Genomic DNA, 54,798 nt, shown 5'->3' on the forward strand with positions numbered 1-54,798 from the left:
CAGATCCGTAAACACAGTTGAGGTCAGAGCAGCCCAAAGAAGCGATTCCCCCCACGCCTAAAGGCGCGGGTCCCCTCGCTAGATATCGGATGGTGGGTCTCCTTGATCCCTTCCCAAACTATACAACCAGACTGTACACATAGGTTTCAGAACATGGGTAGGATGGGGCCATGGACGACGACACGCTGGCTGAGGACCTGCGGCAGGCGATCGGGGAACTGGTCCGCGCCGTGCGGGCCGCCGACACGATGCCCTCCGGAGAAGCCGCCGTCCTGGGCCACCTCGACCGCGGCGCCCCGCAGACCACGGCCGAGCTCGCGCACCGGCGTGGCGTGACCCATCAGTCGGCCGCCAAGTCCGTGAAAGAACTCCTCCGCAACGGCCTGGTGCGCGCCGAACCGCATCCCAGTGACGGCCGCAAGCTCCTGCTGCACATCACCGACACCGGCCGCGCCCGCCTCCGGCAGGAGCGCGCACAGCGCGCCGACTGGCTCAACACCGCCATCGGCGACGCACTCGGCCCCAGCGAGCAGCAGCGGCTCCGGGACTGCGTTCCCCTGCTGGCCCGCCTGGCCACCCGCATCGCCGGAAAGTGACCGCGGCGCGCCCCGCCGCACGCTTCGGGGTCGGCTCCGGAAGTGCTTCGGGGGTTGATCAGGCAGTTGGGGAGCCGGTTTGCGGACCTGGGCCGGGTCGCTGAAGCCGTTGGGTGGGGCGGCCTTGCGCCGGGCTGTCGGGAAGAGGGCCCCCGCCAGTGGGTGGCGGCCGCGGGCTCAGGTGGCGGGCGGGGCTGTCGCGTGGCGCGTCTGCCGGATCAGGACGGTGGTGGCGCGTTCCAGGAGTTCGCAGAGTGCGGCGTGTTCGGAGGGCGTGAACGCGTCGGTGAGCGCGCGCTCAAGGATGATCACCTCCTGGTAGGCGCGGTCCAGCAGCGCCTGGCCCTCATCGGTGAGGGTGGCGATCTGCACCTTGGCATGCACCGGGGACGTCTCGCGGCGGATGAGTTCCTTGGTCTCCATATTGGTCAGCACGCTGCTCATGCTCTGCTGCGTCACCCCGCAGGAGCGGGCCAGTTGGGCGCCGGATCTGCCGCCTTCGCGCGAGAGGATCAGCAGCACGGTGTACTGCGTCATGGTCAGCCCGTAGGCGCGCAGCACTGCCTCGTGGTGCGCCATCAGCGCCTGCTCCGACCGCCTGATCCGGGTGCAGAGGTCATCCTCGATCGGGGCTTCCACCGCGTGCTCCCCCTCCATTGACAGGTTAATGGGTTGACTCAGGAACCTTATATAACTACCGTTTCTCGACTGTAAGGATACTGAGTCAACACAGGGGGCTGTAACCATGAAGGCTGTCCTTCTCGACGCCGATGACCGCTACCGGGTCGCCGAACTCGATGAGCCCACCCCTGGCCCCGGCCAGGTGGCGATCCGCGTCGCCTACGCCGGGATCCAGTGGGGCGACACCATGGTCCGGGACGGCCACTTCCCCGTGCGGCGTCCCTTCGTCCCCGGCTTCGAGGCCTCCGGCCATGTCGCCGCGGTCGGCGAGGGCGTCGACGCACGCCGTGTCGGTGAGCCGGTCACTGCGCTGACCACGGCAGGCGCCTACGCCGAGGTGGTCCTGGCGCCCGCCGCGCTCACGTTGGGCATCGGCGACATGCCGCTGCGGACGGCCGCAGGTCTCGGGTGGGGCGCACCGACCGCCTACGACCTGATCAACACCGCCGCGCAGGTGCGCCCCCGCGAGAGCGTGCTGATCCACGCAGCCGCCGGCGGAGTGGGCACGCTCGCCGCCCAGTTCGCCCGGCTGGCCGGGGCCGGCCGGATCGTCGGCGTGGTCGGCAACGACCTCAGGGCCGACTACGCCGCCCAGTTCGGCTATGACCAGCTCCTGCTGCGCGAAGAATTCCCGGCCAAGCTCGGCGACGAGAAGTTCGACGTGATCCTCGACCCGGTCGCAGGCTCGACCCGCCACACCAGCCTCAAGCAGCTGGCAGAGCACGGCCGACTGGTGGCATACGGCAACCTCAGCACGTACGAACCCGTCCTGGCCAACACCAACGACCTGCTCATGCACGGCACATCGCTCGTGACCTACAACAGCAGCCTGCTCAGCCAGACCCACCCCGAGCGGCTCGCCGACAGTGTCCGCTGTGCACTTGGCCTCGTCGCCGGCGGCCGGGTGCGCGTGGACATCACCGCAGAGTACGGCCTGGCAGACCTGGCCCTTGCCGTGCAGCGCCTCGCCGAGGGCGCAACCCATGGCAAGAGCATCCTCCGCGTCGCCTGACGACGCGCAGAAGGCGCCGACCACGAGGCGGCTCCCGCGATGGGCCCTGCCGCCTCGGACGCCGGGAGAGACCCGTATCCCCCTTCACCGGCGCTGGGCAGCGGCCGTGGCCACTGCCCAGCCTGCCGTGCCCCACTCGGATGATGTGGCGATCATGAGAAATGGGGCGCTGCCGTAACGCCGGGATGGTGAGGCGACGGCTGCGGGGGTCGTTGAGGAACCTGCCAACCCAGCTGACTGCCCGGGGAGTTGCCTCGGGGGCCGAAGGCGCGGTTTTCGAGCGTCCCTTGGGGGAAGGGCGCCTTGGCGAAGATGAGTCCTGACGCTAGGTCTCAGCAGGCCATCGCAAGGTGGTCGAGCTGAGGCTGCCTGCCCCGCCGATGGTCGACCACCCTTACCGAAGGGTTCGACCAGTGCGTTTCACCCCCTCAGGTACTCGGGCGCTGCTCGTGGTTCTGGCGTTCGTCTCATCAGTGCTCACCGGCGTTGTGGCGGGCGTTCTCTCCTACGCGAACGGCGCCCTTGTGCCGGGTGCCGTGCTGTACGGCGGTGGAGTGCTCGTTGCCTGGATGACGTTGAGCCTCATGGCCATGGGCGCTCTTGGCTGGTTCGATGCCGCAGACTCTGGAACCTCGTCGGCCGCAAGCCAGAACGGAGGCAGCTGAGGCGCAGGTTGCGGTCGTCGCGCGGCGCGCCGCCGCCAGAACTGGTGCGCAGGCTGAGCGCGCCGGCGGAGGTCGAGCGGCTGCCGCCCTGGTGGAACCCGTCCGGACGGACACCTCAGGGTCGGCGAACGGGCCCATCCGCCGGGGCTGGTGCCGATCGTTTTGCCGGTCCCTGCGCTGATCGCTGACCCCCGCCGCGGCGAACCCGCTCGCCACCGCGAGGGCCGCATGGCCGGCTGCGCGCGGCTCGGCGCACGGATCAGGCCGGCGCGGTCATCGGGCACTGTTCGCCGCCGCGTCTTCCGGCTCCTGCCGCACGGCCGTGACGGCGGGCCCGGGGGCCCGGATGCCAGGGGGCCCCGGCCGGGGCCCCTGGCATCCGGGCACGCTCTCTCCTCCGGGCACAGGCCGCAGGAGAGGGCGCCCGGAGGGGGAGCCGCCGGCGTCGGCGATTCGGGCACGGGGATCACCCGGCCCCTGTAGATTCCGGATCAGTTTTCGGACAGGACGTCGATGTGCGCCGGGAACTTGTAAAGAACCGTCCACCCGGTTTATTTTGACGTGGGGCATGGCTGTTGGGCATGAAACGGCAGGGGGACGAGTGTCGAGTCGTATGCATGTGCAGGTAGCGATCGTCGGCGGGGGGCCGGTCGGCATGTGCCTGGCGGCCGAGCTGGCGGCTCATGGAGTGCGCACCTTGGTCGTTGAGGCGCGCACCACGGTGTCGTTGAGACCCAAGGCGACCACGCTGCATGCCCGGTCGGTGCAGTGTCTGGTCCGCCGTGGACACCTCGGGGGCCTGGTGTCGCCGGGTGGTGCCATGACGAGTGCTTTCCATTTCGCGGGGATTCCCGGACTGGCGATCTCGGCTCCGGACGGTGAGCCGGAGCCCGTCCTCAAGTGCGCGCAGGCCGAGCTGGAGCAGCGTTTCGAGGAGCGGGCCCGTGCCGCCGGCGCGCGGATACTGCGGGGGGTGTCGGTGACGGACGTCCGCCAGGAGCACGACGCGGTTCGCCTCGCGGCCCGCGGGCCGCGGGGGTGCCTGAGCTGGCGGGCCGAGTATCTGGTGGGGGCGGACGGTGCGCGCAGCACGGTGCGCGAACTCGCGGGGATCGGCAGCCGTACCTATCCGGCGACCGTGTCGGCGATGATGGGCCGCGTCCGTCTCCAGCAGCCCGGTGCGCTGTGTGCCGGCTGGCACCGCACCCGGCGCGGCTGGATCGTCGCCAAGGACGCTCCGGACGGCGCGGTTCATCTGCGCACGCTCAACTGCCGGGGGACGCACGGGAATCGGCACCGGCCGCTCACCCTCGACGAACTGCGCCGCGAGGTTGCCTGGATCGCCGGCCGGGACATCGCCATGGCCGAACCGCGGTGGCTGAGCCGGTTCAGCGACTTCTCCCGCCTGGCCCGGACCTACCGCGTCGGTCGCGTCCTGCTGGCCGGTGACGCGGCGCACGTGCACTTTCCGATCGGTGGCCAGGGGCTGAGCACGGGACTCCTCGATGCCGTCAACCTGGGCTGGAAGCTGGCGCTCACCGTGCTGGGCAGCGCGGGGGAGGGCTTGCTCGACACCTACGACCAGGAGCGCAGACCGGCCGCGCAGCGGGTCCTGGACAACACGCGCGCCCAGCTCGCCCTGATGCGGCCGGGCGCCGAACTCGACCCGCTGCGCGCGTTGTTCGGCGATCTCGTGACCGGGGGAGCGGAGAACGGTCTCGGCGCCATGATCAGTGCCCAGGACACGGTGCTGTCCTCGCGCACCGGGTGTTCCTCGGCCTGGGAAGGAAGGTTTCTGCGCAATGTCCCGCTGAGCACGGGGGAGGGGCGCACCGATGTGATCGGCTTGCTGCGCGGGCCGGGGCCGGTGCTTCTGCTCCTCGGGGAACGGGGCAGTCGGTATGCGGAACAGGCGCTGGACTGGTCCGCAGCCGTACGCGTCGTCCACGCCGCGCCGACGGCCAAGATCCCTTGTGACGCGCTGCTGGTGCGGCCCGACGGTTACATCGCCTGGGCCGCGGACGGCGACGCTCTGGATGCGACCCTGAGGGCGTATCTGGGACCCGGCCGAAGGGCGGGAAACGGACTCTCGGCGGTCGTCAGCCGACCGCGGCCGTCAGATTCTCCTGCCGGCGCAGTTCCTGCAGTTCGTTGAAGACCTTCTCGCCCCTGCCCTCGGCGAGGTCCACCGAGGCGAGCACGGAGGAGAGCACCACGCTGGGCAGCAGGTGGCGCAGGAGATCGGAGATGCGGCGCTGCAGGTCCTGGTAGTCGCACACGGCCTGGGACATGGCCTGGACGCCGGCGAAGGCGCCCACCATGACCTCGGCGGTGTCGTGCAGGCGTACGTGGGGCAGCAGTTCGCCCTGCTCCTGGGCCGCCGCGAGGGTTTCGCGAATCGAGTCGGCCCAGCGTACGAAGGGGCCGCTGCGGTCAAGGCCCTGAGCCTGCTGGTCGAGCGAGAGGCGGACGCCGGCCCGGACCATCGGGTCGGTCTGCAGCCGGTAGGCGTGCAGCATCCCCATGTCCACCAGTTCCTGCACCTTGCAGGCGCGCGGGATGGACGTCTCCCCGTCCTGCTGGGACAGCACTCCCTGGGCCAGGTGCTCCTTCGAGGGGAAGTGGAAGTACAGCGCGCCCTTGGTCACGTCGGCCGCTGTGAGGATCTCGCTGATGGTGGCCGCCTGATAGCCGCGCTCCTCGAAGACGCTGGCCGCCGCCGAGAGGATCGACTGCCGAGTGCGGATCGCCCGATCCTGCTTCGCCATGCCGGCCTCCTTCCGCACAGTGAATGTCGAGCCCCACGACCCGATCTAAAAAAACCGTCCAGTTTGTATATTACAGCTTTCGGCATGGCGCGCAGCCTCCTGCAGCTCAGGAATGTGGGGAGTTTTGTTAAGTCATGGCGCCTAAGAGAAGGGGAAACCATGATCCTCGTGACCGGAGCCACCGGAACGACAGGGCGGGAGGTGGTCCGCCGCCTGCCCCAGGACCGGGAAGTCCGCGTCCTTGCCCGGGTTCCCGCACGTGTGGTCGGGGCGCCGCCGTCCGCGGACGTCGTCGCGGGCGACTACACCGACGACGCCTCGCTCGCCCGCGCGCTCGCCGGGGTGAGGACGGCGTTCCTGCTCACCAGCCGTATCACCCACGACGACGACGAGCGGTTCCTCCGGGCGGCGCGGGCGGCCGGGGTGCGGCGCGTGGTGAAGCTGTCCGCGGCGGCCGTGACGGATCCCGGGGCGGACGACGCCATCACCCGGTGGCAGCGCGCCACCGAGGACCTGCTGCGCGATTCCGGCCTGGAGTGGACGCTGCTGCGTCCTCGCTCTTTCATGTCCAACACCCTGTCGTGGGTGTCCTCGGTGCGCGACGAACGCGTGGTGCGCGCGCTGTACGGCACGTCCCGCAACGCCTGCGTCGATCCGCGGGATGTCGCGGACGTCGCGGTCCGCGCCCTGACGGAGGAGGGCCACGTGGGCCGTGCCTACACGCTGACCGGACCGGAGGCGGTCACGGCGGCGGGACAGACAGCCGAGCTGGGGCGGCAGCTGGGTGTGGAGCTGGCCTTCGAGGAACTCGAACCGGACGCGGCCCGTGCGCTGCTGAGCCGGCGTCACCCGCGGGCTGTCGTCGAGGCTCTGCTGGACAGTGCGCGGCGTCAGCAGGCCAGTGCGAAGGAGAGCGTGGAGCCCACGGTGTCCGAAGTGACCGGCCGGCCGGCCGGGTCCTACCGCGACTGGGTCCGCGACCACCTGGGGGCCTTCAAGGCCGCCGGGCCGGGAGGCAGGCGCGACGCGGCCTGCGCTCCCGGGCAGCACGGACCCGCTGCTCACGGGAGCTGAGAGTCCGCGCCCACCGTGGCCGAGAACACGAGCGAGCCCTCCTGGTGCGCGCTCACGAGCACCAGGCCCCGTCCGGCGCGGTCGGGCAGGCGGCAGGTCTCGACCACGCACGGCGCGTCCAGTTCCACGTAGCGCTTGAACTCGCTCGCCATGTGCCGCGGGAAGGCGGCCTGGCCCAGGGTCGCGACCGTGGCCTGTCGGGCGGCCTCGAGCAGCACCATGCCGGGTACATGGTCGACCTGGTGGTCAAAGAGCACGGGGTGGCGGGTGTCCGTGCGCAACAGCCAGCGCCGGCGCTCCTTGGTGGGAGACAGGACGACGTCGGTGGCTGAGGTGCGGCCCACGTTCTGCGGTGCCATGGGGGCGGTCAGAGGCAGCGGGCGCTCCGCTCCGGCCAGCTGCTTTCCGCGCAGCCGCCGGTAGACCGCGGGCGTGGTGCACGTACAGGCGCCGGACGCGGTCGCGACGATCTGGCCGCCGCGCCGGAATGCGGCCTCGAACCGTATGCCCGCCGGAATGCCGCGCCGCCAGGTGATGTCGCGGCAGCTCATCTCGATGTCGATCGAGGCCGGTGCGGTGCCGATGCCCAGGTGCTCGGGGCGGACGTCGACCGTGAGGTTCCACATCAGGAAGTGGTGGTCCAGCGGGACGCCGAACTCCGCGTGTGCGAGCAGAATGGCCGCCTGGCGGAAGGTTTCGGCGGCGATGAGCGGGTCGTGGCGGCCCTGGACCGCGGTGAAGAAGCTGTGCCCGCGGGGCCACTGGGCGGTCACGGAGAAGTGGGCGTCGTCCGTGCGCGCCCAGTCGGTGAGCAGTACCTCGGCGACGCTTGCGCGATGGACGAGTTCCTTGGGCACCGTGGTGGTCAAAGAGGGAAAGCGCCGGATGGTGCCGGTGAAAGAGGCGCAGGCGGTGCCGGGAGATGGCACGGGCGCCGTAGCGATCGAAGCGGGCTCGGTGCGGAACGTGGTCACGGACATGCTGCCCCCTGAGCTGCGTTGGCCTGGCGTCAGATTTGCTCGCTGAGCCAGGAAGATACAGACCACCCGGTTTAGTTTCTAGCCTTATCCGCGAGGTCCTGCCCGCGGGAAATGGAGCAGTTTGCTCCGATTCGGCGGACGGCTGACGCCGGGTGCCGCCTGGTGTGGCCCGTGAGCTGGGGCATCGAGTCCCGGCCGTCGCCTTCGGGGCGGATTCGGCCGGACCTCGAGCAGGACCAAAGCGGCTCTCGAGTGTCCTGGTCGACGGTGGCCCCATGTCCTGGGGAAGGGGGCGATCGATGAGCAGGGGTGAAACCGTGCTCCGTGTCGAGCGCGGGCAGGCGGACGAGACCGAACTCGCCGCCCTGACGGCGGTGTTGCTCGCGTTCAGTCGTGCGCGCGAGGGGGCGGACGGCGGCCTCGCCGAAGCCGGGTCCTCCTGGTGGCGGCGGCCCGAAGGCTTTGTGCCGCCGGGCAGCTGGCGGTAGCCCCGCCTCGAGTGACTCTTGAGTAAAGTAACTTTAAACCGCGTAAGCGGTTTGTTAATGTTGGCGTACGGACCCGGGGCGGGACCTCCTCGGCCTTGTCCCAGGAGGGGACCTGACATGGCGATGACGACTGCCCTCGCACGGCCCGAGACGGAGCCCACCGATGCGCACGGGCGCGTGGCGGAACTGCATGCGATCCGCGCCCAGGCGGTGGCCGGGCCGAGTGAGAAGGCGACCGAGGCGCAGCATGCGAAGGGCAAGCTGACGGCGCGTGAGCGCATCGGGCTGCTGCTGGACGAGGGGTCGTTCCATGAGGTCGAGCAGTTGCGCCGGCACCGTGCGACCGGCTTCGGCCTGGAGGCGAAAAAGCCGTACACGGACGGTGTGATCACCGGATGGGGCAGGGTCGAGGGCCGCACGGTCTTCGTGTACGCGCACGACTTCCGGATCTTCGGCGGCGCGCTGGGCGAGGCCCACGCCACGAAGATCCACAAGATCATGGACATGGCCATCGCGGCGGGTGCGCCGCTGGTCTCGCTGAACGACGGTGCGGGCGCCCGCATCCAGGAGGGCGTCTCGGCGCTCGCGGGCTACGGCGGCATTTTCCAGCGCAACACCAAGGCATCAGGCGTGATCCCGCAGATCAGCGTGATGCTCGGCCCGTGCGCGGGCGGCGCGGCCTACTCGCCGGCGCTGACGGACTTCGTGTTCATGGTCCGTGACACCTCGCAGATGTTCATCACCGGTCCCGATGTGGTGAAGGCGGTGACGGGTGAGGAGATCACGCAGAACGGCCTGGGCGGCGCGGACGTCCACGCGGAGACGTCGGGCGTGTGCCACTTCGCGTACGACGACGAAACGACCTGCATCGCCGAGGTCCGCTACCTCCTGTCGATGCTGCCGCAGAACAACCGCCAGACTCCGCCGCGCGTGGCGAGCACCGATCCGGCCGACCGCCGCGGCGACGTGCTCCTGGGCCTGGTTCCGGCGGACGGCAACCGTCCCTACGACATGGCCAAGGTCATCGAGGAGCTCGTCGACGACGGCGACTACCTCGAGGTCCACGAGCGCTGGGCGCGCAACATCATCTGCGCGCTGGCCCGCCTCGACGGCCAGGTCGTCGGCATCGTCGCCAACCAGCCCCAGTCCCTCGCGGGGGTGCTGGACATCGAGGCCAGTGAAAAGGCGGCCAGGTTCGTCCAGATGTGCGATGCCTTCAACATTCCGCTGGTGACCCTCCTCGACGTGCCGGGCTTCCTGCCGGGCGTCGGCCAGGAGCACGGCGGGATCATCCGGCACGGCGCGAAGCTGCTGTACGCGTACTGCAACGCCACCGTGCCGCGGATCTCGCTGATCCTGCGCAAGGCGTACGGAGGCGCGTACATCGTCATGGACTCCCAGTCCATCGGCGCCGACCTCACCTACGCCTGGCCCGCCAACGAGATCGCCGTGATGGGCGCCGAGGGTGCCGCAGGCGTCATCTTCCGCCGTCAGATCGCCGGCGCCGAGGATCCCGAGGCCATGCGGGCGCGCATGGTCAAGGAGTACAAGTCCGAGCTCATGCACCCCTACTACGCGGCCGAGCGGGGCCTGGTCGACGACGTGATCGACCCCGCCGAGACCCGCGAGGTGCTCGTCGAGTCCCTGGCGATGCTGCGCACCAAGCACGCCGACCTGCCGTCCCGCAAGCACGGCAACCCGCCGCAGTAACGGAGCACCTTGATGGTCAAACAGGAACGCGCGTTGCGCACGCGCGAGGCGCTGATCAAGTCCGCCGCCATGGTCTTCGACCATGAGGGCTACAGCACGGCGTCACTCACCGCGATCAGCAGCCGGGCCGGTGTGAGCAACGGAGCGCTGCACTTCCACTTCGCCAACAAGGCCGCCCTCGCGGAGGCCGTCGAGGAGGCCGCCGCGCACCGGCTGGCCCGCATCACGCTGCACGGCGAGCAGGAGCAGGGCAAGGCCCTGCAGTCCTTGGTGGACGCCACGCACGCCCTGGCCGGCACGCTCCGCGACGACGCCGTCCTGCGAGCCGGGTTCACCCTCTGCTCCGAACACGTCTACGCCGGCGAACGGGACCTGCGCCTCCAGTGGAGGCAGTGGGTCGAGGAGACGCTCAAGCGCGCCGACGGTGAGGGGGAACTGGCCGAAGCGGTGGTGGCGCGGGACGCGGTGATCGCCGTCGTCGCGGCGACCGTGGGTTTCGAGGTGCTGGGAGCGCAGAACCCCGAATGGCTCTCGTACCGCACGCTCACCCAGTTCTGGCGGCTGCTGCTGCCGCGGCTCGCCGCGCCGTCATCCCTGGGACATCTGCGGGCAGAGGGCAGCACGACACGCGGCGCACAGAACGCCAGGGGCGAAGACGGCGGCGCCGGCATCCCGCAGGCGCGCCCGGGGCCCTGACGACGGGGACACCCCGCGGCCGAAGGCCGTGCGCGCCGCCTTCCCGGCGGGCCGGTCCAGGGCGCCGAAAGTGCGCACCCTGCAGTTCACCGGCCGCTCGCAGGGCAGTGCGCGCGGCGCCTGCTCCGGAGCGCTGGGCTGCTTCGGAGCGTGGGCCGCTTCGTCCTGCGCGGGGTCGTCGGCCTCGGCATCGTCATCTGGATTCCTCCGTGGATACCCCAGCCTTCAGGCCGGGGAGGAAACGGACTCCTGCGCAGCAGGGCAGGGGAAGAGGTTTCGCCGCCGGGGCGGATCGTCGTCCACCAGCAACTGCCCGCGGATGCAGCAGAGATGCCAGGCCCGGCCGGTGATAGCCAAGCCGGCCGGGCCTACCGCTGGGCTGGCGGGATGTCAGGTCTGTGGAGCCGGCGTAAGACTGCTGGGCGTACCAACATCCCCCGCCGTTGATGCGGAGCAGCTGCTGTCTGAGAAGCAGAAAGCTCAACCCGCGGGGGAAGAATCCCCCTGCTTCAGCTGGGGGAGATGTCAACCCTGCGACGAAGCAAGAGACGACGAAGCAAGAGATGCCGCTCAAGGCCCGCAGCATGCTGCGTCGGGCCAGGACCGCCGTCCTGGCCCTCACCGCGGGTGGGCGGACAACTCGGCGCAGACAGGGGCCAGTTCGGCGTGGTGGGCTCCTCGAGCCTGTCGCGCAACTGCTCGAAGAGCATCTCGAACGCCGCCGTGCCGCCGTCGGCCACGGCCCTGCCCGGGCGCTGCGGAGCGAGCAGCGGGAGCACAGTGCGGCGCGGAGGCGGCGCCGTGGCGCGCAGGCCGAGTCTTCGTGTCCGAGGCGGACACCGCAGAGCTAGTTGGCGACACGCCGAACAGACTGAGCGGTCTGGTTCGAGGGGGAATCAGTCGCCTTTGATGGTCATCCTCTATGTGGGCCCCGGCGCGCCATGGCTGTCGACATGGCCCGTGGGGTCCCGGGGGGCCAGGGTCTGCGGGGCCGGGACCGAGCAGGCGCCAGCTCCTGCCTCGCGCACGGCTCAAAGATTGCAAATGAGAACAGCATCCAGGATGGCGCACGTGTCTTTCCTGGACTTGACGATGCTGTCGGCCCGGCGGTCGGTGATTCGCCTCGCATCCCATGGACGGCGAATGTGCTGCTGTGCCTGGGCGGGTCGCTGCCGGAGCAGGGGTGTCGTCGACTGGAGGCCGGGTGCCGCGCTGTTCGCCCGCGCGCGCCGCCGGAGCGTGAAGAGATCTCGTTCCGGGTGCAATGGAAGACGGGTGACGGTCGTGCGCGGAGAGAGGGCCGCGGGCGAGGTGTGGCGGGTGCTCCCGGCGTGATCGAGAGCGGGTGGGGAGAAGAGGACTGCCCAACCGGATTGACAAACCGTCCGTGCTGTTTTTTTATTGGGTCGGGCCAGATGCCGCAGCACGCCCGCTCCGCTGCCGACGCGCTGACCCTGCACGCGCTGACCTGCCTGCACCCAACAGGGGAGAAACCATGGACATCGAAGTACTGGGCCCGCTGTCGGTGCGGGAGCACGGCATGTCGATCGCGCCGACCGCGCCCAAACCCCGGCAGGTGCTGGCTCTGCTCGCGCTCAACGCGGACCACGTCGTGCCGGTGTCCACGCTGATAGAGGAGTTGTGGGACGAGAATCCGCCCCGCAGCGCCCGCACCACGCTGCAGACCTACATCCTGCAGCTGCGCGAGCTCATCGGCGAGGCGCTGGTGCGGGGCGGCGAGGGGCAGACCACGGCCAAGGACATCCTGGTCACCCTGCCGGGCGGCTACCGGCTGGAGACCCGCGGCGGCACCCTCGACTTCCAGGAACTGGAACGGCGCGCGGGTGCCGGTTACCGGGCCATGGACGCGGAGGACTACGCCGGTGCCGCCAAGCGGCTGCGCGACGCGCTGTCGCTGTGGACCGGCACCGTGCTCGCCGACGTCCAGGCCGGCAGCCAGATCACCCTGGAGGTGAGCCGGCTGGAGGAGACCCGCCTGTGCGCCCTCGACCAGCGCATCGAGGCCGACCTGCGGCTCGGCCACCACCGAGGACTGCTGTCCGAACTGACCGTGCTGGTCAACCGGTACCCGATGCACGAGAGCCTGCACGGCCAGTTCATGCTCGCGCTGTACCGCTCAGGCCGGCGCGGTGAGGCCCTCAATGTCTACCAGCGCCTGCGCACCACCCTGGTAAGGGAGTTGGGCCTGGAACCGTCGACGGCGCTCGGCAGGCTCCAGCGGTCCATCCTCATGGCCCACCCCGAGCCCACCCTCACGGCCGGGCCGGAGAGTGCGGCCGGACGCCTCGTCGCCCGAGTGGGCTGACCGCTCGGCCGTTGCAGGACCCAGGCACCCCTCGGCCGTTGCCGGACCCAGGCACCCCCTCCCTCCCGAGTGATCCCCCTTCCGGGAGGGAGGGGGGCACTCTTTCTCCGTAGCGGATTTCCTGAGACACACGCCAACGCGGTATCAGTGCCTGTTTGCGATCCTCGGAGCACGTATGAGAGGTGCTTCCGGCGTCGGTGACGGACCTCATGGCGGCCCTGGCCGCGTCAGCATGATGCCGGTGACCGTGACGCGCTGTGCAGTCTTTGCTGCGCGTGTACGCGTCACGGTCACCGGCATGCTGTGGCGCCGGAAAGGCGCGGCCTGCCTATGCGGCTTGGGTGAGTTCGGCGCGGCCGAACAGCAGCGCGTAGCCGGAGGGGAGCTGGCGCAGGATGCGGGTGATGAGGTCGGGGCCGGCGTAGGCCGCGACGGCGGAGAAGACGGATCCGGTGTCCCAGCGGGTGGTGCCCAGGGAGGCGCCGGTGTGGGCGGCGAGGTCCTTGACGAAGGCCCAGCCGCCCAGCGGCTGGGTGTCGGGGATCTGGGCGGTGAGGATGCGCGCGGCTTCGACGGGGAGGCGGGCGGCCAGTTCGACGCGTTCGTCGCCGGTCAGCTGGCGTCCCAGTCCCGAAAGGACGAGGCGGACGGCTTCCTCGGCCTTCTCCCGGGTGGGGTAGGCGCCTTCGTAGCGGACCTTTTCCAGCATGTGCTCGTACGCCCTCCCGTAGGGCTGCTGGAGCGGTGCGCTCTGGTGGGACATCACTGCGGTGGTTGCCTTTCTGTCACCAGGTCGTGGTGGCCGGTGTGCGGTCACCGGGGTGGGTGGTCAGGTGGGCTGGGGGCGGCCGAAGAGGAGGTCGTAGCCTGCGGGGAGCTGGAGCAGGATCTCCTTGAGGAGGTCGTCGCCGGTGGCGTCGGCGACCGTGGACAGGACGGCGCTGACGTCCCAGGCCGCGGTCTGGTCGGTGGCCCCTTCGATCCAGGCCGCGGCCGCGCGCACGAACCGCTCCGGGGGCAGCGGCTCGGCGCTCTGCAGCGGGTTGAGCAGGATCAGGGCGAAGTCTTCCGGCAGACGCGCCGCGAGCTGGGCGCGTACCTCGCCGACCAGGTGTGCGCCCAGCAGGGCGAGCACCACGCGGGCCGCACGTTCGGCCGCGCTGTACTCGGCTTTCTTTCCCACGGGGGAGCGCCGCTCCGTTGTCTCCACGCAGTTGCCTTCCGCCGGGAATGGTGCGCCGTAGGGGCGGCCGACCATCAGTCGCCCCGTCCCTGCGGCGCGTGATGCTACAACGGGCGCCGGCCGCACGTGAGATGATCTTGGTGTGGCTGGTGTGATCACGGCGTCGGAGCCGTCTTGGACAGCCCCGTTCACCGGGGTGAGCCCGCGCTGTTTCACCAAGCTGGTGACCGCGCTGCGCCGCGAAGGTGTCGATGAGGTGCGGCGGGGCCGGCCGTGGAGCCTGTCACTGGAGGACCGGGCACTGCTGGTTGCCGCGTACTGGCGGACGAACCTGACGCTGCGCCAGCTGGCCCGCTGTTGGGGATCTCGAAATCCGCGGCCAACCGCATCATCGGCCAACTCGGTCCGCTGCTCGCACTCCAGCCGCGCCGGCGGTTCCGCAAGGACGCCGTCCTGATCGTGGACGGCACCCTCGTGCCGACCCGTGATCACCGGGTCGCAGAGCAGTCGATGAATCATCGGTACTCCACCAACCACCAGGTCGTCATCGACGCGGACACCCGGCTGGTCGTGGTGGTCGGCGGTCGGCCAACCCCTGCCAGGCAACCGCAACGACTGCAAGGCGTGGGAACTGTCCGGGGCCAAGGCGGCCGTCGGTAGGACCACGGTGATTGCCGACGGCGGCTATCGGGGCACTGGCCCGGTCATCTCGCACCGGCGCGCGAAGGGGCAGGCGGAACTGCCGGCTCGGAAGGAGGAGCACAACACCTCCTCACACCGCCGGGTCCGTGCCCGTGTCGAGCACGTCTTCGCCCGCATGAAGGACTGGAAGATCCTGCGCGACTGCCGGCTGAAGGGTGACGTCGCCATCAGGGCCGGGCTGGTCCTTCCCGACGTGGCCTGGCCACCGACAGGACAAGCCCCCCGGATTCATCCGGGGGAGGAGTCACCGCAGCGATGAGGACCTGGCCCGCGAGACGGCCCCTGCCGACTGTGGTAGCGGCGCGGCGTGCGAGCAGGGGGGGCTGCCCCGCCCTCGGATGCGCCGTGCCTACTGGCCCGCCGCCCGCTGCGCGACCAGCTGGTCGAACCGGCGCATCAACGCATCCTGCTCCACGGAGAGCCGCTCTATGTGATGCCGCAGCCGGGCGATCTCCCCGCTCAGGCTCAGCACCGTCGCGTCGGGCCCGGCGGCCCCGGCCGGCACGTCTGTGAGGGCCGGAAACGGCATCGGGTGCACCGACGCCATGCGCTCGACCGCCCCTGGTGCTGCCAGGCCCGGGTCGTGCCGCAGGATCGCGTCCATCCGGTCGCGCAGAGCGGGCCCCGGCTCCACGCCCAGCTCGCGCACCAGGCGCTTGCGCGCTCGGTCGTACACGCTCAGCGCCTCCGCCTGGCGTCCGCACCGGTAGAGGGCCACCATCAGCAGGTCGTGGAACCGCTCCCGCATCGGGTGATCCGTCGTCAGTTCCTCCAGCTCGCCGATGATCTCGTCGTGCCGGGCCGCGCGCAGACACGCGTCGTACAGCGTCTCCAACGCGGTGAGCCGCATCTCCTCCAGTTGCGCCGCCTCGGCCGCGCAGATGTCGCCACGGACACTGCCCTCCAATGCGGGGCCCCGCCACAATGCCAGGGCGGCGCGCAGCAGTTCAGCCGCGTGCTGCGGATCGTCCGCGGCGGCGGCCCGGCCCTGGGCGGCCAGTTCGTGGAACTGTTTGGCGTCGGTCGTGTTCCGGCCCAGGCGCAGGACGTAGCCGAGCGAGCGCGTCACGATCCACTCGTGGTGCTGCTCGCCCGACCCTGGCTCGGGCATGGGCAGAAGGCGGCGCAGCCGGGCCACATGCGCCTGCAGCGCGTTCGTCGCGTTGGCGGGCGGGTGTTCCCCCCACAGCTCGTCGATCAGCCGGTGGACGGACACGACGTGCCCGGATTTCACGACGAGCGCGCCCAGCAGGGCGCGTTGCTTGGCGCCCGTGGGAAGGATCTTCAGGCCGGTTCGCTCGTCCCGGATCTCCACGGGACCGAGAATGCGGAACTGCATCTCTTCCTCGTATCTTCCTCGCGCGTCACTCGAGCCGGTCGGGGACGGTGAAGTCCAGGGGGAACGCCTGCTCCTTGCCCTGCACGCGGCCGGTCACCTCTTCGCCGGACGAAGGGCCCGGCAGCCGACCGCCGCCGGGCGCGTCCATGAGCCGGGCGGGATGGTTGCCGGGCCAGTGCCGGACGACGGGCAGCCGCGGGTGCTGCTGTGTGCCGTGCATGTCAGCGCCCCTCACGCGGCCACCGTCGCGGTCACGGCCGGGTCGGCGTCGGTGAAGGCGGGGGCGACCTCCGCGGCGAACAGATCCATGGCGCGCACGGCGCGCCCGTAGGGCACATGTCCCGGGTTGAACTGCAGGCTCAGGCAGATGTCGGAGCCGTACCAGGCGCGGATCGTCTCGATCTGCGTGCGCACGTCGTCGGGCGTGCCGGCCAGGACCTCGTGGTCGGCCAGCGCCTTGTCGAAGTCGTAGGCGCGTGCCTTGTGCGCGAACGTCTCGTGGACCGGGTGCCGCGCGGGGCGCGCGCTCGCCCGGGAGGCGACGGCGCCGGCCATCATCTCCACGTGGTTGCGCTCGGTGGTACGGGCGTTCGCCAGGGCCACGTCCCGGTTCTTGCCGAGATAGCAGGTGTACTTGATCTGGATGCGCCCCGGGCCCTCGTGGGCCGCGGCCCGGCGCGCCGCGCGGTAGGCCGTGGTCATCTCCGCCAGTTGCTGAGGGCTGGTCAGCGAGGGGGCGATCTGCAGGTGGTGGCCCTGGGTGCCCGCCCGCGCGCACGACTCGGCGCTGGTCGCCGATGCGACGAACACCGGCGGATGCGGGCGCTGGTAGGGGAGCGGGAAGCCGGTCACCGGGCCGAACCGGTGCACGTCGCCTTCGAAGCGGACCTCCTGGCCGCTCCACAGGGCGATGCACGCGTCGACGGCCTCGGTGAAGCGGGTGCGGCTTTCCTCCATGGGCACGCCGAACAGTTCGAACTCCTCGGGCCGAAAGCCCTGGCCGAAGCCGACGTCGAGGCGGCCGTGCGAGAGGTTGTCGAGAAGTGCCAGGCGTGCGGCGGTCTGTACGGGGTGGGCGAACGACGAGATGACCGCGCCGGTCACCAGCCGTATGCGGGTGGTCTGCGCGGCCGCTGCCGTCAGGAACACGACCGGGTCGGGGCTGTAGCCGCCGTAGGCGGAGCCGTAATGCTCGCCGGTCTGGACGTGCTCGAATCCCAGTGTCTCGGCAAGCTCGACCAGTTGAAGGCTCTCGTCGTAATAGGTGCTCGCACTCTTCCGCGCCGGGTCGATGGCCGGGAAAAAGTTCACGCCGAATTCCATGGGGCTCCCTCCCGTGATCCGTTTCCGGCTTACCGGAAAACCATGAAAAGCTCTTCGGTTACCGGACCATAGACGGATCGGGGCGCTTGCGGGGCGGACGCGAGCGTCTCTCAAGGAGGCGTGTGCGAGGCCTTGAGGCGAGGAGCCGGGCGTTCTCCGCGGGCGCGGGCGCCTTCAGGCGGCGCGTGCCGTCGTCGGGGCGCGCAATCACCTCCCGCCGGTGGCGAAGCGCGGGCGTGCCATCAGTTCGGGAAAGCCCGCTTCGATTCCGCGCCGGTGCCACGCGGCGATCAGCCGCATCGTGTGGATCGCATCCGGCCCGTGGTCCACCTCCGCCTCGTCGTCCGGGAGTTCGGGCAGCTCCGGCCGCGTGGCACGGGCGGCCATCTGACGCAGCAAGTGCCGGGTCAGGGGATCCGCGTCTGTCGGCACATCACGCTTCGCACGGGTATCCATGAACGGGAAGCTAATAGCGCTCCGACTTTTCCGGAAGGCGCTGCAGGGCGCCCTGCCGAAAGGGTCAGTCCTGTGTCAGTGCCGTGTCAGGAACAGATACGTGGAGAACTGCTCGAAGGCGCCTGGAAGATGACGCTGCGAAAGATTGAGGGCGGCTACGGTTCGTCTCGTCCCCGGCTTGTGAAGAAAAGACAAGAATTCTCTGTGCGGCGCAAAATCGACGCCCATTGGATACCGGTACGGAGGAGACCATGAAGATTCAGGTTCTGGGTCCGCTGAGTGCCGCCGTCAACGGGATGTCGATCGTTCCGACGGCGGCCAAGCCACGACAGATCCTCGCACTGTTCGCGCTCTACCCGGGACGGGTCGTGCCCGTACCCACGCTCATGGAGGAGATCTGGGGCACCGAGCTGCCGCAGAGTGCGCTCACCACCTTGCAGACGTACATCCTCCAGCTCCGCCGCAGGCTGGGCACGGCCATGGGGCCCGGTGTGCCCGGCGCCGCCAAGGACGTGCTGGCCACCCGGCACGGCGGTTACCTGCTGCAGATACCGTCCGAGGCCGTCGACGTGCGCGAGTACGAGCGGCTGGTGGCCGAGGGGCAGCAGGCCTCCGACGAGGACGAGGACGAGCAGGCGGCCGCCGCCTACCGGGCAGCGCTGGACCTGTGGCAGGGCGCCGCGCTGGTCGACGTGCGCGTCGGGCCCATCCTGTCGATCGAGGTCATGCGGCTGGAGGAGAGCCGCCTCGTCACCCGTGAGCGCCGCATCGACGCCGATCTGCGCCTTGGCCGGCATGTCGAGGTCATAGCCGAACTCACCGACCTGATCGCCCGTCACCCGCAGCACGAGGGACTGCACTCGCAGGCCATGGTGGCGCTCTACCGCTCCGGCCGGCAGGCGGCGGCGCTCGGCGTCTACCACCGGCTGCGCAGCCGGCTCATCGAGGAGCTCGGCGTCGAACCCGCACCGCAGTTGCAGCGCCTGCACCACGCGATGCTCGCCGTCGACCCGAAGCTCGACGTCCTGCGCGGGCCGCGCCGCTCCTCCACGTTCGACCTGTACGCCGCCTGACGGGCCGTCCGGTTCAAGCCATTCTCCAGAGGTGTCGGCGAGGCTCGGCCCATGGACGTAAGGCTGTACTGCTTCGCGCAGGCCGGCGCCGGGGTGTCGAGCTTCGGCCGCTGGCAGCAACACTGCGGCCCCGGCACCGACGTCGTCCCCCTGCTGCTCCCGGGGCGTGGGACCCGGCGGCGTGAGCCTCGGGCGACAGATCGCGACGGGCTGCTGGGAGATCTGCTCGGCCGACTCGCCGACGCCGCCGACCAGGGCCCGTACGCGCTGTACGGGCACAGCCTCGGCGGCATGGTCGCCTACACCCTCACCCGTGCCCTGCTCGACGCCGGCCTGCCCGGTCCCGCGCTGCTGGCCGTCGGGGCCTGCCCCGCCCCGCACACCGCCGCCCGCACTGCCGCACCGGGCGAGATCACCACCGACGAGCAACTGCTGGGCTTCGTCGGCGACTTGGGCGCCGCGCCCGACGGACCGCTCGCCGAGCGGGGCAGCGTCTGGCACCGCACCGTCCTGCCCGTGCTGCGAGACGACCTCAAGCTGGCCCGCGCGCTGCGCGCCGCCGCTGTGGACGACGCCACGGGAGGCCCCCTGCCGGTGCCCGTGCTCGCTGTCGGCGGGCGCGACGACCCCGTGGTCGGGCCCGCCGCACTGGACGGCTGGCAGCAGTGGACCAGCGATCGCCTCGTGCGCCGCACGGTGCCGGGCGACCACTTCTTCGTACGCGGCCCGGAGCTGCCCCGGCTCATCGGGCGTGCCTGCCGCGTGGCGCGCCGCACCGCGCCCGTACCCGAACCGGCCGGAGGACACCGGTGAGGGCGCACCGATGACACGGGCCGTCCTCAGCGTCACTGCCCGGCGCTCCTGCCCCGCCCGCTGACCCGCTCGTTCCCACAGCCGCAACCGAAACGGAGAGATCATGGACCGCCTTGAACTCAGCGACCTGAAGGCCCTGCTGCGCGAGTGCGCCGGCGAGGGAGAGGGCGTCGACCTGGACGGCGACGTCATCGACGTCCCGTTCATGGAAATCGGCTACGACTCGCTCGCACTCCTGCAGACCGCCGGCCACATCGAGCGCGACTTCGGGATCACCGTGGACGAGGACGCACTCGAGGAGGCCGACACGCCGCGCGCTTTCCTCGCCCTGGTCAACGGAGCGTTGTCCGCCGCCCGGGCCGTGGCCTGAGCCACGACCGGGCACACCCGGCCAACTGCCCGGGTCGGGCATGCGGAGCGTAACGCCACCACCCGCGCCACCGCCCGCGCCGACGTCTGCGGCGTCGGCGCGGGCCCGGCCGGCCCCGCCCCGGGCGTGCTGCTGCGCTGCGCCCCGGGATCACGCTCCTGCCGAAGCCGGCCGCCCTCGCTGCGGCGTCCACGGCGAGATCCTCAAGCCCGGCGGCCGGCGGATCCGGGACGAACCGGCCGCGGTCAAGGCGCCGGCCGCCGCCGCCGCGATCCCCGTGGAAGCGGGCGGCGGCCGGCACCGCCGAGCCCCCTCACCTCGCGGATCGCCCACGGATCCGTCCCCGTCCACCCGAGGACGGATCCGCCCGACCGCCCTCAGCCCTCGGCGCGCGAACGCCAGCGGATGTCCAGCTCCCGCGTCAGGGCCAGCTCCAGCGACGTCAGCGGCACACCCGCACGCAGCCGCTCCGGGTGGCCCTGGGCAGGCTGCGCCAAGAACGCGTCCGGTGTGCGCGGGCGGTTCATCCCACCGGCCGCGTGGCGCATTCCCAGGGCGACAGGCCCGGACCAGACCTGCCGCAGCAGACGTGACGGCCATCGGCGGCGCTCGCTCATGCGGGCTCCCTCACTCGGTGGATCCGGTGGACCGGCTTCGGCCGCAACGGTCTTAGGTATCGGTCGACAACCGGTCGAGAGCCGCTCGTGCAGGGCGGGTTCGGCCGCTGTCCACCGCGCTGCGAGGTGGACGGAGCAGGCTCGCCAGCACCGAGAACTGCGTGAGGAGACGGCTTGCGCCCCAGCCCCACTGTCCGCACCCCGGTGAGCGCCGTCGCCCCGGCCGGCCGGGCCACCGAGATCGCCGAAGGCGTGCACGCGTATCTCCAGCTGCCCGGCGGCTGGTGCCTGAACAACGCGGGCATCATCGTCTCCGGCGGCCACAGCGCCCTCGTCGACACCACCGCGACCGAGGCCCGGGCCCGCCATCTGCGAGCCACCGCACTGCAGTTGAACCCCACGGCGCCGCGCGCCGTCGTCACCACGCACTTCCACGGCGACCACGCCTTCGGCAACTTCGTCTTCCCCGAGGCCGTCGTGATCGGCCACGAGCGCACGCGCACCGAGATGATGGCGGCCGGACTGCACCTGACGGGCCTGTGGCCGGACGTTCAGTGGGGCGGCATCGAACTCGCGCCGCCCACCGTGACCTACCGCGACCGCCTCACCCTCCATGTCGGCGCGATCCGTGCCGACCTGGAGCACGTCGGGCCCGCCCACACCTCCAACGACACGGTGGTCTGGCTGCCCCGGCAGAAGGTCCTGTTCACCGGTGATCTCGCCATGAACGGGGTGACACCCTTCTGCCTGATGGGCTCGATCGCCGGATCCCTGGCGGCGCTTAAACGGCTGCGCGCGTTCGGCGCCACCACCGTCGTACCCGGTCACGGACCGCTGTGCGGCCCCGAGGTGTTCGACGCCGTCGAAGGCTATCTGCACCTGGTGCAACGGCTCGCCGAGGAGGGCGTGCGGGCCGGCCTGACCCCGCTGGAGACGGCGCGCGGCGCACACCTTGGACACTACGCGGACCTCCTCGACCCGGAGCGGCTGTCCGCCAACCTCCGCCGCGCCTACGCCGAACTCCAGGGCCTGCCCGCCGACGCCCCGCTGGCCATCGCCGAGCGGCAGGCCGCCCTCGACGACATGATCGAGGCCAACGGCGGGCCGCCCTGCTGCCTGGCCTGAACACGCAGGCCCCGGCTCTCACCCGAGGTCGTCCCGGGTGACCTTGCGGGTCGACACGAGCAGCTGTCCGCCGGCGCCGCGCACCAGCACGTCCTCGCACACGCACACCCGGTGCACGCGGGAGACGCCGCCGATCACCGAGGCGTAGACGGTCGTGCAGCAGCGCACCTCCGGGGCGCCGTCCGGGCGCTCCACCGCCGGGTTCCGGGCAGGGTGCCCGGTCCTTCGGGGCCGGGGTGAATGCCCGCTCCCGCGTAGCGGGGCAGAGGTAGCCGTTACGCCCCCTGGGCGGAACGGTGTTCACCATCCGCGACAGCGCGGCGTACGAGCGATACAAGCCATGAGTTCAGGGAGCGGTCGTCAGCCTCGGCGGCGGCCTTGGCCTGCTCGTGCAGATCGTCGGGGAGTCTCAGGTTCACATGCTTCATGGGACCATCATCGAGCTAAAATGGTCCCATGTCAGGTTCCGTATGTACCCGACGCCGCAGCAGGAGCAGCAGATGCTCCTGCACTGCGCGCACGCCCGGTACGTGTGGAACCTCGCCGTCGAGCAGCACTCGCACTGGTACCAGGGCCGCAAGGCCGCGCCGGGCTTCGCCGAACAGTGCAGGCAACTCACCGAAGCCCGGCGCGACAACGAGTGGCTCGGCAACGGGAACGCGGACGTTCAGCAGCAAGCGCTGAACGACTTCGCCAAGGCCAAGAACGCCAGGTTCACCTCCGGGTTCGGTGAGCCGACCTGGCGTAAGAAGTACCGGCACGAGGGATTCCGCGTCATCGGCACCGACCGGGTGCCGGAGTTGACCGATGACGGCAGCGCCAAGCTCAACGCGAAGACCGGCAAGCAGGTCATGGGCCGGTTGGTGGTGGTGCACAAGCTCAACCGCCGGTGGGCTCAGGTCAAGGTGCCCGGCTGCGGCTGGGTCCGCTTTAGGCTCACCCGGCCCGAACTGCCCAAGGCGAAGACTTTCCGTGTCACCTTGCGCAACGGCCAGTGGCACGTGGCGTTCGCGGTCATCCCCCTACCGGTCGAGGCGCCCGGTACGGGCGAGGTCATCGGTATCGACCGGGGCGTGAAAATCACGGCCGCCCTGTCGGACGGGCGGAAGCTGAACTGCCCGCAGCTCACCGTGAAGGAACGCGCGCAGGTCCGTAAACACCAGCGACGTGCCGCACGCGCCCCGAAGGGAAGCGAGCAGAAGACCGCCGAGTACGCCAAGGTCGCCAAGCTCAAAGCACGTGAAGCCGACCGGCGCAAGGACTGGTGCGAGAAGACCAGCACGATGCTGGCCCGCACTTACGGCCTGGTGCGGTTCGAGAAGCTGAACATCAAGAACATGACCCGCTCGGCCAAGGGAACCGCCGAGCAGCCCGGCAAGCAGGTCAAGCAGAAAGCCGGGCTGAACCGGGCGATCCTCGCGCAGGGCTGGGGCCTGCTCCGGCAGCGCACCGAGCACAAGGCCCCCGGCCGGGTCGAAGACGTACCCGCCCCCTACACCTCCCTGCGTTGCTCCGCCTGCGGATGGATCGACAAGAACTCGCGCAAGAGCCAAGCCGAGTTCGTCTGCTCCTTCTGCGGCTTCACCTGCAACGCAGACACCAACGCAGCAACCAACGTCGCGGCAGGACAGGGCGGGATTCCCCGCCCCCGGCGATCAGCCGGTGCCGGAGGGCTGACAGCGGCCACCAGCCGTTCGAGTATCCGTGAACCTCAACCCACCTGGGTTGGAATCCCCCTCTTTTAGGAGGGGGAGGATGTCAAGTCGAACATGCCCATGAAGTCGGTGCCGATCGCCCGCCTCCGCCAGTTCGGCGGCTGCGCCGCGGCCAGGCCGACACGGCCGCGCACGGGCGCCGCAAGGGTCGGCACGTCGAAGACGGCGTCCTCGGTGAACGTGTCCGCCCACCGCGTTGACTCGGCGCGGTCGAGGAGCTGCATCTGGCGCGCGTAAAACTGCTGCACCTGCGCGTACAGGGCGGCGAACGCCGAGTTGTGCGGGGCGAGTTCGGTGTGCGTGGTCATGGCCACTTCCTTCGGTGAGGCAACGGGCTCCGTCGATTCCCCTCACGTTCTGAGGCCGGGGTCGAGCGAGTTTCGAACCTCTCTCAAGCCCCGGCCCCGAGCGTGGTGCGCACCACCACGTCAACCAGCCAGCCCGTCGACCCGTCGAAGGGGGCCTACGCCGTGCCGCACTTCAGCTACCCGCAACTGCCACTGGACGGACTCCTGCGCCGCGCCGCCGCACGCGATCCCCACGCGCCCGCCCTCACCACTGGGCGGGGCACCGTCACCTTCGGGCAGCTCGACGCCCACGCCGACCGGATCGCCCGCTTCCTCGCCCGCGCCGTCGGCCGCCGGGGCGCCGTGGTCGGCGTGGCCAACACCCTCGACGCGGTCTTTCCCGCCGCCTACTACGGCACGAGCCGCAGCGGCAACACCGTCGCCCTGATCAATCCGCTGGTGAACGACAGGGCGCTGCACCACCTCTGCACCGCCGCCGGCATCGAGATCGTCCTGGTCCCGGCAGCCACCGCCGAGCGGCTGCTGAAGCTGCGCGAGCGGCTGCCGCTGCTGCACACCGTCGTCGTCACCGACGCCGATGACGGGGTCGTCCCCGGTGACACCCTCCCGCTGCGCACGGCCCTCGACGGGCTGTCCGAGGAGCCGTACGAGCCGGGCGGGCCGGCCGCCGATCCGTCCTCGGTGGTGTGCGTGCAGTTCACCACCGGGACCACCGGACGCCCCAAGGGAGTTAGGCTCACCCACCGCAACCTCGTCGCCAACGCCGCCCAGACCGCTGCGGCCCAGCGCCTGGGACCCGGCTCGGTCACCCTCAACCACCTGCCGCTGTTCCATGTGATGCACCTCAACTCGGCGGTGTGCGCGGGCGCTTCACAGGTCCTGTGCCAGGACCCGGACCCGGTGGCCTCGCTCGCCCTGGCCGCCCGGGTGGGCGCCACCCACTACTACGGGCTGCCCGCCCGCCTGCACCGGCTCGCCGACGACCCACGGCTGACCACCGCCTGTGCGGGAATCCCGGCGGGCCCGCGGCTGACCGCGGTCATGTCCGGCGGCGCCGCGCTGGCACCCGAGGCCGCCCGCCGCCTGCGCCACGCGCTCGGCGTCCCCGTCGTCCAGGGCTACGGCCTGGCCGAACTCTCCCCGCTGTCCCACATGCAGCGGCTGGGCGAGCCCGCGGTGCGCGGCGCCGTCGGCCCGCCCCTGCCCGGCACCCAATGCCGGGTCGTGGGCCTCGGCTCGCGGGAGCCCGTCGCGGTGTGGTCCACCGGTGAAGTGCAGGTGCGCGGACCCCAGGTGATGGCCGGTTACCTGAGCGACGACGAGCCGTCTGGCATCGACGCGGAGGGCTGGTTGTCCACCGGTGACGTCGGCCGGCTCGACGCGGAGGGCCGTCTGTTCCTGGTGGACCGGCTCGGCGACGTCTTCAAGTACGACAACGAACTCGTGTCACCGACCGGCGTCGAGCGGATCATCGCCGAGGACCCGAGGGTCGCCGAATGCGTCGTCGTGGGCTGGCCGGACGCGGAGCACGGCGCCGTCGTGTGGGCGGGCATCGTCCTGAGCGAGTCGCCCGGCCCCGGGCGGCGCGCCGCGCGCACCGTCCTCGACACGCTGGACTCGGTCGTCGAGGAGGCCAACCGGCGGCTCGCCCCCTTCGAGCGGATCCGCAGGGTTGCGGCCCTTAACGCCGTGCCCCGCACCCCCACCGGCAAGGTCGAACGGCAGGCGCTGAGGCACAAGGTGCGCGCCCTCGCCGCCGCAGCCGACGCCCTGAACCCCACTCAGCGTCCTTCCGCCCGCCCGACAGGAGACCCGCCATGTTGAACCCTCCCCCAGCTGAAGCAGGGGGATTCCTGGCTCACCTCGCCTGCGGACCGGCGGTCCACCAGGTCTTACACGATCAACACCAGCCGGGTTGGAACCAGCCCGGACACATGAAGTTTTGGAGGATGCTGCTGTGCTGGCCTGGCTCTCGCTCAGCACGCCGTGCGCGCTTGGTTCTCGCAACGCACGGTGGGCACCGTACCCGATCATGTGGGCGGTTTTTCGCCCTGGGGGCGAAACCCCGTTTCCTGCCCTGCTCCGCAGGAGTCCGATTCCTCCCCGGCCTGAAGGCCGGGGCGTCCTCGGAGGAATCCGACCGTTCCTCGCCGTCGCCGGCCGCGTGATTACCGCCGTGCCGGTTGCGGCCGGCCTGTGATGAGCTCCGGCCCCGCGGCCGCCGACCCCGACGTCCCCGCCGGCCCCGACGTCCTCGTCGTGGGAGCCGGACCGGTCGGCCTCACCGCCGCCCACGAACTGGCCCGCAGGGGCCTGCGGGTGCGCCTCGTCGACGCCGCGGCCGGGCCCTCCCGCACCAGCCGCGCCGTCGCCGTCCACCCGCGCACCCTGGAGACCTTCGACCAGATGGGAACAGTCGACGGCATCCTCCAGCACGGCCGCCGCAACAGGGCGTTCACCATGTACGCCACCGGCCGACGCCTGGTCCGCCTCGACGCCGACTACACCTCGATGCCCACCCGCTACCCCTACACCGTCATCATCGAGCAGACCCGCACCGAGGCCGTGCTGCGCGCGGCCGTCGCCCGGCTCGGCGTGGAGGTCGAATGGGGCGTGCGTCTGTCGGGGTTCGAGCAGAACGCGACGGGCGTACGAGCGCGACTGACCCACGGTGACAGCGCCGACGAGATGGAGGAAATCTGCACGGTGCCCTGGCTCGTGGGCTGCGACGGCGGCCACAGCACCGTCCGCAAGACCCTCGGCCTGCCGCTGCTCGGCGAGAGCCGCGACACCTGGATGCTCCTCGACGCCCCCGTCCAGATGGACCTGCCGCCCGACAGCATCTACTGGGTCCACACCGGCGGCCAGGCCCTGATGATGGTTCCCTACGCCCGTGAGGGCCACTGGCGCCTGCTCGACACGGCCCCCGACAGCCCCGGTGCGATGGGCCCCGCCGAGCGGTGCGCCACCAAGCTCTCCCGGGGCCTGGGCACCGCCGTACGGGTCGGCGAGCCCGAGTGGACGTCCGTCTTCACCTTCCAGCAGCGCATGGTCCCGCGGATGCACGAGGGCCGCGTGTTCGTCGCGGGTGACGCCGCCCATGTGCACAGCCCGGCTTCCGGGCAGGGGATGAACACCGGCATCCAGGAGGCGTACAACCTCGCCTGGAAGCTCGCCACGGTCCACCGGGGTTACGCGGGGCGGCCGTTGCTCGACACCTACGGGCAGGAGCGGGTCCCGGTCGGCAAGGCCCTGCTCGACTCGACGCGCACCGCCACGTGGCTGGTCCAGTTCAAGAACGCCCTGGCCGCGGTGGCCCTGCCGCTCGTCTTCTGTGTCGTCCGCGCCGTGCCCCCGCTGCGCCGCGCCATCCAGCGCAAGGTGCTGGGCGGCATGTCGGGGCTGCGCCTGGACTACGCCGGCTCGTCCCTGACCACGGCCGTCGCCCCGCCCGTCACCGGCGCGCGCCGACGGCACGGGCCCGCACCCGGCGAACGCGTGTCCGGCGCGGCCACGGTCAGTGACGCGCTGGTGTGCGAACTGCGCGACGTGCGCTGGTCCCTGCTCGTCGCCCCCGGCGGCCACGACGCCGACAGCGTTGTTGTGCGCGCGGCGTGCGAGGCGGCCCACCGGTTCGGCGCCTGGCTGTCCGTGCGCTGCGTCGGCGGCAGCGGCGCGGGACCCGGGCCGCTGCCCGACCCGGACGGCACCCTGTGCGCCGCCCTCGGCCTGGAGGCGGGCTCCTGGGCGCTCGTGCGGCCCGACGGCTACCTCGCCGCACGGGGCGACCTGCTGACCCCAGGGGCGCTCGCCGAGGCGCTCGCCCCGGTCCACCTCGTGGCCGGTGATTGTGCAGCGCCTCTCAAGCGGCCCTCCGGCGGCCTTCGAGCCGTTCAGGACACGGTCGAGACCGAGAGCACAACCGGCGCCATGGAAATGGAGAGAACACGATGACGTCATCCCCGTCCTCACCGTCGCCCGCGAAGCCGGTCGCCCTGGTCACAGGCGCGACAAGCGGCATCGGTCTGGCCGTCGCCCGCGACCTCGGCCGTCGCGGCCACCGCGTGTTCATCTGCGCGCGCACCGCAGAGCAGGTCAAGCAGACCGTCGAGGACCTGCGCGAGGAGGGCCTGGAAGCCGAGGGCACCGTCGCCGACGTGCGCTCCGCGGAGTCCATCACAGCGCTCGTCCGTGCCGCCGTCGACGCCTTCGGCCCGATCAGCGTCCTGGTCAACAACGCCGGGCGCAGCGGCGGCGGCCCCACCGCCGGCATCTCCGACGAGCTCTGGTACGACGTCATCGACACCAACCTCAACAGCGTCTTCCTGCTCACGCGCGAGGTGCTCAAGAACGGCGGCCTGGCCGACGCCCGCGGCGGACGCATCATCAACATCGCCTCGACCGCCGGCAAGCAGGGCGTCCTGCTCGGTGCCCCCTACTCCGCCTCCAAGCACGGGGTCGTCGGCTTCACCAAGGCGCTCGGCAAGGAGCTCGCCCCCAGCGGCGTGACCGTCAACGCGGTCTGCCCCGGCTACGTCGAGACGCCGATGGCCGAGCGGGTCCGCCAGGGCTATGCCAGCGCCTGGGGCACCACGCAGGAGCACGTGCAGGAGCAGTTCGAGGCGAAGATCCCGCTCGGCCGCTACTCCACACCGCAGGAGGTCGCGGGCCTCGTCGGCTACCTGACCACCGAGCACGCCGCATCCATCACCGCACAGGCGCTCAACGTCTGTGGTGGCCTGGGCAACTTCTGACCGCGCCGTTCACCGAGTTTCTACGAATCTCGGTGATTCGCCCATTGCTGGGCGAAGGTCCCCGTCTCACTCAATACCGGGAGGTGTCAATGCGGGGTAGACGCTTCAACGCCACCGGCCCCGCAGGGCGGGGTCTTACGGTCGGCTCCACGTCCGTTTTCTGTCTCCGGGCCACTCCCGGCGACGTGCCGCTTCACGAGCGCGGCGAGGTTCAGTGCCGCGTTCTCGTCCCGGTCGAGGACGAGTCCGCAGTGTTCGCACACGTACATCCGTATCCGCAGAGGCAGTTTGGGTGTCACTGCCTGGCATCCGGAACACGTCTTGCTGCTGGGGAACCAGCGGTCCGCCACTTCGAGCGTTCCGCCGTTCCACTGGGTCTTGTAGGCGAGTTGACGCCGGATCTCGCCGAACCCGGCGTCGGCCACGACGCGGGCGAGTCTGCGGTTCTTGAGCATCCCCGAGACGTTGAGGTCTTCCACCACGATCGTGCCGTACTCGCGGGCCAGGCTGGTGGTGAGCTTGTGGAGCGCGTCCCGCCGCAGGTTCGCGGTGCGGTAGTGCACCCGGTTGCGGGCCGCATCCGCGCGCTGCCAGCGCTTCGAGGGCTGCTGCCCGGTGCGCCGGTCAGGGCCCAGGCGGCGGGCGACCGTACGGGACAGGCGGCCGAGCTTGCGGCGCGCGGCGTCGTAGTGCTTGGGATTCTCGGCGGCCGGGCGGCCGTCGGAGAACACCGCGAGGTGCCTGATGCCCAGGTCGACGCCGATCACCGCATCCGCCCGGCCCGGGGTAGTCTCGGCGCGCTCGACTTCGCAGGTGAAGGACACGAACCAGCGGCCCGCCTCGCGGCGGACGGTCGCCGACTTCACCACCGCCCTACCGGCCGCGATCCGGCGGTGCAGCTTCCGTGTGGACTCATGCGTCCTGATCGTTCCCAGGACCGGGAGCGTGACATGCCTGCGGTCGTCTTCCAAGCGGATCGTGCCGGTGGTGAACCGAACCGACGCCATGGTCTTCCGCTTCGACTTGTAGCGAGGAAAGCCCATCCGCAGGCCCTTGCGCTTGCCGCGCTTGGAATCGGCCCAGTTCTTCAAGGCCCGGGCGAGCTGCTCCAGCCCGGTGGCGTACGCCTCCTTCGAGCACTCCGCCCACCACGGCGCCACCTCGCTCTTCGCTGCGTTCCAGGCCTTGCGCAGGGAATACATCGACCAGCCGAACGACGGCGTCAGATCGTCCTCGGCAATGCCGTAGGACCCCTCCGCCTCCCGCTGCCCGAGGTTCGCCTTCACCTGCGCGATACCCCAGTTGAACGCCACCCGGGCCGCACCGGCATGCCGCAGCAGCGCGCCGACCTGACCGGGCGTCGGGTCCAGCGCAAACCGGTAGGCATGCGTGACGATCACCCGGTCAGGCTACCGGCCACCACCGACAACACCCCGACCAGTAACAGAAGTTGACAAACGCTGAGATCCGATGACGAAACCCGCAGCAGTTACGAACCCTCTCCTGATCCGGAAAGTGAGGAACTGGCCATGTCCGCTGAGCCAGTGCATCGCACGACGCACGAGGTGACCGTGGCCGCGCCGGCGGGCGTGCTGTACGGGTTGATCTCCGACGCCATCCGCTGGCCGCTGTTCTTCCCGCCCAACGTGCACGTGGAGCAGCTCGAGTTCGACGGCGGGCGCGAGCGGCTGCGCATGTGGGCCACCGCCAACGGCCAGGTCAAGTCGTGGACCTCGCGCCGCACCCTGGATCCGCAGCGGCGGCGCGTCGAGTTCCGGCAGGAACTGCCCGCCGCCCCCGTCCAGTCCATGGGCGGCACCTGGATCGTCGACGCGCTCGGCGCCGACCGGTCCCGGCTGACGCTGCTGCACGACTTCACTGTCGCCGCGGACAACCCGGACGACGTGGCATGGGTGGAGCGGGCCACCGACACCAACAGCCGTGCGGAGCTGGACAATCTGCGCCGGCTCGCCGAGCAGTGGGGCCGCCTCGACGACCTGGTCCTGTCGTTCGAGGACTCGGTGCGCGTGAACGGACCGGCAGAGCTGGTCTACGACTTCCTCTACCGGATCGGCGACTGGCCCGAACTGGTGCCGCACGTCTCCCGGCTCGACTTCACCGAGGACCAGCCCGGCGTCCAGGTCATGTCGATGGACACGCGCACGGCCGACGGCTCCTCGCACACCACCGAATCCGTCCGGGTCTGCTTCCCGCACGCCGGACGCATCGTCTACAAGCAGACGGCCACCCCGCTGCTGATGTCGGCGCACACCGGTGAATGGTCCGTCGTACCCGACGAGAGGGGCGTCACCGTCCTCGCACAGCACAGTGTCGTGCTGCGCGAGGAGAACATCACGAAGGTGCTGGGCGAGGACGCGGAGGTGAGCGAGGCCCGCCGCTACGTCAGGCAGGCTCTGGGCCGCAACAGCACGGCGACGCTCAACCTCGCCAAGAAGCACGCAGAGAGCGCGGTCACAGTCCTGTGACGGGCACGCTGATCCCCCGGACATCCGCGGCCGACGCCGCGCCGTCCGACGGCGCCGAGCGCGCCGCGTGGATCGAGGAACTCCTCGGCGACCCGGCCGATCCGCGCAACCCGCACGGCTATCGCTGGCTTCTCGACGCCGACGAGCGGCGCCGCACGCCGCAGGCCACCGAGGCGCTGCTCACCGATGCCGGGCTCGCCGCCGAGTTCGTCCCCCGGGAGCTCGGTGGCCGGCTCGCCCGCCCCGACATGCTCGCCCGCGTGCTGCGACCGGTCTTCCGCCGCGACGTCGCCCTCGGCTTCGGTTACGGGATCACGGCCCTGTTCGGCGCGTCCGCCGTCTGGGCGGCGGGCGACGACCAGCAACGCGAGCGCACAGCCCGGCATCTGCTCTCCGGGGGCGGCGGCCGTGTCACGATCCTGCACCACGAACTGACCCACGCGAACGCGATCCTGCGCGACGAGTTCACGGCGCGCCCCGCCCCCGGCGGCGGCTTTGTCCTCGGCGGCCAAAAGGACGTCATCATCAACGCCGAGCGGGCGGACGCGTTCGTCATGTACGCGCGCACGGCGACCTCGGCAGGCCCGAAAAGCCACTCCGTGCTGCTGCTCGATCGTGAGCGGCTCCCGCCGGGCGGTCTGCGCAGACTGCCGCGGGTTCCCACCCCCGGAATGCGCGGCAACCGGTTCGCGGGACTGGAGTTCACCAACTGCCCCGTCCCCGCCGGCACCCTCGTCGGAGACATCGGTGACGGTGTCCCGCTCGCCCTGCGCACCTTCATGGTCAACCGCTGCCTGATCCCCGCCACCGTCGTCGCCGGGGTCGACAGCGCTCTGCGTTTCGCGGTGCGGGCCGCGACCACCGGCCGCGCCGGCGGACAGCCGGCGCGCCGTCACCACGCGGTGCTCGCCGGTGTCTTCGCCGACCTGCTGGCCTGCGACAGCATGGCCGTCATCGGACTGCGTGCGCTGAGCCTGCTGCCCGACAGTGCCCATCTGGTGGCCGCTGCCGTCAAGTTGGCCATGCAGGACCTGCTGCGCGAGGACCTGGAGGAGCTGGCCACCGTCCTGGGGGCCCACGGCTACGACCGGGGGCCTTTGTACGGCGGCTTCCAGAAACTCGGGCGGGACCTGCCCGTCGCCGGGCTCGGCCATGCCGGCAGCGCGGCCTGCCAGGCCGTGCTGGTGCCGCGGCTGCGCGCCCTCGCCCGCACGTCGTGGTTCTCCACCAAGGAGCCCACCGCGCGCCTGTTCCGGCTGTCCACTCCCGTCCCGGACCTGGACTACCGCGCGCTGTCCCTGTCGGGCGGCGACGACGTGCTCACCGCGACTCTCCTCGGCGCCGCCGAACGGCTCGGGCCGCTGCGCGCCGCCGGCCCGCTGGGGACGGCACTCGCCGATCTCGCGGACGCCTTCGTCCAGGAGATGCGCGACTTGCGCGAGCAGTGCGGCGCGCTCCCGGAATCGGTGCGGGACACGCTCGCCGACCCGCGGGCCTGCGTCCTCGTCGACCGCTACGTCCTGGTGCTCGCCGCCGCCGCATGCCTGGGGGTGTGGGAGGGCAAGGACGGCACGGACTCCTTCCTCGCGCAGCCGGCCTGGCTGGTGCTCGCCCTCTCCCGGATCGGACGCAGGCTCGGCGTCCCGGTCCCCGAACTGCCCGACGGCGTCAGGCAGTCCGTCCTTAAGGAGGTACTCCTGCGGTTCCGGGCAAGCCGCAGCTTCGACCTGTACGACACGCGCATCGCGGGCTAGAAGGGAGCCACCGTGGATCAGCAGGCGATCGGCGAGCCCATCCATGTCCTGCCCGCCGGGCCGTGGCGGCAGGTGCACGAGCAACTGAGCGCCCACGGCCATGCGGTCGTCCACACCACCTGGGGTGAATGGCTGCCCGCCGCTCTCACCCAGCCCAGACTGCGCCGGCTGCTCGGGCGGCGGGACTGGGCCCGCTGCCGGCGCATCGCCGACCCGACAGTGCGCCACCGATTCGTCGCCTCACGCCTGCTGATGAAGTACACGGCGGCGGCCGCGCTGCGCACCGGACCGGAGTTGCTGGACGTTTCCTACCGGCTCGGCGGGCGCCCGTATCTGCGCGGCTTCGACCAGCTCGATCTGAGCCTCACCCACACCGGTGACCTGATGGCGGTCGGGCTCAGCAGAGACGGACGGATCGGCGTCGACGTGGAGCCCGCCGACCGCCAGATGCGCTTCGACCTGCTGCAGGCCCAGATGTGCACGCCGACGGAGGCAGCCGAACTGGCCCCGCTGGCGGAGGACGAACAGACCGAGCAGACACTGCGGTTGTGGACGCTGAAGGAGGCCTACACCAAGGCGCTCGGCCAGGGGATGCGGCTGCGCTTCACCGAGTTCGGCTTCGGCCTGCGCACGGGCCGCCTGCTCGCCCCGGACGGCACGCTCGCCTCCCGTGCCGAGTGGGCCTTCGCCACGCACCGGGTCCTGGGCCGCTATGTGTTGAGCACCGCCTGCCACGACGCGGGCCTGGACACGGCACACGACATGTCGGCGCGCACCATGCTCGATCCGGGCTTCGCCGCGGTCATGGCGGACTCCTCCCCGCCACCGCGTGGCGCGCCCGGACCCGCACGCGCTCACGGGTCCTTGAGGCCGACCGGGAAGCAGGGGGCGTAGGCGAGTTGCCCGCCGCACAGGCCGCCTGGCGCGCGCATCTGCGCGCGAGCGCGCCCACCGGCTCGCCGCCCCGCGCGCCGTGCCGGTGTCCTCGCCGCGCCCACAGCGCCGCACGCAGGGCGGCGCACCGCCGTCCTGGGCCGGCACGTGCTCGCCGCTCTCGGCACGGCTCCGGTGCCGCACCGCTTCTGCGGCGGCCCCCGGCGGACTGCGCCGACTACGGCTGTCCTGCTCCGTGTTGACCGCACACGACAGCAGGGTCGGTCCGGACCGCCTCGCGGCCCCCATCGAGGCCCGCTCGGGCCACAGCTGACCGCCGCGCGCCGCATCAGCCGCACGTCAGCGACGTGTCGGCGGCGCGCACCACACTCGTGCCCGGACGGTGGCGACCACCGAGCCGAGGTGTGCCCGGATGAACCCAAGCCTCGGATTCCGACCCAGGAGACACCCGATGACCAAGTTCCAGCCCCCAAGCGCGCCGCCCGCCGCGACCGCCGGTCCAGGGACGGACGAGGCGGGCACCGTACCCCTGACAAAGGAGCAGCTGGGACTGCTGCGCCGGCACCGGGCCGACCCCCACAACTCGCCCAACGTGCCGCTCGCCATCGACCTGCGTGGCCCGCTGGACGACGGCGACCTGGACAGCGCCCTGGCCCGTCTCGTCACCCGCCACCCGCTGCTGTCCGCGCGGGTGCGCGACGGTGCGGATGGGCTGCCCTGCCTCGATGTCGACCCGGCCCGCGTCCCCCGCCTGGAGCGCCGCACCAGCGCCGTCTTTGGCCACGCGCCCACCCCGGCCCTGCTGGCCGAGGCCCGTCGGGAACTCGACCTGGAACGCGTCGGTGTGCTGCGCGCCGTGCTGATCGCCCACGGGCCCGAGCACCACACACTGCTGCTCGTCGTGCACCGCGTCGTCGTCGACGGCGAGTTGGCAGGCCTGCTCCTCGCCGACCTGCTCGGCGCCTGCGAGGACGGCGAGATCCCCGGTGCCGCTCCCAGCGGATTCGGCGCCCACGTCACCGCCCGCGCCCACCAGGCGGTTCAGGCCGCCGCCGACGCCGCCGACGCCGCCGGGGCGAACGGGCGCGAGCGGCTCGACGAAGCGCCCTGCGCCGCGCCGCAGACGCTGCCGCTCACACCCCAGCAGCACGCTCTGCTGCTGGACGCGCTGGCCCACCGCGGTACCGGCCGCTACGTGCAGCAGCTGTTCTGGCGCTGGCACGGCCCGCTGGACACCGACCGGTTCACCGCTGCCTGGCAGTCCGTCTTCGACTGCGAGACCGTGCTGCGGGCCGCGTTCGACTGGGACGAGGAGCCGTGCATCGTGGTGCACGACCAGGCCGCCGCCGAGGTGGTCCGCCATCCCACGGGCACCGTCGACTGGGACGAGGTGATCGAACGGGACCGGCTGCGCGGCTTCGACCTGCGCGTGCCGGGACTGCTGCGAGCCACCCTCGTGGACGACGCCGACGCCGCCGACGCCGGGCGGACTCCCTCGACCCGTGTCCTGATCACCTTCCACCACGTGCTCCTCGACGGCTGGAGCGTGTCCGTCCTGCTCCAGGAGTTCTACCGGGCCTACCTCGCCGCGGGCTCCCTGCCGGGCAGCGAACGGCGCCCCGACATCCGCGACTACGCACGCTGGCTGGCCGAGCAGGACACCGCTGCGGCGCGCGAGTTCTGGTCGGCGGCGGTGCCGTCCGCCGCGCCGGCGGTACGGCCGGCGCTTCCCGGCCCCGCGACCGGCCAGAGCGGCTGGGGCCGCGCGGAGGTCCGGCTCAGCCGTGCCGAGTGCGACCGGCTCCGGGCCTGGGCGGCCGCCTGCGCCGCCACCGAGTCCAGCGCGCTCCAGGCCGTGTGGGCGCTGCTGCTGTACAAAGCGGGCGGCGCCGAGGGGCCCGCCCCGGTCGGGTTCGGTGTCTTGGTGTCCGGCCGTGGCATTTCCCTCGACGCCGTGGAACGCCTCCCCGGGCTGCTGATGAACTCACTGCCCGTGATCATCCAGGTCGACCCCCGCCACACCGTGGCCCGGCTGCTGACCGAACTGCGTGACCAGGCGCTCGACATGGCCGCCTACGAGTGGGTGTCGACCGGACAGATCCACGAGTGGAGCGGACGCAGGGCCGACGAGAAACTCGTCGAGAGCCTGATCGTCTTCGAGAACTACCCGCGCTCCTCCCAGAGCCTGGAGTCCGCCCTCGCCGCACACGACATCCGCGTCGGGCTCCCGCAGGCCGCCGGGTTCCAGACCGCTTTCCCCATCACCCTGCTCGCCCACCCCGACGTGGACGGCAGCCTGGTCCTCACCGCCGTGCACGACCGCGGCCGGATCGCCGACGCCGATGCCGGCCGGCTGGTCGGCCAGTGCGCCCGGCTGCTGCGCGAACTTCCCGCCACGGCCGACGCGTTGACGACCGTCGCCGACATCGTCGCCGGTCTGCCGGAGGCGGACCTGCCGCGGATGCCGGACCGCGCCGAGCCCGTGGCCGATCCCGCCGGTGCCGACGTGACCTGGCCCGAAGGCCCTCAGACCCAGCTGTTGACTACTCCCCTCCCTGAAGGGAGGGGATTCTCTCCTTCAGGGCTGAGCGGGGATTCCTAGCTCACGCTGCCAGGCGGGGCAGCGCCCCTTCTGGACTTCCACGATCAGCACTAGCCGGGTCTAGACCTGCCCGGACCAGCATGACGCGGGCGGAGTTCTTGTCCCGAGGAGAGACGGCTCCGCACGCGGTGCAGGCGTAAGTTCGTTCTGAGAGAGGTAGTGCGTGCTTGGTTCTCGCTCCGCACTGCGCGCAGTCCATCGTGGTGTGCGCGGGGTGCACGAGGCGGACGTCCCGCCCGTGCTTGCGCCCCATCTCGATCAGCGCCGTCTTGGTGGCGCTGATGGCGGCATCGGCCGCTTTGCGGGCCATGGTGGTCTTGGCGAGGAACTTGGGCCGGAAGTCCTCCACCGCCAGGGCGTCATGGTCGCGGACAACCTTCTTGGCCCACTTGCGGGCGGTGTCCTGGCGTTGCCGGGCCACCTTCCTGTGCAGCTTCGCCGTCTGCGCCGTGGCCTTGCGGTAGCCCTTCGATCCGGCCTGACCCTTCGCGGGTTTGCGGCGGCCCATCATCCGCTGATACCGGGCCAGCTTCTGCGCGGCGGTCTTCCCGTGCTGGGCATGGGGAAGATCGTGTTCGTCGGATGTGGTGGTCGCGGTCTCCTTCACGCCCCAGTCGATGCCGATCACGCGCCCGGTTCCGGGCAGCGGTTCGCTCTCGGCCGGGACGACGAAGGAGGCGTACCACGCCCCGGTGCTGTCCTGGTACACGCGCACGCTGGACGGGTCGGCGGACAAGTTCCGCGACCACACAGGCGTCAGCACGATGCCCCCGGCCAGGTGCAGACGACCGTCTTTGAGGCGGAATCCGCGCCGGGTGTAGTTCAGGGTCAACAGCGCCTCGCGCTTCTTCTTCCAGCGCGGCATCCCGGCCCGCTGCCGCATCGGCAGCCGCTCACGGATGTCCTTTTGCGCCTTGGCCTTCGACTTCCCGAAGTCCCGTATCAACTGCTGCTGCACAACCGAGGAGCCCTCACACAGCCACGACGTACGCGTGCGGGCCTCGGTCAGCATCTTGTCGAGCTGCGCCGGACCGCACGTTTGCTTCCCGACGCCTGCGGGCCGGTTCTTGTTCCACAGGTGGGTCTGCTTCGACTTCGCGACGCATTCGTTCCACACCCACCGGCACCGGTCCCACTCACCCATCAAAGCCGTGCGAGCGGTGGACGACACCCGCAGCCGGAACGTCCACCGGGCATGCCCGGCGTCCTCCGTCCGCGCTCGCGTCGTCATGAACATCAACCTATCCGGGAGGACTGACAGTTGAGAACAATTGATCTTGGTGGGCTCGCTCACCCCATCGCGGAGTGGACGCCGTTTCGCCCTGGCGGCGAAACGACTACCTCTGCCCTGCTCCACAGGAGTCCGATTCCTCCCCGGCCTGAAGGGCGGGGCATCCTCGGAGGAACCCGGCGAAGGAGGCATGGCAGGCCGTCTTCGGCACCGAGGCCGTCGACCCCGGCGTCCACGTCTTCGAAGCGGGCGGCCACCCGTTCCTGGCGATGCGCCTGTTGCACGAACTCACTCTGCGCTGCGGACGCACGCTGCGCCTGGACGAACTCCTTGCCCACCCCCGGGCCGGCGAACTCGCCCACCTGCTCGCCCGGTAGGCGCAGGAGGCCGTCGACGACGCGCAGCCCGCCCACTGCTGTGCGGGACCGAGGCGCCGATCGGCATCCGATCGCTCTGCGCGGCTTCTGCGGTGGAGGCGTCGTTGTCGTCACCGTGCTGCCTGGGCGGCGATTGGTCTTCTCAGGCCCTACCCATTTCCGGCAGCCAACTCCGCGATGTCTGCCGGGAGTTCCCCCCACCCGCCACCGCAGAGGCAAGCCGCCCGTCGGCCGGTGGTCCGTCGGGCGGCTTGCGGGGCGGGCCGGTTGTCGCTGGGCTCACGAGGAGCGCCGTCCTCAGCCCACCGCTTTCTTGATGAGCGCGCTGATGCGCTTCTCGTCGGCGGCGGTCAGCTTCGTCAGGGCGTAGGCGGTCGGCCACATGGCGCCGTCATCGAGAGCCGCCTGATCGCTGAAGCCGAGCGTGGCGTACTTCGACTTGAACTTCTGCGCGCTCTGGAAGAAGCAGAGGACCTTGCCGTTCTTGGCATACGCGGGCATCCCGTACCAGAGCTTCGGCGTGAGGTCCGGAGCGCTGGCCTTGACGATGTCGTGGATCCGCTCGGCGAGGACGCGGTCCGCCTCCGGCATCTCGGCGATCTTCGCGAGTACCTCGCTCTCCGTGTCCGCCTTGGCCCCGCGCGGGCTGCGGCGCGCGGTTTTCAGCTCCTTGGCGCGCTCCTTCATCGCGTCGCGTTCCTCGGCCGTGAAGCCGTCGTGCTTCTCGGCGGCCGCGCTGGTGCTCTTGGCGGACTTCTGCGTGGGCGGCATGGCAGGTTTCCTCTCTTACAGGGCTTGATCGCGGCCATCTCGTGCGGGGAATCCGGACGCCGCGGCGTACGAGGGGCGGACGGGTCAGGACGAGGTGGGTGCCAGCGACGCGGCCTCCCAGGCGAATCCGTCGGGGTCGGTGAAGGGTCCGGCGGCGCTGCCGAGCACGAGCCGGTGCGATCCGCTGCCGTCGGCCGGAACGCCGACATCCTTGGCCAGGGCACGGCGCTTGTACAGCGCCAGCTTGACGGGACTCGACTCGTCAGCGGCGAACTCGACGTACTTGCCGCCGAAGCTCTTGGCCACGGCAAGGCCCTGGTCGACGTAGAACTGCTTGCTCGCCTTCACGTCCTCGGCTCCCAGCAGGAGCACGATCTCGTCGATCTCCCGGGTGGCCGGGCCGGTGTCCTTCTTCGCCGAGGTCGCGACCTTCCAGATCGTCCCGTCCGGGGCCTGTACGACGCCGCCGTAGCCCCAGAGCGACTTGGTGACCGGCTTCAGCGACGTGGCGCCGGCCTCGAGGGCGGCGTCGATGAAGCCGTTGACGGTGGCGGGCTGGGACACCGTGAGCGACAGCGTGAAGCCGCGGAAGCCGGTCGTCGGCGTCTCACTGGCCCGCAGGCGCACCTGTGAGCCCAGCCCGAAGGCGGTGGTGTAGAAGCGGTGGGCGGCCGTGGGGTCGGCCACCTCGAGGGTGAGGGATGCGATGGAAGTCATGACGATCACGCTAGTTGAGGCTCGCTCGCCGGGGCTTCTTCATTCCTGCTCGATCCCGTCGCCTGTTTCGTCACGTACCACGGCATCGGGGCCGCAGCGCCTGTTGCGCGGCGCTGGTAGGCGCTGGGCGACATGCCGACCAGCTCCGTGAAGCGGGTGCGGAAGGTGTCCGGCGACGGGCAGCCGACCGCGAGGCAGACCTCGGTGACGCTGAGGTCGCCGCGTCGCAGCAGTGCCATCGCACGCTCGATACGACGCGTCATCAGATAGGTGTAGGGCGACTCGTCGTAGGCGAGCCGGAACTGCCGGCTGAGGTGCCCGGCCGGCATGTTCGCGCCGCGGGCGAGCGCCTCGACGTTCAGCGGCTGTGCGTACTCCCGGTCGATCCGGTCGCGGACTTGGCGCAGTCGTGCGAGGTCGCGCAGGTGCTGCGCAGCGATCAGCGCACGCCTCCATGCGGGATGACACATGAGAGAACTCCTTTCATCCAACGTTCGGGAGAACCTCGGTACATGCGGGGGGAGCGGGCCGATCGATTGCCGAACGGCTCAGAGCTCTTGGATGCGGATCAGGTTGCCCGCGGGATCGCGGAAGGCGCAGTCGCGGATGCCGTAGGGCTGGACGATGGGCTCCTGGACGACCTCGGCGTCGGCGGCCTGCACCTTCTCGAAGGTGGCGTCGAGGTCCCGGGTGGCCAGCAGGATCCAGCCGTAGGTGCCCTTGGCCATCATCTCGACGATGGTGCGGCGCTCGCCCTCGGTGATCCCGGGGCCGGCGGCCGGCGGCGCCAGGAGGATGGACGTGCCGGGCTGATCGACGGGGCCGACCGTGATCCAGCGCATCTTGCCCTGTCCGACGTCGCTGCGGACCTCGAAGCCGAGGATGTCGCGGTAGAAGGCCAGGGCGGCGTCCGGGTCGTCCTGCGGGAGGGTGGCCGTATGAATGGTGAGGTCCATGGCCGTCACGCTAGCGGCGGCCCGGTGAACCAGGCTTCTCGATTCCTGATCGGTCCGGCCATCCGTCGCGCACCGCGCCACTGTGCCTGCCCACGCCGAGCCGGCTGCCCCGCCTCTGTGCCGGATTCCAAGCGTTACTCAAGCCAAGCGCGATGCTCGCGGGTCACGCTGCTGCGTGGATCGACACATAGTGAGGTGCATTATGGACAACGCAGTAGAAAGGGCGATCGAGTACATTCGGGAGCGTTACAGCGAGCCGCTGACTCTCACGGAGATCGCCGAAAGCGCTCTGCTCAGCCGGTTCTATTTCACGCGGGTATTCAAAGAGGAGACCGGGCTCACTCCCGGCAGATTTCTGGCCGCGGTCCGCATTCACGAGGCCAAGCGGCTGATAGAGAGCACCTCGATGAGCATCGCCGAGATATCCCTCGCGGTCGGATACAACAGCCTGGGTTCGTTCACCAGCTCCTTCACGGCCAGTGTCGGAGTGTCTCCCGGCCGGTTCCGCCGGCTGTCGTGGGGCGGCGGGGAGGGCCTGCCGGCACCGGAGCCGGGCTCGCGGTCGGGATTCGGCACGGTCGCGGGGACGATCAGCCTGCCGGAGGGCCACGGCAACGCACGCGTGTATCTGGGCGCCTTCGGCACGGCCGTTGTCCAGCATCCGTCTGTCGCCTCGGTCGTCGTCGACGTGCCCAGCGGCCGTCCGTCCTGCTACTCCCTGGAGAACGTCCCCGACGGGAGCTGGCACCTGCTCGCGGTGGCGGTGGCCGCCGGCATCGGGCCCGGTCCGCAGGCCCGGCGGACCTCGCTCGTCGGGGGGCACGGCTCGACGGCCGTGACCGTCACCGCCGACAGCATCACGAGCGCGGCGGTGCGGCTGCGCCCGGGGCGGCCGGTCGATCCGCCGGTCCTGCTCGCGTTGCCCGAGCTCGAACCCCCGGCCACCGTCATGGCCCACCCCGGGTGCGCCTCCGTCACCCCGGGTCCGGCTCCCGCGGGAGGGCGCCGGGCCGCGGGCCACCTCAGGGTGGCGTCCGCGGCACCGGTGCCGTCACGGTCGTGACCGCGGGGGATTACGGCACAGGTCCTGCCTGGTCTTCAGCCGCTCGGCGAGCAGGCTCCACTCCCTGCCGATGTGCTCGGCGATCGGGGCGATGACGCCGAGCCAGTGCGGCGGGACCGCGTCGACGAGCCCCCGCCAGTCTTCGCTGGGCTCGGTGGCGTGCAGCTGCATCCAACGCAGGAACTCCCGGCCGCCGGCGGTGTAGCGGATGGCGGGGTCGGCGGCCATCTTGGCCGCCACGGTCGCCCACGTGGGCGGTGTGTCGGTGTGGTTCCTGCGCTGCGGCGGCGCGGCGTCCACGCTGGGGGCCACCCGCAGCGGCACACGCGTGGCGCCGTCGGGAACCGCGTCGGCCGGCGGCGTCGCCTCGTCGGCCTGCCGCACCGACTGCACCGGCTGCAGGGACTGCAGGGGCCGGACGTGCTGCGGCCGCGCGGCGGTTGTCTGGCGCCCGTCGCGCTCGGGGCCCTCGCCGCGCCGCAGCCGCGCGCTCACGTCGTGGACCGTGCCCAGCGACACGTCGGTCTCCCTGGCGACCTGACGGAGCGGGGCGCCTGGATGGGCGGCGATGTACTCGGCGGCGCGCCGCCTGCCCTCGCCCGCGTCCACCGGACGCCGCCTTCCGTCCTGGCCGATGCGCTTGCCGTCGAGCGGCGTTCCGCTCGCCGACCGGTCGCGCAGCGACGCGATCGTCTTCGCGCTCAGGCCGGTGATCTGGGCGATGGCGCGGTCGGACCAGTCGGGATGGGAGGTCAGGACCCGCTGGGCTCCGGACACGCGGTCGGCCTTCGACAGCGGCAGTCCGTGCGAGCCGTTCGCCTTCATGGCGATGACGAGCGCCTCGGAGTTCGAGCAGTCGAGGAAGCGCGCCCTGATGGTGTCGTCGCCCCGGAGCCTGGCGGCCTCCAGCCGGTGCAGCCCGTCGATGACGCGACAGCCGTCCATCTGGACGAGAATGGGCGGCAGTTCCGCCGTGCCCGACGCGTCGACGAGAAGCTGGATGTGAGCGGCGTCCGTTCCGCCCTGGCGCAGGGACACTCCCGGTGACAACGCGGTGAGGGGGACATCGCGTGCCGGCAGTTTCTCGAAATTCTTCAGATCGAATTCGCTGCGGGTTGAAGAATCGATGCCCTCCATCCGGACGGGGCTGAATGCACTCGTTATCAAGACGGCTTGCGCGTTGCTCTGAGCCATTCCTGTTACTCCCTCTCTGCTGCCGCTGCCGATGAGCGTCGCAGGAGGGTCTTTAGCTGTAGTCGAGAGCAGGTCGACGTTCTCTGGAAACACGACGTCGCGGGCGTCCGCCGGATTGGCGGACGCCCGCGACGGGCGCGGAGGTCAGGCGTCCCTGCGCTGCAGCAGCACAGCCGCGATGACCAGCAGGACGGCCGTCCAGAGCGCGAGCACCCCAAGGCCCTGCCACGGCCCCAGCACGTCGCCCGCGCGGGAGTGCTGCTGGGTGATCAGGTACCCGGCCTCCGTGGGGAGGTAACCGTGGATGTGCTTGCCCACGCTGCCGGGCAGGAGCTTGGCCATCGGGGCGATCACCAGGACGAAGGCGATGACGCCGGTGATGCTCGCCGCCGTGTGCCGGATGATCGCGCCGATGGCGAGCGCGAACAGGCCGAGCAGGGACAGGTAGAGACCGCAGCCGACGACGGCTCGCAGGACGCCCGGGTCGCCGATCGCGACCGGCGCCTTGCTGTGCAGGATCGGCGCGCCGATGAAGAAGGAGGAGAACGCGGTCAGTTCGCCCACGGCCAGGACCAGCAGCCCGAAGACCGCGCCCTTGGCCGCCAGCACCGGCACCCGCTTGGGCACCGCGAGCAGGCTGGCACGGATCATGCCGGTGGAGTACTCGGAGGCGATGACCATCGTGCCCAGCACGCAGATCGCGAGCTGGCTGAGCAGGATGCCGCTGCCCAGGATGGTTCCGGTCGGATCGAGCCTCATGGCGGCCTGCTGGGACGCATCGCTCTTGTCCCAGTTCGCGACACCCATCTCCATGAACAGCACGGTGAAGACCAGGGTGAGCACGACCAGGATGGCGAGCGACCAGATCGTGGAGCGGACCGAGCGGATCTTGGTCCACTCGGAGAGCATCAGCCGCCCGAAGCTCGGCCTGTGCGATGCGGCTGCGCGTGCGGGGGCGGTCAGGGTGGTCACTTCACGCCTCCGGCGGTGGGCACGACGGCGTCGTACTCGACGGCGTCCTTGGTCAGTTCCATGAAGGCGTCCTCGAGCGATCCGCGTCGGGTCGAGAGCTCGTGCAGGATCAGGCCGCCGGCAGCGGCGATTTCGGCGATGCGCGGGGCCTCGAGCCCGGAGACGTCCAGGTCGCCCTCGTCGGTGTCGGTGACGGTGGCGCCCTCGGCCTTCAGCAGCCTGGCGAGCTGCGCCCCGTCGGGGGTCTTGACCAGGACGGACTGTTCGGTGCTGCGCTCGATGAACTCCTCGGTGGAGCAGTCGGCGACCAGCTGGCCGCGGCCGATGACGATGAGGTGGTCGGCGGTGACGGCCATTTCGTTCATCAGATGGCTCGAGACGAAGACGGTGCGGCCCTCCGCCGCGAGCGACTTCATCAGGTTCCGGATCCAGAGGATGCCCTCGGGGTCGAGACCGTTGACCGGTTCGTCCAGGACCAGCGCCGCGGGGTCGCCCAGCAGCGCGGCGGCGATACCGAGCCGCTGCCCCATGCCGAGCGAGAAGCCGCCCGCCCGCTTGCGGGCCACCGAAGCCAGGCCGACCCGCTCGATGACCTCCTCGACCCGGCGCTTGCTGAAGCCCTGGGTCTGGGCGAGGCAGAGCAGGTGGTCGTAGGCGCTGCGGCCGGTGTGGACGGCGCGCGCCTCCAGCAGCGCGCCGACCACCTGCATGGGCTGCGCCAGATCGCGATAGCGCACGCCGTTGACGGTGGCCTCGCCGGCGTCGGGCCGGTCGAGTCCCAGCAGCAGCCGCATCGTGGTGGACTTGCCTGCGCCGTTGGGGCCCAGGAAGCCGGTGACCCGGCCGGGCTCGACCGTGAACGACAGATCGTTCACGGCGGTCTTGTCGCCGTAGCGTTTCGTGAGGTTCTTGGCCTCGATCATGGTCACCTCGGTTGAATGGCCTGCGAGAGTTTCGCCGGGGAAAAAAATGCTCCCCACCCACCTGTGGTATCAGGAGTGCTATTCCGTTCAGTAGTCGCAGACCTGCCCGGTTCTGAACGATGGCCTCCGCTTCACGCCGTGGCTATTTTGGCAGCGATGACTGTCCGCGGAAGCGCTTGTTTCATCTGCTCACTTTCCTCAGTTGAACCCGGAAACCCATGAGGGTGGTCATGAATTCAGTCACGAACGATCCGGCGAACGCCGGGCGGCGGCCGGTGATCGGGATCTGCGCGCGGACCGCGCCGGTCACACTCCAGGGCAGCGACATGGTCGTCAGCCTCGCGCTCCAGTCGCACGTGGCCTTCCTGGCCGAGGCGGGCTGCACGCCCCTGCTGCTTCCGCTGCTGCCCGGCGCCGAAGACCTGGCCGGCCGGCTCGACGGCCTGCTGATTCCGGGCGGCCCCGATCTGGATCCGGCGCTGTACGGCGAGGACGCGCACCCGGCGACCCGGGCGATGAGCCCGGACGCCGACCGTGCCGAACTGGCGCTGGTCAGGGCGGCACTTGACGCCGCGTTACCCGTCCTGGCCATCTGCCGTGGCATGCAACTGCTCAACGTGCTGCACGGAGGCACCCTCCACCAGCACCTGTCGGACATCACGGGCCACGACGGCCACCGTCCGCGCACGCCGTCCTTCACGCTCGGCCGCCACCCGCTGAAGCTCCAGCCGGGCAGCCGGATCGCGCTCGTCCTCGACGAGGACGAGCCGGAAACGGCCTGCCATCACCACCAGGCCGTAGGCCGGCTCGGCGCCGGCCTCACCGTCACCGGATGGGCCGAGGACGGGATTGTCGAGGCCATCGAAGTCACCGATCACCCCTTCGCGATCGGTGTGCAATGGGAATCCGGGCAGACGGCCGACAAACGACTTCATCAAGCACTTGCTCAAGCCGCCGGACGCCCGAAGAATTAGCTGGCCGCCGAAATTCCGAAATCTTGAGAAAAGGCGACCCTGAGGGCAGACTGTTTTCCGATCCCAATTCGAAGGAGAATTACAGATGTCGCCGCGGATGCCTAACCCGTCGCTGGTAGTTCCCGATGTCCTGCCGCCCATGCGCGCGCTGGTCAAGGCCGTCAACAGTGTCGGCGTGCCGTTGCAGACGCTGGTGCTCATCCACCTGCGGGTGAGCCAGATCAACGGCCGTCCGGTTCAGATCCCCGTGAAGAAGCGCGAGTTCGAGGAGGCAGGGGAGGAGGACCACCGCCTCCCCCTGGTGGAGACCTGGCGGGAGCAGACCTGCTTCACCGACGCCGAGCGCTCCGTGCTGGCCCTGGCCGAGGCCGCGACGCGCATCAACGACCAGGAGGAACCGGTGTCGGACGAGGTCTGGGCCGAGGCCGCCAAGCACTTCGGCGAGCAGGAGCTCGGCGCCGTGGTCCTCCACATCGGTCTGGTCAACCTCTGGAACCGCGTCAATGTCGTCACCAAGCAGGAGCCGGTGGACTGGCGTATCAACCCCAACAAGTGGACCCCGATGACCACTCGGCTCGCCGAGGCCCAGTAGCCCCCTTTCGTTCTCAGGCCCTGTCCGGTGGGGAATCCACCGGACAGGGCCTTGTGTTGTTCCCGGACTCAGACGGACAGCGGGGTGCGGGCGGCCGCGCTGGTGTTGAGGACGGCGAGCAGGGTCCTGGCCTGCACGTTGACGTAGCGGCTGTGCCCGGCGAGCCAGTTCAGCTGGCCCGGGGTGGCCCAGTGGAATCCCGCGGGCGCCTGGGCGGGCGTCGTGGCCTCGTCGGTCTCGACGATCAGATAGCGGCTCTCGGCGTTGAGGAACCGGCCGCCCTCCTCGGAGTGGACCGCCGAGTAGCGGACGCGGTCGGGGGAGGCGTTCAGCATCAGATCGAGGAAGGGCGGGCGGTGCTCCGCCGGCAGATGGGCGTAGTTCGCCGGAGCGCACTGCACGGTCGGCGCGAGCTCGGCGGTGTCGAGGAAGCCGCCCTCGACGCGGGCGTGCACGAGGACGTGCGGGACGCCGTCGAACACGCGGTGGGCGAAGCCGACGATCCCGGCATCCACCGGCTCGATGATCGGCTGGGTCCAGCCGGCGACCTCACGGCCCGCGCCCTCGACGGACACCGCCACCACCCGGAAGAACCTGCCGTCGACCCGGCTGATGGAGTGCTCGTCGGCCTGCCACCCGCCGACCTCGCGCAGGGGCATGCGGCGGGTGCGGATGTCGTGACGGGCCCGTTCCCCCGTGAACCAGGCCAGCAGGGCGGCGTCGGAGGACAGCGCCCCGAGTTCGGCAGGGGCCGTCGGGGCGCTCGCCAGCACGGTGCGCGCGTCCATGTTCACGATGTTGTCCAGGCGCAGCAGCGCCACGATCTGTCCGAGGGTGAGCCAGCGGAACGCGTCGTCGACGGGTACGTCGCCGTCCACCTCGACGATCATGTTGCGGTTGCGCTTTTGGTAGAACCAGGCGCCGTGCTCGGATTGCAGGACGTCGGTGAGCACCCGGTCCCTGTCCGGGTCGAGGAAGTGTTCCAGGTACTTCACCTCCGCCCCGCCGTGGGCCTTCGTGTAGTTGCTGCGGGTGGCCTGCACGGTGGGGGAGAGCTGCACCAGGTTGGGGTTGCCGGGCTCCATCTTCGCCTGCATGAGGAAGTGCAGGACCCCGTCGAACTCCTTGGCCAGGATGCCGAGGATGCCGATTTCCGGCTGCACGATGATCGGCTGCTGCCACTCGGCCTCCGGCCGGACGACGTGCAGGCCCTCGATGGTGAAGAAGCGTCCGCTGCGGTGCCGCAGGTCGCCGCTCTGCGGCGCGAACGACCAGTGGTCGAGTTCGGCGAACGGGATCCGCCGGATCTGCGTCCCGCCGGACAGCCGGTGGAGGTCCAGCCAGCCCGGCACGTCGGACGTCGCGGTGTGGACGCCCTCGGCCGTCGCGGCGGACAGGGCCAGCCTTTCGGAGATCCCGGCCCGGGAACGCGGAACCAGTTGTGCCGGTGTGCTCATCGCCGGCCACCGCTCTCCTTGACCGGCTTCCACCACTGCGGGTTGTCCCGGTACCACGCGACGGTCTGTTCCAGACCCTTGTCGAACGGGGTCAGCGGCAGGTGGCCGAGTTCCCGCTCGATCTTGCTCTGGTCCAGGGCGTAGCGCCGGTCGTGGCCCTTGCGGTCGGTGATGTGCCGGATCATGTCCGGCTCCGCTCCGCACAGTGCGGCGAGCCGGTGGGCCAGTGCCAGGTTCGGCACGGCCGTGCCGGCGCCGATGTTGTAGGCCTCGCCCGCCCTGCCCCCGGTGAGGACCCGGTGCACGGCCCGGCAGTGGTCGTCCACGTGCAACCACTCGCGGATCTGCCCGCCGTCCCCGTAGACGGGGATGGGGCGTCCTTCGAGCAGATGGGTGACGGCGAGCGGGATGAACTTCTCGGGGTGCTGGTAGGGGCCGTAGTTGTTGGAGCAGCGGGTGACCGAGACGTTCAGCCGGTGTGTGCGGAAGTAGGCCAGGGCGATGAGGTCGGAGGCGGCCTTGGACGCGGCGTAGGGGGAGTTGGGCAAGAGGGGGGACTCCTCGGTCCAGACCCCCTCCTCGATGGAGCCGTACACCTCGTCCGTCGAGACGTGCACCACCCGCTCCACGCCGACGGCCAGGCAGGCCTCGAGCAGCGCCTGCGTGCCCTCCACATTGGTCCGCACGAACGCGGCGCCGCTCTCGATCGAACGGTCCACATGGCTCTCGGCCGCGAAGTGCACCACCGCGTCCTGACCGTCCAGCACGGTGCCCAGAAGTTCCCGGTCGAGGATGTTCCCCCGCACGAAGGCGAGCCGCGGGTGGGAGGCGGGGAGGTTCTCACGGTTTCCCGCGTACGTCAGCTGGTCCAGAACCGTGACGTGCGCGTCCTCGAAACCCGGATATCCCCCGTCGAGCATGGTCCGTATGTAATGCGAGCCGATAAATCCGGCTCCGCCGGTGACGAGGATTCTCATGAGACCACATCGCAGTCGGAATTCCACGCTCGAAGCATGTGCCTTTTCCCTTTTCGATGAGGGGGACGGATACGGTGCAGTTCACGCTAAAGAATTGCCTGACTCCCGGGCGTCTTTCAGATTGCCGGTTCGACTGCTGACGCGTCGGGGGCGGTAGCGGTCCTCAGCCCGCCACCACCCCCGACCGGGCCCTACCGGCCGATGTAGGCCGCGAGGTGTTCGCCGGTGCGGGTCGAGCGGGCGTCGACGAGGTCGGCGGGAGTGCCCTCGAAGACGATCCTTCCGCCGTCCTGGCCGGCGCCGGGGCCCAGGTCGATGATCCAGTCGGCGTGGGCCATCACGGCCTGGTGGTGTTCGACGACGATCACCGACTTGCCCGCGTCGACCAGACGGTCGAGCAGGCCGAGCAGGTTCTCGACGTCGGCGAGGTGGAGGCCGGTGGTGGGTTCGTCCAGGACGTAGACGCCGCCCTTGTCCGTCATGCGGGTGGCCAGCTTGAGCCGCTGGCGCTCGCCGCCCGACAGCGTGGTGAGGGGCCGGCCGATGTCGAGGTAGCCGAGACCCACGTCAAAGAGGCGTTCGAGGATCCGGTGGGCGGCGGGGACGCGCGTCTCACCGGCGCCGAAGAACTCCTGGGCCTCCTCGACCCGCAGGGCGAGGACCTCACTGATGTCGCGCCCGCCCAGACGGTACTCAAGGACCGACGCTTCGAACCGCTTGCCCTCGCAGTCCTCGCAGGTGGTGGCGGCGCCCGCCATCATCGCCAGGTCGGTGTAGATGACGCCCACGCCGTTGCAGGTGGGGCAGGCGCCCTCGGAGTTGGCGCTGAACAGCGCGGGCTTGACGCCGTTGGCCTTGGCGAAGGCGCTGCGGATCGGGTCGAGCAGGCCGGTGTAGGTCGCCGGGTTGCTGCGGCGTGAACCCTTGATCGGCGACTGGTCGACGGCCACCACGCCGTCCCTGCGCGTCACCGAGCCGCGGATCAGCGAACTCTTGCCGGAGCCCGCCACCCCGGTGACGACGCACAGCACGCCGAGGGGGATGTCGACATCGACGCTGTGCAGGTTGTGCGTCGAGGCACCGCGGATCTCCAGTCGCCCCTGCGGCTTGCGCACCCTCTCCTTGAGGGCGGCCCGGTCGTCGAGGTGGCGGCCGGTGAGCGTGCCGGCCGCCCGCAGCCCTTCGAGGGAACCCTCGAACACCACCTGGCCACCGGCGGCACCCGCGTGCGGGCCGAGGTCGACGACGTGGTCGGCGATCGCGATCGCCTCCGGTTTGTGCTCCACCACCAGGACGGTGTTGCCCTTGTCGCGCAGCTGCAGCAGCAGGTCGTTCATCCGCTGGATGTCGTGGGGGTGCAGGCCGGTGGTGGGCTCGTCGAAGACGTAGGTGGTGTCGGTGAGCGCGGAGCCGAGGTGGCGGATCATCTTGACGCGCTGTCCCTCACCGCCCGACAAGGTGCCCGCGGGACGTTCGAGGCAGAGGTAGCCCAGACCGATCTCCACGAACGAGTCCAGGGTGTGCAGCAGCTTGGCCAGCAGGGGCGCCACCGTCGGCTCGTCCAGCCCGCGCACCCACGCGGCCAGGTCCCTGATCTCCATCGCGCAGGCGTCGGCGATGCTGATCCCGCCGATCTTCGAGGACCTGGCCTCCTCGCTGAGCCGGGAACCGCCGCACTCGGGGCAGGAGGTGAAGGTCGCCGCCCGCTCCACGAACGCCCGGATGTGCGGCTGCAGCGAGTCCTTGTCCTTGGACAGCATCGACTTCTGGATCTTCGGGATCAGTCCCTCGTAGGTCAGGTTGACCCCGTCGACCTTCACCCTGGTCGCGTCGCCGTAGAGGAAGTCCTGCATCTCCTTGTCGGTGAACTCGCGGATCGGCTTCTTCGGGTCGAGGATGCCCGACTCGGCGTAGACCCGGGTGGTCCAGAAACTGTCCTGCTTCCAGCCGGGGATCGTGAACGCGCCGTCGCCGATCGCCTTGGAGTCGTCGTAGAGCTGGGTGAGGTCGATGTCGGAGGCCGTGCCGCGGCCTTCGCAGTGCGCGCACATGCCGCCGTGGTACACGGCCTTGCGCACCACGACCCGCTTGCCCTTGCCCTTGTCGACGTTCATGGCCCCGCTCGCCGTCCGCTTGGGGACGTTGAAGGCGAACGCGCTGGGCGGGCCGACGTACGGCTGCCCGAGCCGGCTGAACAGGATGCGCAGCATCGCGTGGGCGTCGGTGGCGGTGCCGAGCGTGGAGCGGGGGTCGGCGCCCAGCCGCTGCTGGTCGACGATGATCGCGGTCGTCAGCCCTTCCAGGACGTCGACCTCGGGACGCGCCAGCGTCGGCATGAAGCCCTGCACGAACGCGCTGTAGGTCTCGTTGATCAGCCGCTGCGACTCCGCGGCGATCGTGCCGAACACCAGCGAGCTCTTGCCCGAGCCGGACACTCCGGTGAAGACCGTCAGCTGATGCTTCGGGATCTCGACGCTGACGTCCTTGAGGTTGTTCACACGCGCCCCGTGCACGCGGATCACATCGCGGCGGTGGGCGCCGTGCGGCCCGGACGAGCGCGCGTCCGCCCCGGTGTCCTTGCTCATCGTGTCTCCATCTCTCGGCATGGGACCACCTCGCCCGGCCCCATCCCGGCCGAGGCTAAGGGGCTGCCCTCGAAGCCCCCTCGAGACGAACTCAAGGGGGCTTCGAGGGCAGTTGGGGCAGGCCCCGGCGTCAGCGGTCCTGAATCAGTCCGAGAACGTTGCCGTCGAGGTCGGTGACGGTGGCCACCAGACGGCCGCCGCCGACATCGGAGGCGGGGTTCTTCACCGTGGCGCCCGCGGCGGTCACCTCGGCCAGCTTCGCCTCGATGTCGGGGACGTGCAGGTAGGCGACCGGCGAGGTGATGTCCTGCGCTCCCGCCGGCACCAACCCGATGTGCTGACCGGCGAGGTCGAAGCCGACATAGAAGTCCGTGTCGGTCTGCGGCTCGATGCCGAGCAGGGCGGCGTACACCTTCTTGGCCGAGGCCACGTCCGAGACGGGATGCAGCACGGTCTTGATTCCCTGGATGGCAGAGTCAGCCATTTCCACTCCTGGGGGGGTCGGGATTTCGTCGCTCGATGCTAGGGAAATTCCCGGGCGCGATGCATCTCCGTGCCCGCTGACTCCAGCTGGTTTCCAGCCACTCTTGACCAGAATTGGAGAGGCCCTTGTCAGGCTGCGAGCGGCTGAATTCAGGAGGGGAATCACGTGAAAAAGCTCGCATTGGTCACATCAGTGATCGTGGCCAGTCTGGTGGGGTCGGCCGTCGCCCCGGTAGCGGTGGCGAAGGACGCGACCGCGCCGGCCGCCGCAAGCGTCGCCTGGTCGCCGTGTCCGGACAGCGACCCGGTCCTCGGCACCCTGCTCAAGGGTCTGGACTGCGGCTCGGTACAGGTGCCGCTCGACTACGGCAATCCCGGCGGCAAGAAGATCAGCCTGGCGCTGACCCGGGCCAGGCACACCGCCCCCGACAGCCAGTACCAGGGCGTCGTGGTGCTCAACCGTGGCCAGTGGCCCGGCGGCATCGGCCGCGACCTGCCCACCCGGTACGCGCAGGGCACGACCGGGCTGGCCAAGGACGTCGGCGCCGCCTACGACTGGATCGGCTTCGACCCGCGCGGCGTCGGCGCCAGCGAGCCGGCCGTCGTCTGCGACAGCGACTACGTCTACCCCGGACACGCCCAGCCGGCGTCCGTGCCGAGCACGCCCGCCGCCGAGCAGGAGTGGGTGGACCGGGCCCGCGCGTACGCCAAGAGCTGCGGCGACAAGTACGGCGACGTGCTCAAGCACCTCAGCACCAAGGACGCCGCCCGCGACCTCGACCGGATGCGGATCGCGCTCGGCCAGGAGAAGATCACGTACTTCGGCACCGACTGGGGCACCTACCTCGGCTCGGTCTACGCCTCGATGTACCCGCACCGGGTGAGCCGGATGGTGCTGGACAGCGTGGCCCGTCCCGGTGGCGTGTGGTACCAGAACAACCTCGACAAGAACGTGACGTCCGAGAAGAACGCCACGATCTTCTTCGCCTGGGTCGCCACGTACGACGCGGTCTACCACCTGGGCACGAGTGCCGCCGAGGTCGAGGCGAACTACTACAAGGGTCAGGACGCGCTCGGCGCGGCGCCCGTCGACGGCAAGATCGGCCCGTCCGAGTGGGCGGACGTCTTCGAGCCGGTCGTCTACCGCAGCTGGACCTGGCTCTCGCGCGCGAAGATACTCGCCGACTGGGTGGTGCGCGGTGACGCGACGTCGCTGCGGGCCAACTACTCGGACCCGGGCTTCCCGCACCAGAACCGGCACGCGATGACCAACGCGGTCCAGTGCACCGACGCTGCGCAGCCGCGGGACTGGAGCACCTGGCACGCGGACTACTCCCGCCAGTACGCCGCCGGAAACCGTTTCCTGACCTGGACCAACGCCTGGTACAACGCGCCGTGCGCCTTCTGGCCGGTGCCCGCGCAGACTCCGCAGAAGGTCGGCAGCAAAGCGGTCAACGTCCTGCTGGTGCAGCCGGAGTTCGACACCGCGCACGGCGTCACCGGCGCCGTCGAGACGCACGCGCTGTTCCCGAACTCCCGGCTCGTCCTGGAGCAGGGCGGTCACAACGTCGGCGCGGCGCTGTCGGCCAACAACAACGCCTGCCTCAACACCTACGTCGGGGACTATCTGAGGGACGGCACCCGCCCCGCGTCCCGCAAGGGGGTCGACGCCACCTGCCAGGCGTCCGCAGACCCGGTCCCGGCATCCTGATCCGCCGCCGGGCGGGCCCCGCACGGTCATCGTGCGGGGCCCGCTTTCTCCTGCTCAGCGCAAGGCGGGTGCCGCGCCGGCCCGGTGGGCGACGACCAGTTCCTCCAGGGTTCGCGCCAGTTCGTTGGGGGCGGGCATGGCGAGCACCTCCTGACGTAGCCGCTGGGCGTTCGCCCGGATGGTTTTGTCCTCCAGCAGCCGGACGAGCGCGGCACGGACTTTGGGCCCGTCCACCTCGGCGGGCTTCATGGACAGCCCCGCCCCCGTCCGGTCCAGGCACCGGAGCTTCAGCGGAACGTCGAACGCCCGGCTGATCAGCAACTGGGGCACGCCGTAGCGCAGAGCACAGCCGAACGACCAGGTTCCGCCGTGATGCACCATGGCCGCGCAGGCCGGCAGGACCTCGGAGAGGGGCACGGACTCCACCAGCCGGGTGTTGGCCGGCACCTCGCGCAGCCTCCGCTGGGAGTCCGGCGGCAGGGTCAGGACCAGCTCCATCTCCAGGTCGGCCACCGAGTCGAGGATCTCCTGGATGCGTTCGACAGGCAGCAGCTGCTGGACCGGCCCGTCGTTCACCGAGTCACCGAAGGTCATCAGGACCCGCGGGGCGCGCGGCGGCTCGGCGAGCCACCGCGGCACGACGGCCGGCCCGTTGTAGGGAACGAACTGCACGGGAAGCGTGGTCGGCCGGGGGTCGGGCCGGAATGCCTCGGGCAGCGGGTCGATCGTGAACTGTCCGTTCACCAGGTCCTCGGAGAACTCGCAGCCGTACCTCTGGGCCCAGCCCGCCAGCCAGTCACGCAGTCGGTCGACGCGTTCCTCGGGCGGCTGCAGGGCCTTGGCGTGCAGGTAGTCCTCCCGCATGCGGGTGTAGACGTCGACCGAGTACAGCACCCGGGCGTGCGCCGCTCCGACCGCCGCGGCGGCCACCGCTCCTGCGAACGCCTTCGCGCCCCAGAGCACCAGATCGGGCTGCCATTCGCGGGCGAATCCGACCAGGTCGTCCATCATCGAGTCGTTGGATCGCCGTGCCTGGGGAAGCACCAGGTTGTCGAAGACCTTGGTGACCTGCTCCCAGCTCAGCCGCTCGCGATCCGGCCGTAGGTCGAACAGCGGGCCGAGCCCTTCCTGCGGAGACCTTCCCGCGGCGCCAGCGGGAGCCGCTTTGCGCCGGTCCCGCCGCTTGCGCACCTCCGGCGTCTCGCCCGGACCGACACCTATGCCCATCAGCCCGGCCCCGGTGACGGCGTCGAGGAGATCCGGCCACCCGGCCACGCGCACCTCGTGCCCGGCCGTCTGCAGCGA

At 70.6% G+C, this 54,798-nt stretch carries 53 protein-coding genes and 2 pseudogenes (1 of these 55 only partly in view); 28 read left to right on the forward strand and 27 right to left on the reverse strand.

Annotated features, from left to right (window positions below; genetic code table 11):
* Positions 1-170: 170 nt before the first annotated feature.
* Positions 171-596 (forward strand): MarR family winged helix-turn-helix transcriptional regulator, encoded by a 426-nt coding sequence (locus tag ACZ4RZ_RS45715; RefSeq protein WP_467753487.1) that lies wholly within the window; start codon positions 171-173, stop codon positions 594-596.
* 177 nt (positions 597-773) lie between these two features.
* Here the strand turns inward: ACZ4RZ_RS45715 and ACZ4RZ_RS45720 are convergent, their stop codons facing one another.
* Positions 774-1,235, reverse strand: a complete 462-nt coding sequence (locus ACZ4RZ_RS45720) for a MarR family winged helix-turn-helix transcriptional regulator (protein WP_467753488.1) — start codon at positions 1,233-1,235, stop codon at positions 774-776.
* A 106-nt stretch (positions 1,236-1,341) separates the two neighbouring features.
* On the opposite strand from ACZ4RZ_RS45720, the gene ACZ4RZ_RS45725 reads away from it, so the two are divergent.
* The 4 genes from ACZ4RZ_RS45725 to ACZ4RZ_RS45740 all read left to right on the forward strand — a co-directional run bounded on the left by ACZ4RZ_RS45725 (position 1,342) and on the right by ACZ4RZ_RS45740 (position 5,109).
* Positions 1,342-2,289 (forward strand): quinone oxidoreductase family protein, encoded by a 948-nt coding sequence (locus ACZ4RZ_RS45725; protein ID WP_467753489.1) that lies wholly within the window; start codon positions 1,342-1,344, stop codon positions 2,287-2,289.
* 413 nt (positions 2,290-2,702) lie between these two features.
* Complete coding sequence (locus tag ACZ4RZ_RS45730; protein WP_467753490.1) at positions 2,703-2,954, forward strand: hypothetical protein; 252 nt, start codon at positions 2,703-2,705, stop codon at positions 2,952-2,954.
* Between the two features lie 150 nt (positions 2,955-3,104).
* The gene (locus tag ACZ4RZ_RS45735; RefSeq protein ID WP_467753491.1) at positions 3,105-3,437 is read left to right on the forward strand and encodes a DUF6009 family protein; all 333 of its coding nucleotides are present in this window, start codon (positions 3,105-3,107) and stop codon (positions 3,435-3,437) included.
* Positions 3,438-3,567: 130 nt separating this feature from the next.
* Positions 3,568-5,109 carry an FAD-dependent monooxygenase gene (locus ACZ4RZ_RS45740; protein ID WP_467753492.1) on the forward strand — a complete coding sequence of 514 codons (1,542 nt, stop codon included), beginning with the start codon at positions 3,568-3,570 and terminating at the stop codon, positions 5,107-5,109.
* On the opposite strand, the gene ACZ4RZ_RS45745 is transcribed toward ACZ4RZ_RS45740, so the two are convergent.
* Positions 5,054-5,722 carry a ScbR family autoregulator-binding transcription factor gene (locus ACZ4RZ_RS45745; RefSeq protein ID WP_467753493.1) on the reverse strand — a complete coding sequence of 223 codons (669 nt, stop codon included), beginning with the start codon at positions 5,720-5,722 and terminating at the stop codon, positions 5,054-5,056. The genes ACZ4RZ_RS45740 and ACZ4RZ_RS45745 overlap by 56 nt on opposite strands.
* A gap of 159 nt (positions 5,723-5,881) precedes the next feature.
* Here ACZ4RZ_RS45745 and ACZ4RZ_RS45750 point away from each other — a divergent pair, with 159 nt between their 5' ends.
* On the forward strand, positions 5,882-6,796 hold the full coding sequence (locus ACZ4RZ_RS45750; RefSeq protein ID WP_467753494.1) for an NAD(P)H-binding protein: 915 nt from the start codon (positions 5,882-5,884) through the stop codon (positions 6,794-6,796).
* Here the strand turns inward: ACZ4RZ_RS45750 and ACZ4RZ_RS45755 are convergent.
* Positions 6,784-7,776, reverse strand: a complete 993-nt coding sequence (locus tag ACZ4RZ_RS45755) for a ScbA/BarX family gamma-butyrolactone biosynthesis protein (protein ID WP_467753495.1) — start codon at positions 7,774-7,776, stop codon at positions 6,784-6,786. The two genes, ACZ4RZ_RS45750 and ACZ4RZ_RS45755, sit on opposite strands and share 13 nt — an antisense overlap.
* 299 nt (positions 7,777-8,075) lie before the next feature.
* On the opposite strand from ACZ4RZ_RS45755, the gene ACZ4RZ_RS45760 reads away from it, so the two are divergent.
* From ACZ4RZ_RS45760 to ACZ4RZ_RS45775, 4 genes are all read left to right on the forward strand, one after another.
* Positions 8,076-8,264 (forward strand): acyl-CoA carboxylase epsilon subunit, encoded by a 189-nt coding sequence (locus ACZ4RZ_RS45760; protein WP_467753496.1) that lies wholly within the window; start codon positions 8,076-8,078, stop codon positions 8,262-8,264.
* 117 nt (positions 8,265-8,381) lie between these two features.
* Complete coding sequence (locus tag ACZ4RZ_RS45765) at positions 8,382-9,974, forward strand: acyl-CoA carboxylase subunit beta (RefSeq protein ID WP_467753497.1); 1,593 nt, start codon at positions 8,382-8,384, stop codon at positions 9,972-9,974.
* A gap of 12 nt (positions 9,975-9,986) precedes the next feature.
* The gene (locus ACZ4RZ_RS45770) at positions 9,987-10,670 is read left to right on the forward strand and encodes a ScbR family autoregulator-binding transcription factor (RefSeq protein ID WP_467753498.1); all 684 of its coding nucleotides are present in this window, start codon (positions 9,987-9,989) and stop codon (positions 10,668-10,670) included.
* 1,495 nt (positions 10,671-12,165) lie between these two features.
* Complete coding sequence (locus tag ACZ4RZ_RS45775; protein WP_467753499.1) at positions 12,166-12,996, forward strand: AfsR/SARP family transcriptional regulator; 831 nt, start codon at positions 12,166-12,168, stop codon at positions 12,994-12,996.
* Between the two features lie 328 nt (positions 12,997-13,324).
* Here the strand turns inward: ACZ4RZ_RS45775 and ACZ4RZ_RS45780 are convergent, their stop codons facing one another.
* Both ACZ4RZ_RS45780 and ACZ4RZ_RS45785 read right to left on the reverse strand, forming a co-directional pair.
* Entirely contained in the window at positions 13,325-13,759 is a 435-nt protein-coding gene (locus ACZ4RZ_RS45780; RefSeq protein ID WP_467753500.1) for a DUF2267 domain-containing protein, read from the reverse strand.
* Between the two features lie 66 nt (positions 13,760-13,825).
* Positions 13,826-14,179, reverse strand: a complete 354-nt coding sequence (locus tag ACZ4RZ_RS45785; protein WP_467753501.1) for a DUF2267 domain-containing protein — start codon at positions 14,177-14,179, stop codon at positions 13,826-13,828.
* A gap of 142 nt (positions 14,180-14,321) precedes the next feature.
* Here ACZ4RZ_RS45785 and ACZ4RZ_RS45790 point away from each other — a divergent pair.
* Positions 14,322-15,140, forward strand: a pseudogene (locus tag ACZ4RZ_RS45790) (transposase).
* Positions 15,141-15,230: 90 nt separating this feature from the next.
* Here ACZ4RZ_RS45790 and ACZ4RZ_RS45795 read toward each other — a convergent pair.
* The 4 genes from ACZ4RZ_RS45795 to ACZ4RZ_RS45810 form a co-directional block, all read right to left on the reverse strand.
* The gene (locus tag ACZ4RZ_RS45795; protein ID WP_467753502.1) at positions 15,231-16,220 is read right to left on the reverse strand and encodes an AfsR/SARP family transcriptional regulator; all 990 of its coding nucleotides are present in this window, start codon (positions 16,218-16,220) and stop codon (positions 15,231-15,233) included.
* 25 nt (positions 16,221-16,245) lie between these two features.
* The gene (locus ACZ4RZ_RS45800) at positions 16,246-16,440 is read right to left on the reverse strand and encodes a hypothetical protein (protein WP_467753503.1); all 195 of its coding nucleotides are present in this window, start codon (positions 16,438-16,440) and stop codon (positions 16,246-16,248) included.
* An 11-nt stretch (positions 16,441-16,451) separates the two neighbouring features.
* Positions 16,452-17,531 (reverse strand): LLM class flavin-dependent oxidoreductase, encoded by a 1,080-nt coding sequence (locus ACZ4RZ_RS45805; protein WP_467753504.1) that lies wholly within the window; start codon positions 17,529-17,531, stop codon positions 16,452-16,454.
* A 219-nt stretch (positions 17,532-17,750) separates the two neighbouring features.
* Positions 17,751-17,999: a hypothetical protein gene (locus ACZ4RZ_RS45810; RefSeq protein WP_467753505.1), complete on the reverse strand. Its 249-nt coding sequence runs from the start codon at positions 17,997-17,999 to the stop codon at positions 17,751-17,753.
* A gap of 251 nt (positions 18,000-18,250) precedes the next feature.
* Here ACZ4RZ_RS45810 and ACZ4RZ_RS45815 point away from each other — a divergent pair, with 251 nt between their 5' ends.
* The 3 genes from ACZ4RZ_RS45815 to ACZ4RZ_RS45825 all read left to right on the forward strand — a co-directional run bounded on the left by ACZ4RZ_RS45815 (position 18,251) and on the right by ACZ4RZ_RS45825 (position 20,255).
* Complete coding sequence (locus ACZ4RZ_RS45815) at positions 18,251-19,072, forward strand: AfsR/SARP family transcriptional regulator (RefSeq protein ID WP_467753506.1); 822 nt, start codon at positions 18,251-18,253, stop codon at positions 19,070-19,072.
* 51 nt (positions 19,073-19,123) lie between these two features.
* A complete protein-coding gene (locus ACZ4RZ_RS45820) occupies positions 19,124-19,885 on the forward strand; it encodes a thioesterase II family protein (RefSeq protein ID WP_467753507.1) in 762 nt (253 codons plus the stop codon).
* Between the two features lie 103 nt (positions 19,886-19,988).
* Positions 19,989-20,255, forward strand: a complete 267-nt coding sequence (locus ACZ4RZ_RS45825) for an acyl carrier protein (protein WP_467753508.1) — start codon at positions 19,989-19,991, stop codon at positions 20,253-20,255.
* A gap of 377 nt (positions 20,256-20,632) precedes the next feature.
* Here the strand turns inward: ACZ4RZ_RS45825 and ACZ4RZ_RS45830 are convergent, their stop codons facing one another.
* Complete coding sequence (locus ACZ4RZ_RS45830) at positions 20,633-20,872, reverse strand: DUF6059 family protein (RefSeq protein WP_467753509.1); 240 nt, start codon at positions 20,870-20,872, stop codon at positions 20,633-20,635.
* Positions 20,873-21,046: 174 nt separating this feature from the next.
* Between ACZ4RZ_RS45830 and ACZ4RZ_RS45835 the strand changes: the two genes are divergently transcribed.
* Complete coding sequence (locus ACZ4RZ_RS45835) at positions 21,047-21,997, forward strand: MBL fold metallo-hydrolase (RefSeq protein WP_467753510.1); 951 nt, start codon at positions 21,047-21,049, stop codon at positions 21,995-21,997.
* A gap of 18 nt (positions 21,998-22,015) precedes the next feature.
* Here ACZ4RZ_RS45835 and ACZ4RZ_RS45840 read toward each other — a convergent pair whose 3' ends face one another.
* On the reverse strand, positions 22,016-22,192 hold the full coding sequence (locus tag ACZ4RZ_RS45840; protein ID WP_467753511.1) for a hypothetical protein: 177 nt from the start codon (positions 22,190-22,192) through the stop codon (positions 22,016-22,018).
* A gap of 80 nt (positions 22,193-22,272) precedes the next feature.
* Positions 22,273-22,425 (reverse strand): YlcI/YnfO family protein, encoded by a 153-nt coding sequence (locus ACZ4RZ_RS45845; RefSeq protein WP_467753512.1) that lies wholly within the window; start codon positions 22,423-22,425, stop codon positions 22,273-22,275.
* On the opposite strand from ACZ4RZ_RS45845, the gene ACZ4RZ_RS45850 reads away from it, so the two are divergent.
* Entirely contained in the window at positions 22,417-23,742 is a 1,326-nt protein-coding gene (locus tag ACZ4RZ_RS45850; RefSeq protein ID WP_467753513.1) for an RNA-guided endonuclease InsQ/TnpB family protein, read from the forward strand. The genes ACZ4RZ_RS45845 and ACZ4RZ_RS45850 overlap by 9 nt on opposite strands.
* Here the strand turns inward: ACZ4RZ_RS45850 and ACZ4RZ_RS45855 are convergent.
* Complete coding sequence (locus tag ACZ4RZ_RS45855) at positions 23,739-24,020, reverse strand: nuclear transport factor 2 family protein (RefSeq protein WP_467753514.1); 282 nt, start codon at positions 24,018-24,020, stop codon at positions 23,739-23,741. The two genes, ACZ4RZ_RS45850 and ACZ4RZ_RS45855, sit on opposite strands and share 4 nt — an antisense overlap.
* 102 nt (positions 24,021-24,122) lie before the next feature.
* Between ACZ4RZ_RS45855 and ACZ4RZ_RS45860 the strand changes: the two genes are divergently transcribed.
* From ACZ4RZ_RS45860 to fabG, 3 genes are all read left to right on the forward strand, one after another.
* On the forward strand, positions 24,123-25,844 hold the full coding sequence (locus tag ACZ4RZ_RS45860; RefSeq protein WP_467753515.1) for a class I adenylate-forming enzyme family protein: 1,722 nt from the start codon (positions 24,123-24,125) through the stop codon (positions 25,842-25,844).
* 375 nt (positions 25,845-26,219) lie between these two features.
* Complete coding sequence (locus ACZ4RZ_RS45865) at positions 26,220-27,974, forward strand: FAD-dependent oxidoreductase (RefSeq protein ID WP_467753516.1); 1,755 nt, start codon at positions 26,220-26,222, stop codon at positions 27,972-27,974.
* Entirely contained in the window at positions 27,971-28,774 is an 804-nt protein-coding gene (gene fabG, locus ACZ4RZ_RS45870) for a 3-oxoacyl-ACP reductase FabG (RefSeq protein ID WP_467753517.1), read from the forward strand. The genes ACZ4RZ_RS45865 and fabG overlap by 4 nt, the downstream gene beginning before the upstream one ends.
* Before the next feature lie 86 nt (positions 28,775-28,860).
* Here the strand turns inward: fabG and tnpB are convergent, their stop codons facing one another.
* On the reverse strand, positions 28,861-30,174 hold the full coding sequence (gene tnpB, locus ACZ4RZ_RS45875) for an IS607 family element RNA-guided endonuclease TnpB (protein WP_467753518.1): 1,314 nt from the start codon (positions 30,172-30,174) through the stop codon (positions 28,861-28,863).
* A gap of 129 nt (positions 30,175-30,303) precedes the next feature.
* Between tnpB and ACZ4RZ_RS45880 the strand changes: the two genes are divergently transcribed.
* From ACZ4RZ_RS45880 to ACZ4RZ_RS45895, 4 genes are all read left to right on the forward strand, one after another.
* Positions 30,304-31,260: an aromatase/cyclase gene (locus ACZ4RZ_RS45880; protein WP_467753519.1), complete on the forward strand. Its 957-nt coding sequence runs from the start codon at positions 30,304-30,306 to the stop codon at positions 31,258-31,260.
* Positions 31,257-33,014, forward strand: coding sequence for an acyl-CoA dehydrogenase (locus tag ACZ4RZ_RS45885; protein ID WP_467753520.1), 1,758 nt, complete (start codon positions 31,257-31,259; stop codon positions 33,012-33,014). Before ACZ4RZ_RS45880 ends, ACZ4RZ_RS45885 begins: the two co-directional genes overlap by 4 nt.
* Before the next feature lie 12 nt (positions 33,015-33,026).
* Positions 33,027-33,908, forward strand: a complete 882-nt coding sequence (locus ACZ4RZ_RS45890; protein WP_467753521.1) for a 4'-phosphopantetheinyl transferase family protein — start codon at positions 33,027-33,029, stop codon at positions 33,906-33,908.
* Between the two features lie 451 nt (positions 33,909-34,359).
* On the forward strand, positions 34,360-36,510 hold the full coding sequence (locus ACZ4RZ_RS45895; RefSeq protein WP_467753522.1) for a condensation domain-containing protein: 2,151 nt from the start codon (positions 34,360-34,362) through the stop codon (positions 36,508-36,510).
* Between the two features lies 1 nt (position 36,511).
* Here the strand turns inward: ACZ4RZ_RS45895 and ACZ4RZ_RS45900 are convergent, their stop codons facing one another.
* Positions 36,512-37,741 (reverse strand): RNA-guided endonuclease InsQ/TnpB family protein, encoded by a 1,230-nt coding sequence (locus tag ACZ4RZ_RS45900; RefSeq protein WP_467753523.1) that lies wholly within the window; start codon positions 37,739-37,741, stop codon positions 36,512-36,514.
* A 194-nt stretch (positions 37,742-37,935) separates the two neighbouring features.
* On the opposite strand from ACZ4RZ_RS45900, the pseudogene ACZ4RZ_RS45905 reads away from it, so the two are divergent.
* Positions 37,936-38,118, forward strand: a pseudogene (locus ACZ4RZ_RS45905) (phosphopantetheine-binding protein); the annotation flags it as partial.
* Positions 38,119-38,415: 297 nt separating this feature from the next.
* Here ACZ4RZ_RS45905 and ACZ4RZ_RS45910 read toward each other — a convergent pair.
* The 4 genes from ACZ4RZ_RS45910 to ACZ4RZ_RS45925 all read right to left on the reverse strand — a co-directional run bounded on the left by ACZ4RZ_RS45910 (position 38,416) and on the right by ACZ4RZ_RS45925 (position 40,562).
* Positions 38,416-38,889, reverse strand: coding sequence for an iron chaperone (locus ACZ4RZ_RS45910; protein WP_467753524.1), 474 nt, complete (start codon positions 38,887-38,889; stop codon positions 38,416-38,418).
* 84 nt (positions 38,890-38,973) lie between these two features.
* Positions 38,974-39,606 (reverse strand): glyoxalase, encoded by a 633-nt coding sequence (locus ACZ4RZ_RS45915; protein ID WP_467753525.1) that lies wholly within the window; start codon positions 39,604-39,606, stop codon positions 38,974-38,976.
* Positions 39,607-39,611: 5 nt separating this feature from the next.
* Positions 39,612-40,076 (reverse strand): helix-turn-helix transcriptional regulator, encoded by a 465-nt coding sequence (locus tag ACZ4RZ_RS45920; RefSeq protein ID WP_467753526.1) that lies wholly within the window; start codon positions 40,074-40,076, stop codon positions 39,612-39,614.
* A gap of 78 nt (positions 40,077-40,154) precedes the next feature.
* On the reverse strand, positions 40,155-40,562 hold the full coding sequence (locus ACZ4RZ_RS45925; RefSeq protein WP_467753527.1) for a VOC family protein: 408 nt from the start codon (positions 40,560-40,562) through the stop codon (positions 40,155-40,157).
* A gap of 202 nt (positions 40,563-40,764) precedes the next feature.
* Between ACZ4RZ_RS45925 and ACZ4RZ_RS45930 the strand changes: the two genes are divergently transcribed.
* Positions 40,765-41,625 carry a helix-turn-helix domain-containing protein gene (locus tag ACZ4RZ_RS45930; protein ID WP_467753528.1) on the forward strand — a complete coding sequence of 287 codons (861 nt, stop codon included), beginning with the start codon at positions 40,765-40,767 and terminating at the stop codon, positions 41,623-41,625.
* Here the strand turns inward: ACZ4RZ_RS45930 and ACZ4RZ_RS45935 are convergent.
* The 3 genes from ACZ4RZ_RS45935 to ACZ4RZ_RS45945 all read right to left on the reverse strand — a co-directional run bounded on the left by ACZ4RZ_RS45935 (position 41,614) and on the right by ACZ4RZ_RS45945 (position 44,714).
* Positions 41,614-42,819, reverse strand: coding sequence for a nuclease (locus ACZ4RZ_RS45935; RefSeq protein ID WP_467753529.1), 1,206 nt, complete (start codon positions 42,817-42,819; stop codon positions 41,614-41,616). The genes ACZ4RZ_RS45930 and ACZ4RZ_RS45935 overlap by 12 nt on opposite strands.
* Before the next feature lie 144 nt (positions 42,820-42,963).
* Complete coding sequence (locus ACZ4RZ_RS45940) at positions 42,964-43,791, reverse strand: ABC transporter permease (RefSeq protein ID WP_467753530.1); 828 nt, start codon at positions 43,789-43,791, stop codon at positions 42,964-42,966.
* Complete coding sequence (locus ACZ4RZ_RS45945) at positions 43,788-44,714, reverse strand: ABC transporter ATP-binding protein (RefSeq protein ID WP_467753531.1); 927 nt, start codon at positions 44,712-44,714, stop codon at positions 43,788-43,790. Before ACZ4RZ_RS45945 ends, ACZ4RZ_RS45940 begins: the two co-directional genes overlap by 4 nt.
* 230 nt (positions 44,715-44,944) lie before the next feature.
* Between ACZ4RZ_RS45945 and ACZ4RZ_RS45950 the strand changes: the two genes are divergently transcribed.
* The gene (locus ACZ4RZ_RS45950; RefSeq protein WP_467753532.1) at positions 44,945-45,688 is read left to right on the forward strand and encodes a gamma-glutamyl-gamma-aminobutyrate hydrolase family protein; all 744 of its coding nucleotides are present in this window, start codon (positions 44,945-44,947) and stop codon (positions 45,686-45,688) included.
* 85 nt (positions 45,689-45,773) lie between these two features.
* Positions 45,774-46,280, forward strand: coding sequence for a carboxymuconolactone decarboxylase family protein (locus ACZ4RZ_RS45955; protein ID WP_467753533.1), 507 nt, complete (start codon positions 45,774-45,776; stop codon positions 46,278-46,280).
* A 68-nt stretch (positions 46,281-46,348) separates the two neighbouring features.
* Here ACZ4RZ_RS45955 and ACZ4RZ_RS45960 read toward each other — a convergent pair whose 3' ends face one another.
* The 4 genes from ACZ4RZ_RS45960 to ACZ4RZ_RS45975 all read right to left on the reverse strand — a co-directional run bounded on the left by ACZ4RZ_RS45960 (position 46,349) and on the right by ACZ4RZ_RS45975 (position 51,783).
* Positions 46,349-47,737, reverse strand: a complete 1,389-nt coding sequence (locus ACZ4RZ_RS45960) for an NDP-hexose 2,3-dehydratase family protein (protein ID WP_467753534.1) — start codon at positions 47,735-47,737, stop codon at positions 46,349-46,351.
* Positions 47,734-48,714, reverse strand: a complete 981-nt coding sequence (rfbB, locus tag ACZ4RZ_RS45965; RefSeq protein WP_467753535.1) for a dTDP-glucose 4,6-dehydratase — start codon at positions 48,712-48,714, stop codon at positions 47,734-47,736. Before rfbB ends, ACZ4RZ_RS45960 begins: the two co-directional genes overlap by 4 nt.
* Before the next feature lie 191 nt (positions 48,715-48,905).
* The gene (locus tag ACZ4RZ_RS45970; protein WP_467753536.1) at positions 48,906-51,299 is read right to left on the reverse strand and encodes an ATP-binding cassette domain-containing protein; all 2,394 of its coding nucleotides are present in this window, start codon (positions 51,297-51,299) and stop codon (positions 48,906-48,908) included.
* Between the two features lie 130 nt (positions 51,300-51,429).
* Positions 51,430-51,783, reverse strand: coding sequence for a VOC family protein (locus tag ACZ4RZ_RS45975; RefSeq protein WP_467753537.1), 354 nt, complete (start codon positions 51,781-51,783; stop codon positions 51,430-51,432).
* 165 nt (positions 51,784-51,948) lie between these two features.
* On the opposite strand from ACZ4RZ_RS45975, the gene ACZ4RZ_RS45980 reads away from it, so the two are divergent.
* Positions 51,949-53,493, forward strand: coding sequence for an alpha/beta fold hydrolase (locus ACZ4RZ_RS45980; RefSeq protein ID WP_467753538.1), 1,545 nt, complete (start codon positions 51,949-51,951; stop codon positions 53,491-53,493).
* A gap of 54 nt (positions 53,494-53,547) precedes the next feature.
* On the opposite strand, the gene ACZ4RZ_RS45985 is transcribed toward ACZ4RZ_RS45980, so the two are convergent.
* A protein-coding gene (locus ACZ4RZ_RS45985; protein ID WP_467753539.1) for an activator-dependent family glycosyltransferase crosses the window boundary here: on the reverse strand, positions 53,548-54,798 show its 3' portion. It continues 66 nt past the right edge of the window; 1,251 of the gene's 1,317 nt are visible here — the last part of the coding sequence; the start codon falls outside the window, past its right edge; its stop codon occupies positions 53,548-53,550.

Source organism: Streptomyces sp. NPDC027189 (genome assembly GCF_055566975.1).

Bases quoted from the DNA above. Each gene is read 5' to 3' on its own strand.
- ACZ4RZ_RS45715 (WP_467753487.1), top strand. From the start codon at position 171: ATGGACGACGACACGCTGGCTGAGGACCTGCGGCAGGCGATCGGGGAA.
- ACZ4RZ_RS45725 (WP_467753489.1), top strand. From the start codon at position 1,342: ATGAAGGCTGTCCTTCTCGACGCCGATGACCGCTACCGGGTCGCCGAA.
- ACZ4RZ_RS45740 (WP_467753492.1), top strand. From the start codon at position 3,568: ATGCATGTGCAGGTAGCGATCGTCGGCGGGGGGCCGGTCGGCATGTGC.
- ACZ4RZ_RS45745 (WP_467753493.1), bottom strand. From the start codon at position 5,722: ATGGCGAAGCAGGATCGGGCGATCCGCACTCGGCAGTCGATCCTCTCG.
- ACZ4RZ_RS45750 (WP_467753494.1), top strand. From the start codon at position 5,882: ATGATCCTCGTGACCGGAGCCACCGGAACGACAGGGCGGGAGGTGGTC.
- ACZ4RZ_RS45755 (WP_467753495.1), bottom strand. From the start codon at position 7,776: ATGTCCGTGACCACGTTCCGCACCGAGCCCGCTTCGATCGCTACGGCG.
- ACZ4RZ_RS45760 (WP_467753496.1), top strand. From the start codon at position 8,076: ATGAGCAGGGGTGAAACCGTGCTCCGTGTCGAGCGCGGGCAGGCGGAC.
- ACZ4RZ_RS45765 (WP_467753497.1), top strand. From the start codon at position 8,382: ATGGCGATGACGACTGCCCTCGCACGGCCCGAGACGGAGCCCACCGAT.
- ACZ4RZ_RS45770 (WP_467753498.1), top strand. From the start codon at position 9,987: ATGGTCAAACAGGAACGCGCGTTGCGCACGCGCGAGGCGCTGATCAAG.
- ACZ4RZ_RS45775 (WP_467753499.1), top strand. From the start codon at position 12,166: ATGGACATCGAAGTACTGGGCCCGCTGTCGGTGCGGGAGCACGGCATG.
- ACZ4RZ_RS45780 (WP_467753500.1), bottom strand. From the start codon at position 13,759: ATGTCCCACCAGAGCGCACCGCTCCAGCAGCCCTACGGGAGGGCGTAC.
- ACZ4RZ_RS45795 (WP_467753502.1), bottom strand. From the start codon at position 16,220: ATGCAGTTCCGCATTCTCGGTCCCGTGGAGATCCGGGACGAGCGAACC.
- ACZ4RZ_RS45800 (WP_467753503.1), bottom strand. From the start codon at position 16,440: ATGCACGGCACACAGCAGCACCCGCGGCTGCCCGTCGTCCGGCACTGG.
- ACZ4RZ_RS45810 (WP_467753505.1), bottom strand. From the start codon at position 17,999: ATGGATACCCGTGCGAAGCGTGATGTGCCGACAGACGCGGATCCCCTG.
- ACZ4RZ_RS45815 (WP_467753506.1), top strand. From the start codon at position 18,251: ATGAAGATTCAGGTTCTGGGTCCGCTGAGTGCCGCCGTCAACGGGATG.
- ACZ4RZ_RS45820 (WP_467753507.1), top strand. From the start codon at position 19,124: ATGGACGTAAGGCTGTACTGCTTCGCGCAGGCCGGCGCCGGGGTGTCG.
- ACZ4RZ_RS45825 (WP_467753508.1), top strand. From the start codon at position 19,989: ATGGACCGCCTTGAACTCAGCGACCTGAAGGCCCTGCTGCGCGAGTGC.
- ACZ4RZ_RS45830 (WP_467753509.1), bottom strand. From the start codon at position 20,872: ATGAGCGAGCGCCGCCGATGGCCGTCACGTCTGCTGCGGCAGGTCTGG.
- ACZ4RZ_RS45850 (WP_467753513.1), top strand. From the start codon at position 22,417: ATGCTTCATGGGACCATCATCGAGCTAAAATGGTCCCATGTCAGGTTC.
- ACZ4RZ_RS45845 (WP_467753512.1), bottom strand. From the start codon at position 22,425: ATGAAGCATGTGAACCTGAGACTCCCCGACGATCTGCACGAGCAGGCC.
- ACZ4RZ_RS45855 (WP_467753514.1), bottom strand. From the start codon at position 24,020: ATGACCACGCACACCGAACTCGCCCCGCACAACTCGGCGTTCGCCGCC.
- ACZ4RZ_RS45865 (WP_467753516.1), top strand. From the start codon at position 26,220: ATGAGCTCCGGCCCCGCGGCCGCCGACCCCGACGTCCCCGCCGGCCCC.
- fabG (WP_467753517.1), top strand. From the start codon at position 27,971: ATGACGTCATCCCCGTCCTCACCGTCGCCCGCGAAGCCGGTCGCCCTG.
- ACZ4RZ_RS45880 (WP_467753519.1), top strand. From the start codon at position 30,304: ATGTCCGCTGAGCCAGTGCATCGCACGACGCACGAGGTGACCGTGGCC.
- ACZ4RZ_RS45895 (WP_467753522.1), top strand. From the start codon at position 34,360: ATGACCAAGTTCCAGCCCCCAAGCGCGCCGCCCGCCGCGACCGCCGGT.
- ACZ4RZ_RS45900 (WP_467753523.1), bottom strand. From the start codon at position 37,741: ATGACGACGCGAGCGCGGACGGAGGACGCCGGGCATGCCCGGTGGACG.
- ACZ4RZ_RS45910 (WP_467753524.1), bottom strand. From the start codon at position 38,889: ATGCCGCCCACGCAGAAGTCCGCCAAGAGCACCAGCGCGGCCGCCGAG.
- ACZ4RZ_RS45915 (WP_467753525.1), bottom strand. From the start codon at position 39,606: ATGACTTCCATCGCATCCCTCACCCTCGAGGTGGCCGACCCCACGGCC.
- ACZ4RZ_RS45920 (WP_467753526.1), bottom strand. From the start codon at position 40,076: ATGTGTCATCCCGCATGGAGGCGTGCGCTGATCGCTGCGCAGCACCTG.
- ACZ4RZ_RS45925 (WP_467753527.1), bottom strand. From the start codon at position 40,562: ATGGACCTCACCATTCATACGGCCACCCTCCCGCAGGACGACCCGGAC.
- ACZ4RZ_RS45930 (WP_467753528.1), top strand. From the start codon at position 40,765: ATGGACAACGCAGTAGAAAGGGCGATCGAGTACATTCGGGAGCGTTAC.
- ACZ4RZ_RS45935 (WP_467753529.1), bottom strand. From the start codon at position 42,819: ATGGCTCAGAGCAACGCGCAAGCCGTCTTGATAACGAGTGCATTCAGC.
- ACZ4RZ_RS45945 (WP_467753531.1), bottom strand. From the start codon at position 44,714: ATGATCGAGGCCAAGAACCTCACGAAACGCTACGGCGACAAGACCGCC.
- ACZ4RZ_RS45950 (WP_467753532.1), top strand. From the start codon at position 44,945: ATGAATTCAGTCACGAACGATCCGGCGAACGCCGGGCGGCGGCCGGTG.
- ACZ4RZ_RS45955 (WP_467753533.1), top strand. From the start codon at position 45,774: ATGTCGCCGCGGATGCCTAACCCGTCGCTGGTAGTTCCCGATGTCCTG.
- ACZ4RZ_RS45960 (WP_467753534.1), bottom strand. From the start codon at position 47,737: ATGAGCACACCGGCACAACTGGTTCCGCGTTCCCGGGCCGGGATCTCC.
- rfbB (WP_467753535.1), bottom strand. From the start codon at position 48,714: ATGAGAATCCTCGTCACCGGCGGAGCCGGATTTATCGGCTCGCATTAC.
- ACZ4RZ_RS45970 (WP_467753536.1), bottom strand. From the start codon at position 51,299: ATGAGCAAGGACACCGGGGCGGACGCGCGCTCGTCCGGGCCGCACGGC.
- ACZ4RZ_RS45975 (WP_467753537.1), bottom strand. From the start codon at position 51,783: ATGGCTGACTCTGCCATCCAGGGAATCAAGACCGTGCTGCATCCCGTC.